The following is a 57671-nucleotide window of genomic DNA, read 5'->3' as shown; positions in this document are numbered from 1 at the left end:
ACCTGCCCGACGAGGTGATCGACTACTACGTCGGCATCCTGTCCGATCCGGACGCGCTGCGCGGCAGCTTCGGCTGGTACCGGGCGCTCGACGCGACCGTCGCGCAGAACCAGCAACGCCGCAACCAGCCGCTGACCATGCCCGTCCTCGCGGTCGGCGGGGAGGCCAGCTACGGCCCGCACGTCGCGGAGGCGATGGAGCCCCTCGCGGACGACGTGCGGGGTGAGGTCATCGCCGGTACCGGCCACTGGCTCGCCGAACAGTCACCGGACCAGCTGCTGGCGGCGCTGACCGCCTTCCTGGCCCCGTACCGCGGCGCCGCTCGCTGACGCCGTCAGCCCGTCCGGTATTTCGGCACGCCATGCCGAAAATCCCGTGAATGGGCCATGCTCACGCCACGGGTCGTGGCCGAGACTGCCGTGCAGACCGCCACGTCACGGCATCAACGCGGATGAGGACGGGTGGTGGTGTCCGGGTTCGAACTCCCATCTGGCGAGGAGGCCGACTTGACCGACATCACCGTTGCCGATGCGCGACAGGAACGCCCCGACTATCCGATCGACCGCACCTGCCCGCACCGGCTGCCCGACGGCTACGCGGCCCTGCGCGCGCAAGGACCGGTCTGCGAGGTGAAGCTCTACGACGGCCGTCCGATGTGGGCGATCGTGGGCCACGCGGCCGCCCGCGCGATCCTGAGCGACCCGCGCACCTCGTCCAGCCGCAGCCACGAAAACCTCATGTTTCCGGTCCCGTTTCCGGCGCTGGGCGCCCTGAACGAGGCGCGCCCGCTGGACACCGCGCTGCTCGCGACGGACCCGCCCCACCACAGCGCGCGGCGGCGCCTGTTCGCGCCGTGGTTCACGGTCCGGCGGATCGCGACGCTGCGCGAGGCCGTACAGACCGTCGTCGACGACCGCCTGGACACGATCCTCGCTCAAGGGCCGCCGGCCGAACTCGTGTCGGACTTCGCGCTGCCGATTCCGTCGATGGTGATCTGCCAACTGCTGGGCGTGCCGTACGAGGACCACGAGTTCTTCGAGGAACAGACCCGGCGCCGGTTGGATCCGGTGAACGGCGACGCGATGCTGCTCCTGAACGGCTACCTGGACCGCCTGGTGGAGACCAAGGCGACCCGGCCCGGCACCACGCCGCGAGGGCTGCTGGACGACCTGCTGGAAACGCACGTCAAGGACGGAAACCTCGATCGCTTCGGGCTCGTGATGTTCGCACAGGAGCTGCTGATCGGCGGCCATGACACGACCGCCAACATGCTCTCGCTGAGCGTGCTGACGTTGCTGCAACACCCGGAGCAGCTGGCCGCGCTGAAGGCGGACGACTCGCTGATGGCCGGCGCCGTCGAGGAGCTGCTGCGGTCGCTGTCGATCGTGGCGTCACTGTCGCGGGTGGCCACCGAGGACATCGAGCTCGCCGGCCGCACGATACGGGCCGGCGACGGGATCCTCATCTCGCCGATGGCCGCCAGCCACGACGAGTCGGTGTTCGAGGACGCGGAAGAGTTCGACATCCACCGCACCAACCTGCACCACGTCGCTTTCGGGTACGGCCGTCACCAATGCATCGGGCAGAACCTCGCGCGGCTGGAAATGGAGGTCGCTCTGCGCTCCCTCTTCGCGCGGATTCCGGCGCTGCGGCTGGCCGTGCCGGCCGAGCAGATCGTGATCCGGCAGGGCATGCTGGCCGGCCTTGTCGCGCTGCCGGTGGAGTGGTGACGCCACGGTCACCCATTGATCAACTTCTTACTGTAACGGATATCGACGAGCCGACGCACATCAATCAACGGGTTCGTCGAGTTCGCACTCCTCGGATTCGCGCCAAGCGGACGGATCGCCAAGGAGTTACCAGTGAGAACGATCTGCCAACGCGTGATCGCGGCGTTATCGGGAGTCGTCGTCGTGGCCGTCGCACCGACCGCCGCATACGCGGCGCCTGCCAACGACGACTTCGCCGCCGCCACCGCCATCGCCACGCTGCCGTACACCACAAGCCAGGACACATCGGACGCTACATCGGACCCAGGTGATCCAACCGGCTGCTCCAGCAACGGATCTGTCTGGTTCAGCTACACGGCGACCTCGGTCGGCCTGATCGAGGCCAACACGTTCGGCAGCGGCTACGACACGGTGCTGTCCGCGTGGACCGGTGCACCGGACTCGCTGAGCATGTGGGCCTGCAACGACGACACCAGCGGGCTGCAGTCGCAGATCAGGCTCTCCCCCACCCCCGGGACGACCTACTACTTCATGGTCGCCGTGTGCTGCGGCAGCGGCGGATCGGGCGGCGGAAGCCTCCAGTTCGCCGTCAGCCAGAGCCAGCCGGCCGGCAACGACTCCTTCGGCAACGCCACGAGCGTCACGGCGCTGCCCTTCACCGACGAGCAGGACCTCACCACCGCCGGCACGGAGCCCGGCGAGCCCACCGGCTGCTTCACCGCCAGCAGCACCGTCTGGTACTCGTACACGCCGGCGACCACCCAGTCGGTGATGGCGTCCACCCAGGAGTACTTCGGTGCGGTCGCCGCCTACACCGGAAGCGACATCTCGGCACTGTCGCAGGTCTCGTGCAGCCGCCAGGCCGACTACCAGCCCGTCGTGTTCACGGCCCAGGCCGGCACGACGTACCACTTCCAGGTCGGCGCGGTCTCAGGCACCGGCATCGTCCACTTCCGCCTGGAGGCCACCCCCGCGCCGTCGGCCTCGTTCGGCTACTACCCGGGCGATCCCAGCGCGTTCGACACCGTCGAGTTCTACGACCGCTCGTGGGACCCCGCACGCGTCGACATCGTCTCGCAGGCGTGGGACTTCGGCGACGGCACGACCGGCACCGGCCCGTACCCGACGCACCGGTACGGCAAGGACGGCGACTACACGGTCACGCTGACGGTGACCACACGGGACGGACGTACCGGCTCGACCTCGATGGTCATTCCGGTGCGTACGCACGACGTGTCGATCGTCCGGCTGACCGCGCCGGGGACGGCACGCGTCGGCCAGACGATCGGGATCAACGTCTACGTCAAGAACACCCGGTACATAGAGGACGTCCAGGTGACGCTCCTTCGGAGCACGTCGACGGGCTTCGCACTGGTGGGCTCGTCCACCCAGCAGGTCGTCGCGACGACGACGGGGCAGACCACCCGCTTCTCCTTCAACTACACCGTCACCGGCGACGACCTGGCCGCCGGCAAGGTCACGTTCAAGGCCACGGCGACGTTGCTCGGCCACCGGGACGCGCTTCCGGCGGACAACGAGCTGATCTCGACGCCCGTCAGGGTCGGGTGACGGGCGCACCCGCGCCCGACCGGGGTCCCCCGCGCCCGCGCGCGGGGGACCCCACGCTCAGTGCTTCGTGGCCTCCCACATCGTCAGTACGCTGAAGACCGCCTCCACGAAGTCGGTGGGCGGCAGCGGTACCGGCGCGCCGAACAGCATCTTGAACAGCATCTCCTTGCCGAGCTCGGAGAGAATCTCCTCGGCCAGCTCCACAAGCTGCGCGATGAGCGGGTGCCGCTCCTGCCAGCCCGGCACCTCGGAGTCGTCGGGCGCCGCCCGCCACTCGCGCAGCGCTTCCTCGAACTGCTGGCGCTGGTGGTCGGCCGTGATCACGCGGGCGACGACGGTCGCGATGTCCGCACGAATCTGGGGGGCGGCCCTCGCCTTCGCGTCGTCGCCCAAGCGGTCGAAGGCTTCGAGCTTGGCGTTGAGCGCCTCCCCCGCCGCGGTGCCCCGGACGAAGCTCCGCGCGGCGTCGAGCAGCGGCCAGGAGTCGGGCGGGAGATCATCCGCGTCGGGCTCGGAGCAGTCGTCCGCGGTCACCGCGTCGTGGTTACTGAACGCCTCGTAGTCGGGCTCGGCCGGATCGTCGCAGTCGTAGGCCTCATGCGCCTCGTCGTCACGGTCCAAACTCATGGCGCCGTCTCCGTTCGCCAGGTGCCGCTCGACGTTATCGCAACTACGAGGCCTGGCGGCTGATCAGGTCCTGCATGCTGCGGCGGGCGATCTCCATGCGGGCGCGGCGGTCGCTTCGCGGGTCGGTCGCGGTGGGTGCGATGGGCTCGCCGAGCACGACCACCATCGTGGGTTTGCGGCGAAACAGCCGGCCCACTCCGGTGGGCGGTGTGAAGCGGATGGACAGCGGCAGGACCGGGACCCGGGCCTGGGCGGCGAGGTGGAACGCGCCGCGTTTGAAGTCGCGCAGGCTCGTGTCGTAAGGCTTCAGGTCTCCCTCGGGGAAGAAGTGCACGATCCTGCCCTTGGCGAGAAACAGCTCCAGTTCGGAGAAGAAGAGCGGCAGCCCTGATGGCGTGGACGGCACCGCGACACCGCCGAGCAGCCGCACCAGGCCGCCGTACCACCGGTTCTGGAGGTTAATCGGCGCCGAGGTGAAGACCACCCGGCGCGGAAAGACGGCGAGCGCCACGAGTGCGCTGTCGAGAAAGTGCACGTGGTTGCAGACCGTGAGCGCGCCGCCGGCGCGCGGCAGCCGGTTTCGGCCTTCGGTGCGCACCCCGAGGATCAGCCGTGTCCAGAGAAACAGGGCCGGCACCGCGATGCCGTAGTAGAAGGCGGTCGAGAACACGCGGTACGGCCAGCCGGCGTATCCGGCCGGTGCCTCCGGGGTGCGGTCGGCCCGCGCGTAGACCCGCTCGATCGCCTTGATGCTGCGGTCGATCGCGTAAAGCCGGCCGTAGCGCGCGTAGGTCTCCGACAGCGTTTCACGCTCCGCCGGATGCTCGATCCAGCGGTCGATCCGTTCGGCCAGCGACGACGGGTCACCGGAGCGGAACAGGTTTGCCGGCTCGAGCGCGAACTGGCCGGTCGCGCTTCGGCGGCTGTCGGAGATGACCGGTACGAGCCCGCAGGAGAACGCCTCCATGCAGGAGAGCCCTTCGATCTCCACATCGGAGGCGTGCACGTAGAGATCGCAGGAGTGGATGAGGTCGATGAGCTCTTCCTGCGAGTAGTAGCCGAAGCGCGGCGGGTTCACCAGCGTGGCGCCCATGCGGCGCAGGCGCTTGTCCCACGGGCCGTGCCCGGCGAAGTGCAGCTCGATGCGCGCGGCGTGGCGTGATCGCGCGACGGCGCGGATCAGCACGTCCTGCCGTTTCTCCGGGGACAAGCGGCCCACCATGAGGATGCGGAACGGCTCGCCGGCTCTCCTCGCCCGCGCCGGCCCTGGCCGGAAGGTGCTGTCCACCCCGTTGGAGATCACGTGGAGCCGTGCCCGGTACCCGTGGCGGCGCAGCTGTGCCGCGATGAAGGTGGATGGGCAGTGGATGTCGGCGAAGCGCCCGTAGAAGGCCAGGCGCAGCAGGATGTACAGCAGATGCGCGGCGGGCCGAAACCAGCCCAGGCCGATGTTGTACGTGATGTTTTCGGGCTGGATGTGAAACGCGGCGATGGCGGGTACGCCGAGCCGGCGGGCGGTTCGCTCGGCGGCGCGGCCGAGCGGCCACGGCTGGTAGATGTGTACGACGTCGGCACCCTCGATCGCGGCGGTCAGCACCTCCTGGACGGGCTTGGCGAACAGGGTGTTCTGGCGATGGGCGAGCCGGCTCGCGATCGGCACCACCAGCTCCGGAACATGGAACACCTCGGGCCCATCGGTCCCCTCGCCCGCGGGGTCGCCGCACGCGACCACGCGCACCGTGTGCCCGCGCTGCATGAGGGCGGTGGCGAACCGCGTCGCCGACATTGTCGTTCCGTTGTTGTTGACGTTGAAGGTGTCGGTGACCAGCGTGATGATCATTGCGCGAGCCCCACGGTTCCGCGGATCGGTCGTGCCGCTCGACCGGACGAGCCCGCCGTGGCGGGCGCCCGGTGCTCAGCAGCTTCCTGCGTGACGAACATACGGACATCCCTGGTCAAAACCGATGATCAAAACGCTATCCCAGGCGTGCCGACGGGGCAATCCCGCGGCCGTCCCCTCGGTCTATAGTGGACGCGTGCTGGGGGTCATCGCGTCCGCGCTCGGCGGGCCTGAAGTGCTGCAAGTGACGGAGCTGCCCGATCCTGTGGCGCAGCCGGGGCAGGTGGTCGTCCGGGTCCGCGCGGTGTGCGTGCACCCGGCGGACGTGGCCGCCACCACCGGACAGATCCCGCGAGGGCCGGTGCAGCCACCGTTCCTGCCCGGCTGGGACATCGCCGGCGAGGTGGCCTCGGTCGGCGCCGACACGACCGACTTCCAGGTCGGTGACCGGGTCGTCGGGATGATCCCGTGGTACCTGACCCGCGGCGCACCCGGGGGCTACGCCGAGCTCGTGGCCGCCGACGCCGACTGGCTGGTGCCGCTGCCGGACGAGCTCGACTTCGCACACGCCGCCACGGTGCCGCTCAACGCGCAGACCGCCCACCAGGGCCTGGGCCTGCTGGCGTCGAGCATGCTGTCCGCCGGCAGCCGCATCCTGGTCACCGGTGCCAGCGGCGGGGTCGGCGGTTTCGCCGCACAGCTCGCCACTCAGGGCGGTTACCGGGTGTTGGCGCAGGCCAGCGACGGCGACGAGGAGTGGGTGCGCGACCTCGGCGTCCACGAGGTCGTTCCGCGCTCGGCCGACCTGGCCAACGTGGGGCCGGTGCCCGCGGTGTTCGACGCCGTCCCGCTCGGCGAGGCGGTGGCCGCCGCTGTGGAAAACCGGGGCGTCGTGGTCTGCACCCGGCCCACGCCCCCCATCGACCCGGCCCGCGGCGTGCGCCAGGACCTGCAGCTCATCCGCCTGGAGCGGACGCTGCTGGCCGAGCTTGTCGCGCAGGTGGCGGCTGGCAAGCTGCGCACCCGCGTGGCGGCCACGCTGCCGCTGGCCGAAGCCGCCGACGCCCACCGCCGGGTGCTGGCCGGCGGGCTCCGCGGAAAGATCGTGCTGACGCCCGGCTGAGGACTACCTGACGCCGCGAGGGGCGGTCTGGAGACCGGATCTCCGCGGCCTTCGGTAAATCCAACCCAAACGAGACGCGAGCTACCGCGACGCCCGCGGTGGTCCGGACCGTCGCGCGGGGCCCCCGGGGAAACGTGGAGCGCAGCGGAGCGTTTTCTTGGGGTGCTTTCCCGCGGCCTCACCCTCCGCGGTCGCCCAGCTAACCCCGCTCCCGCAGATCCTGGAGACTAGCGTCGCTCGACTTCGAGGTCTCTTCCCAACTCTCGGCGTCCAGCCGCTTCTGCTGATCTTTCGAGGCGGGAGTGCACGAGTCCGCCCGCAGTTTGGGTCGGTGTGAGCTTCGAAATCTTGGTGAGTTGGCGCGTTATTTCGACGGTAACTTGCCAAGATCTGCTGGAGCCGGCTCCTGGGTTGAGCTGGCGACCGCAGGGATAGACAGCAGATCGTGGTCGTCTGCTGCCGTTGTAGGGGCAGCAAACGACCACGATCTGACGGCACCCGGGGTTGGGGTGAGCTCGCCCCACCGCGGGGGGTGAGGCCGCGGGAGCAACGGTCCGGACCACGACGGACGCCGCGGTGGCTCGGATCAGGTTCGAATTGGATCCTCTGAAACGGCTACCACGACCGCACCCCACCCTGACGGCGAAAGGTCTCTAGGCGGCTAATACCAGTATCGGCGGCCGAAGACCGGCCGGTTGACGGAGCCGAGCAGCATCAGCACGGCGCCGACCACGAGCAGGATGATGCCGATCGTCGTCAGGATGCCGATCCCCGTCAGCCATCCGATCAACGTGAGCACAAGACCCAAAATCAACACTTCGACTCCCGGGGGATGAGGTTGAGTAGTACGCCGCCTCAGTACCCAAATGGTCAGTCGGGGAAAACCCCTGGTCGGGTCAGGTATCGCGGAACCGGAGCAGGAACGTGCCGGCCAGGAGTGCCCCCACGGACCAGGCGGCTGCCACACCGAGCCCGGCCCACGGGCCGATGGGTAGGTGGCGCAGGTCGCCCGTGGCCTGGATGGCCAGCCCCGCGCTCATCGGCGCCGCCCGCTCCAGCAGCCGCCGCAACTGCGGGTCGGCCACCGTCTGGGTGAGGATCGGCGGCAGGTAGAGCAGCCCGAGCACGGTCCCGATCGAGGCTGCCGAGTCCCGCACGACGGCGGCGACGCCGAGGCCGAGCAGGGCGATCAGGACAAGGTAGGCGACCGAGCCGGCGCCGGCCCGCAGGATCGGCCCCTCCAGCGGCAGGCGGTCGGGCAGGACGATCCGGGCGATCAGCAGGCAGGCGAACAGCGCCGAAGCGGCGACGGCGGCCACCGGGACGACGAGTACCAGCGCCTTGGCGGCCAGCACGACCGGGCGGTTGGGGATGGCGGTCAGCGTGGTGCCGATGAGCCTGGTGCTGTACTCGCCGCTGACGGCCAGGACGGCCAGCACCGCGATCGGGACCTGTCCCAGGTAGACGCCGCTGAGCGCGAGCCGGCCGGCGTCGAGGTCGCAGCCGGCGCGCGGGCAGGTGGCCAGCGCGCAGACCGCGGCGCCCAGTCCCACGGTGACGGCAGCGGTGATCAGCAGCAGCCATGCCGGGCCGGGCGTGGTGCGCAGCTTCGTCCACTCCGCGCGAATCGCTGCGAGCACGGTGCTCACGCGTCCCTGCGGTGGAGCACGGCGGCCGCCACCGCCAGGGCGACCAGCGCGTACCCGCACAGCACGGCCATGCCGGCCCAGGGTGGCAGGGGGTAGTAGCCGTACGCCGGGGTGTAGACGCTGTCTACCTGCGGGTGGCGGACGAGCGTCTGTTGAACGGCGAGGGCGGCGGCGGGCGTGACCCGGGTCAGCCACTGCGCCATCGGCGGGGCAGGAACGGGACCAGCGCCAGCAGGTAGGGCACGACGACGGCGACGATGACGATCGTGACCGCGGGGGCGCTGCGCCGCAGGATGGTGCCGACGCCCAGGGCGAAGACGGCGGCGAGGGCGAGCAGCGCGGCGGTGCCGACCTCGGCGCGGAGCAGCGCACCCGACGTGGCCGGAAACAGGTAGACGCCGAGGCCGCGGACCAGCCACGACCACAGCCGCACTGCGAGCACAGTGGTGACCAGGCTCGTGGTGAACGTGACGCCACCCAGCACGACCGCCTTGGCCAGCAGCACCCGACCCCGGCGGTTGCCGGCGCTCAGCGTGCTGTGGATCAGCCCGTACCGGTACTCCGTGGTGATCGTCAGGGTGGCCACCACGACGATGACGACCAGCGCCGGAAACGTCCCGAAGAGCAGGTCGTTGACCGCGGCGGCCGGGACGACGTCCACGCGTGCGGCCGGGGCGAGGTCGCCCGCTCCGGTCACCGTGAACCCGCCTCCGGACTGGGTGAACCCGCCGGAGCTGCCGGGCGGGTAGCCGGCGAAGGTGGCGGTGTCGGCTCCCATCTGGTCACCGCTCCAGCCGCCCGCGGGCCAGGCGCCTGATACCCGCGGCTCGCCGAACTCGGCCGTGGCGACATCGCTGGCCGTGCCGACTCCCCGCACATCCTGCGGGCAGGCGACGAACAGTCCAGCGTGGACGGTGTTGGCCAGCCCGGGCAGCCGGACCGTGCCGACCCGGCTCCACCGCGTACCGTCCGGCGACGCCTCGCCGGTGACCGTGTCGCCGGAGCGGGTCAGCCGCAGCCAGCGCATCGCTTCTCCGGGTGGCCCAGCCTTGTCGTGGATGTAGTCGTGCTGCATCCGTACCCCGTGGGCGCCGGTGACCATGACCGCCGCGTACCGTGCGCCGGGCGCGGAGCCGGCGGTGATGATCAGGCCGGCCTTCGCCCATGCCGCGGTCGCGCCGCCGTCCCTGGCGCTCAGCGAGGTCAGCGAGGTGACCGCGACGGTGATGTGGCCGTCGCCGGACAGCGGGCGGTGCACGAAGTAGAAGGCGGTGCTGACCGGTGCGCCGTCCGGCCCGATCGGGATCGGCCGCGCCCGCTCGGGCGCCCCACCGCCCAGCCCGGTGAGCGGAAACAGCACGATCAGCAGGGCCGCGACCGCGCTGCCGGCCACCCAGCCGGGTACCGACCGGAACTTGGTCCATTCCGCGCGCAGCAGGCGCGGCATCAGGGCGCGGCTCGTGGCTTCACTCATGGCTCGCTTTTGTACGCCGGCACCGGTCACGGCCCGGTACGTTGCGCTGTCACCGGGCTGTCACCGGCGAGCTGGCATCGTGTACCCCCATGGCGGCGGCATGAGGGTGCTGGTGGTGGAAGATCACCGCATGTTGAGCGGTCTGATCACGGCCGGGCTGCGCCGCGAGGCGATGGCGGTGGACGTCGCGCTCGACGGCCACGCGGCGCTGGCGCAGGTGGCCGTGACCCGCTACGACGTGGTGGTGCTGGACCGCGACCTGCCCGGCGTACACGGCGACGAGGTGTGCCGCCGCATCGTCGCCTCCGGATCGGGCACCCGGATGCTGATGCTGACCGCGGCGGGCACCGTCCGCGACCGGGTCGAGGGCCTCGACCTGGGCGCCGACGACTACCTGCCAAAACCCTTCGACTTCGCCGAGCTTGTCGCCCGGGTCCGCGCGCTCGGCCGCCGCTGCACGCCAGCACTGCCGCCGGTACTGGACAACGGCGACCTTTCGCTGGACCCCAACCGCCGGGTCGCCACACGCGGCGGGCGGCGGCTGGACCTCAGCCCGAAGGAGTTCGCGGTCCTCGCGCACCTGCTCGCCGCCGGCGGCCGCGTCGTCTCCGCCGAGGAGCTGCTCGAACGCGTCTGGGACGAGGCAACCGACCCGTTCACCACCACGGTGAAGACCACGATCGGACGACTGCGCGCCAAACTCGGCCAGCCACCGGCTATCCACACCGTCCGCGAGGGCGGGTACCGGACCGGTGAACCGTGACCGAGCCGGCGGCCCGCCCCCGGCTGCGGACCCGGCTGGCGCTCCTGCACGCCGGGCTGGCCTTCGCCTGCGGCGTGCTGCTGCTGGCCTTCGTCGACCTGCCGCTGCTGACCGCCGGCAACACCGCCCCCGGGCCGGCCGCCGGGCAGCCCGCCAACGCACAGGCCAGCAGCAACCTTCCCGAGGTGCTGCGGTACTCGGCGCTCGCGCTCATCGTCATCGCCGCGGTGTCGATCGCCGTGGGCTGGCTGATCGCCGGCCGCGCGCTGCGCCCCCTACGCGTGATCACCACCTCCGCCCGCACCATGTCGGCCGACGACCTGACCGGCCGCCTGCGGGTTCCGGCCGCCTACCGCGAGTTCACCGAGCTGGCCGACACCCTTGACGGCCTGCGGCAGCGGCTGCACGAGTCGTTCAGCGCGCAGCGGCAGTTCATCGCCAACGCCTCGCACGAGCTGCGCACACCACTGACCGTGCAACGGACCCTGCTCCAGCTCACCCTCGCCGACCCCGACGCCACCGCCGACACGTTGCGATCCGCCTGCACCGAGATGCTCGCCCTCGGCCAGCAGCAGGAACACCTCATCGAGGCGCTGCTCACCCTGGCCAGCGGCTATCAACCGATCGAACGCCGGGAACGCTTCGACCTGGCCGACCTGACCCGCAAGGTCGTGCTCGACCACCGCGCCCAGGCCCTCGGCCTGCGCGTGGACACCGCGCTCAACCCAACCGAGGTGACCGGCGACCCACGGCTTGTCGCAAGCCTCGTCACCAACCTTGTCGACAACGCGCTACGGCACAACAACCTGGGCGGAACCGTGGAGATCGCCACCGCGCCCCCGGCCGCCTGACGGTCAGCAACACGGGCGCGGCGATCACGCACGAGGACATCGACCGCATGTTCCAACCGTTTCAGCGCCTCGGCACCGACCGCACCGACCAGACCAGCGGGCACGGTCTCGGCCTGGCGATCGTCGCCGCCATCGCCCACGCACACCGCGCCCCGCTCGCCGCCCACCCCCGCCCGGGCGGCGGTCTGCACGTCACCGTCGACCTGCCGCCCGCGCCGATGTGAGCGGGTGTCCGGCTCCTGGCCTCCTTCTGGGCGTTTCTAAGCTGGGTCGGCGCCTGCCCTGAGCACCCGGTCGAGCGCCTGTTCGCCTCCGTCAAGAAGCTCCGGTGCGCCATTCTTGACGGCCTGCAGAATGCGTTCGAGGCGGCGTTGCAGGACGCCGCGGGTGGCGTTGCGCGGCAGGCGCAGAGTGCCCCGGGTCTCGGGAGGAGGCGTTCGATGGGCGGGTGCCCGGCGCCGACCACCGTCACTCGTCGACGACGGACGTCCGCTTCACCTGGCGGTGGTTCGTCGGTACCGGATCGCGGCCGCGGGCACGGTGACGGTGAGCATGCCCACGATCCAGGCGGTGGCGTGCCACAGGTGGGTGGCGGTGGGGCCGCCCAGGCACAGCGCGCGGAGGGCGTCGACGGTGGCGGTGATCGGGTTGAGGTTGGCGAAGGCTTGCAGCCAGCCGGGAAGGTCGCGACCGGGACGAAGGTGGAGCTGGTGAAGATCAGCGGGATGACGGCCAGCAGCCCGCCGGTGCCGGCCGCTTCCGGGTCGCGGACCAGCAGGCCGAGCAGGGCGAAGACCCACGAGAACGCGATCCCGACGCACAGCGCGAGACCGATGGCGGCGGCCGCGGCGGCGGGGCCGGCGTGGAAGCGGAACCCGATGGCGTACCCGACGCCGGTCATCAACGCCAGGACGAACAGGTTCCGGACGGTGTCGGCGGCGACCCGGCCGGCCAGCACGGCGGATCGGGCCACGGGCAGCGCCCGAAACCGGTCGATCATGCCGGTGGCCAGGTCGTCGGCGACGGCGACGGCGGTCTGTGAGGCGCCGAACGCGATAGCCAGCACCCACACGCCGGGCAGCAGGTAGTCGATGTACCGCTCGACGCCCGGCGGATGGACTGCGCCACCCCAGGCATAGGTGAACAGCAGCACGAACAGCACCGGCTGGGCGGTGGCGAAAGCGATCAGGGTAGGTACCCGGGTCAGCCGGCGCAGGTTCCGTCCGGCGATCGTGGCCACGTTCGCGGCCAGCCGCACCGGCCCTGCCATCGGTGTGGTGCGACCAGGCGCGGCGACGGTCATCGCATCCTCCCGTCGCCGTGCGCGTGGGTGGCCGCCGCGGTTGGTTGGCCGGTGAGGGTGAGGAAGACGTCGTCCAGGGTGCGACGGCGCAGCGTGAGGTCGGATATCCGCAGCCCGGTCGCGGCGAGGCGGGCGGCGAGCTCGGGTAGGACGGCCGGTCCGTCGGCGACCGGCAGCACGACCCGACCTGCCGCACTGTCCACAGTGGGTGACACGTCGGCGAGGCCGTGCAGGGCATCGGCGATGGTGCGCGGGTCGGTGCCGGGCGGTGCGCCCAGCTCGATGCGGTCGCCGCCGACGCGGGCCTTCAACTCATCGGGCGTGCCGGCCGCGATCACCGTGCCGTGGTCGAGCACCGCGATTTGGTCGGCGAGCCGGTCGGCCTCCTCCAGATACTGGGTGGTCAACACGACACTCGTTCCCCGAACCGCGAGCTCCTCGAGCAGCCGCCAGAGTTCGAGGCGGCCGCGCGGGTCCAACCCGGTGGTGGGCTCGTCCAGGAACAGCACGGCCGGCGCGGCGACCAGGCTCGCGGCGAGGTCGAGCCGGCGGCGCATCCCGCCCGAGTAGGTGCGGGCGGTCCGGTCCCCGGCGCTGTCCAGGCCGAGCGCGTCCAAGAGCTCGTCAGCGCGGTGGCGGGCCGCGGCGCGGCGCAGTCCTGCGAGCCGGCCGATCATTCGCAGGTTTTCTCGGCCGGTCAGGTAGCCGTCGACGGCGGCGACCTGGCCGGACAGTCCGATCGCCCCTCGCACCGCCCCCGCCTGACGCACGACATCGAGGCCGAGCACCCGCGCCTGCCCGCTGTCGGGGCGCAGCAGGGTTGTCAGGATCCGTACGACGGTGGTCTTGCCGGCGCCGTTCGGTCCGAGCAGCCCCAGGATGGCCCCGGTGGGCAGCCGCAGGTCGACACCGGACAGCGCGGTCACCACACCGAACCGCTTGACCAGCCCGCGCACCTCGACGGCCAGTTGTGGCGCCACGCAGACCACCACCCATAGCTAGGTTAACTACCTATAGGCGGGACAGTAGCATACCTACCTATCCGAGGGTTAGGCTCGCAGACGTGAAGGCCGACGCGCAGGCGCTCAAAGGGCATCTGGACGTGCTGCTGCTGGCCGCGCTGCAGGACGGTCCCCGGCACGGCTACGCGGTCAAAGAGGCCCTCAAAGCCGGTAGCGACGGCCGATTCGACCTACCCACCGGCACCATCTACCCCGCGTTGCATCGGCTCGAAGCCGCCGGCCTGATCGCCGGTTCCTGGTCGCAGGTCGACGGGCGTCGCCGCCGCACCTACCAGCTGACCGCCGCCGGACAACGGCGGCTGCGCACCGACCGCGACGGCTGGCGCGAGTTCGCTACCGCCGTCACCGCGCTGCTGGAGCGCAAGCCATGGCCGGCCACCAGCTGATCGACGCGCACCTGGCCGCCCTGGCCCGCCGGCTCCCCGCCGACGCGGTCGACGAGCTTGCCGACGGTCTGAACGAGACCTGGCAGCACCACCTGAGCGTCGGGCTGCCGCCCGCCGCCGCGGCCCGCGCCGCGATCGCCGAATTCGGCACGGTGCCTCAGATCGTCGCCGCGTTCGTGGCCCAGTCCCCCGGCCGCCGCACCGCCCGCCTGCTGCTGGCCACCGGGCCGCTGGTCGGCGGAAGCTGGGGCGCCAGCCTGCTCGTCGGCCAGGTCTGGGCGTGGCCCGTGCCCCCATTCGCGGCGGTCGCGTACGGCCTCCTACTGATCGTCGTTGTCGCCACCCTCCTCGCTGCGGCAACCAGCCGGCACGGCTACCGCCGGGCCCGCCTCGGCTGCATCGCCGGCGCGGCGCTCGCCGGCCTGGACCTGACGATGCTGGCCGCCGTCGCCCTGCTCGCTCCGGCCGTGGTGGCGCCTATGCTCCTGGCCGTTCCTGCCAGCCTCACCCGGATCGGCATCACCCTGCTGCGGCTTCCGAGAACCAACGCGACCTGACAGCGGTCCGTCGTGAACCTGCTCAGGGCCGGGTATGCCGGCAGCGTGGGTCCACCAATCATCCGATCGTCTCCAGCCTCACACTTGCCCGTCCTCCGCGCCGGCCTGCCGAGCAGACGACTGACAGGCTCGTCAACGCCCCGTCTTCGGCCGGCCGCCTGGGCTGGCCACCGACCGCGGGTGGGCCGATCGTTGGGACAGCCGCGTTGCAGGAGAAGGCGGCCTCGCCGGCGGGCGCCTGGCAAGCGGTACGAGGACTGGGTGCTGGACGACCCGGCCGGCCTGCCCGTGGAGCAGGTCCGCCCGGTCCGCGATGAGATCGAACGCCGCGTCCGTCAACTGCTGGACGAGTTCGGCGTCCCCTCCACCGTCTGACCGCCAATCCTGCCGGTGGATCGCTCGCCTGCGCCGACACCATCACGCAGCGGCGGCCCATCCAGCGTCGGCGGTGGTGACCAGGCGCGGGCCAGCATTCCGGCCGCGGCGAGAAGACAGACGGCTCCTACCACGACGAAGGTGGCCGGATAGCCGGCGACGGCCAGTAGCCCTGCCGCGCCCAGGGGCGCGGTGGCCTTGGCGACGGTGATCGGGGTGGCCAGGATGCCGCCGATGGTGCCGTAGGCGATGGTGCCGTACCGGTCGGCCAGTAGCGGCGGCTTGACCAAACTGACTACCCCGAACCCGAGTCCGAAGGCGACCACCGCCACCGCAGCGCCCACCGGGCTGCCGGCCACGATCGGCAAGGCGATCGCCGCGCCGGCCTGAATCACGAACACCACCGCGACCACCACGGGCAGCCGCAAACGCTGTTGCAACGCGGTCAGCAGCAGCCGCCCGGTCACTGAGAGCACCCCAAGCAGCCCGGCCACCGTCGCCGCGAACGTGATCGGATGTCCCTTGTGGACCAGCAGCCCCACCAGATGCAGCGTCATGGTGGCCATCGCCGCGCCGTGCGCGACGAACGCGACCGCCAACCACCAGAAGCGGCGATCCCCGAGGGCCGCGCGGACCACGGCCGCCCGCTGCTGCTTCGACGGCCGCCGCTGTGCCGCGAGCCGCGGCGGGGTACGGACGGTCAGCGCGTGCAGCGGAACGGTCACGGCACCGTGCAGGAGGGCGAGGATGAGCAGGGCGCTACGCCAGCCGTAGTTGTCCAGCAGCAGGCCGGTCAACGGCATGAAGATGGTGCTGGCGAACCCGGCCACGACGACGATCGCGAGCACCGCTTTGGCGCGCCGCTGTGGCGGGAACCAGGACACCACGACGGTGAGGGCTGGCTCGTACAGAACCATCGCGGTCGTGACCCCGATGCCGATGAGGACCGCGTAGAGCTGCGTCAGTGTGCGTACCTGCGACCAGGCCGCCACCAGGGCAGTGGCGGCGATCGAGCCGAGGGTCATCAGGGCGCGGCCGCCGTGCCGGTCCAGCCAACGGCCGACCGGGACGGCCATCGCCGCGCCGGCCAGCACCGAGGCTGTCATCGCCACGGTCACCGCCGCCGGCGAAGCGTCGAGCGCTTGGGCCATCGGTTGTAGCAGGACGGCGAAGGCGTAGTAGAGCACGCCGTACCCGACGGTCTGGGTGACCGCGAGCGCGGCGACCATCCGCCACGGTGAGCCCGGCGGCCGGCCACCTCGCGTTGGGCGGGTGGCCGGCGTGGCGTGGAGGCTCACGTCAGCAGGCGCACCCGCCGCCATGCTGCCCGTCCACACTGTCCTGCCCGAGGACGGGCAGCAGCGTCAGCGGCGCGGTGAGCAGACCGCCGCTGATCCCGGTCGCCAGACCGCGCCCGGACGGCGCCGCGGCGAGGGTGCCGCAGCAGCCGCCGGCGTCGGCGTCGATGCGGTCGCTGTCGGCGGTCGGGTTGCTGTTGCACACTCCGGTCTCGGGCAGGTCCAGCCGCACGTCGCGGGCCGCGTCCCAGTCGCCGGCCAGAGCAGCGACGACCGAGCGGGCCTGCTCGTAGCCGGTGGCCATCAGGAACGTCGGGGCGCGGCCGTAGCTCTTGACCCCGATCGCGTAGAAGCCGGGCTCGGGGTGGGCCAGTTCGTCGACGCCGTGCGGCGGAACGGTGCCGCAGGAGTGCAGGTTCGGGTCGATCAGCGGCGCGAGCGCGCGGGTGGAGCCGAGGATCGGGTCCAGGTCCAGGCGCAGCTCGCTGGTGAGGCCGTGATCGGGACGGAAGCCGGTCGCGGCGACGATCCGGTCCACTGTGTAGGTCCGGGTGCCGTCGGACACGGCCACGCGGTCACCGTCGGGGGCCAGGGAGTGGATGGCGAACCCGGTCACGAGTTCGACCGCGCCGGACTCGACGTGCGCGCGTAGCCGGCTGCCCAGTGCGCCGCGGGCTGGTAGGGCGTCGGCGGTCTCGCCGCCGTAGGTGCGGGCCGGGCTGGCCGAGCGGATCGCCCAGAGCACGGAGGTGCCGGGCTCCTGGACGGCGAGGTCGGCCAATGCGAGCAGGGTGTTGGCGGCGGAGTGGCCGGCGCCGGCGACCAGAGTGCGGCGGCCGGCGAACCGGTCCCGTTCGGTGCCGAGCACGTCCGGTAGGGCCTGCTCGATGTACGGGGCGGCGTTCGTTTCCCCGTGGGCGGGGATGCCGGAGGCGCCGAGGACGTTCGGGGTGGTCCAGGTGCCGGAGGCGTCGATTACGGCTCGGGCTAGCAGCTCCTGCCCGTCGGTGAGGCGAATCAGGAACGGCGCTGTCTCGCGGCCGGCGGTGCGGACGCGGTCCATGCCCTGGCGGGTGACGGCGACGACCTGGGCGCCGTAGCGCACGTGTGGCTTGAGGGCGGGCAGGTCGGCCAGGGGCTGCAGGTAGTCGGCGGCCAGGTGGGCGCCGGTCGGCAGCACGTCCGGGTCGGGCTCGACCCACTCTTGCTCAGTCAGCAGGCGGCGGGCCGCGGTGTCGATGTTGTACCGCCAGGGCGAGAACAGCCGCACGTGCCCCCACTGCCTGACCGACGCGGCCGGCCCGTCTCCCGCTTCCAGGACGGTGAAGGGCAGGCCGCGCTCGTGCAGGTGGGCGGCGGCGGCCAACCCGACCGGGCCGGCGCCGATGACCACGACCGGCAGATTGGTGTCCACAGTGGTGCTCCTATCTCGGTGATGCCCTGGATGAGTCTTGTTTAGGTGATGTGTGGGCTGCGGCGTTCGATGAGCACGACATCGCGCCACCAGCCGCCGTGCATGGCGTGCTGGCCGATCCGCTCCCGGACGCCGACCACGCGGAAGCCGGCCCGCCGGTGCAAGGCCAGGCTCGCGGTGTTCTCCGGAAACACGCCGGACTGGATGGTCCAGATCCCCGCCGCCTCGGTCGACGCGATCAGGGCTTCCAGCAGCACGCGGCCGACGCCGCAGCGCTGCGCGGCCGGGTCGACGTAAACGGAGTGTTCGACCACGCCCGCGTACACGCGACGGCTGGACACGGCCGAGACGGTGACCCAGCCGAGCACGGTGTCGTGGTCGTCGACCGCGACATACCGGTGCTCGGGCAGCTTGCTCGCGTCGAACGCCGACCAGGACGGCGCCACCGACTCGAAGCTGGCATGGCCGTAGTCCATGCCAGCCTGGTAGATGCGCAGAACGGCGGCGGCGTCCGCCTCGCCCATGGGTCGGATCTTCATCCGCACGCCTCCGCCGGAGGGGCGGGCGCCGGGTTGCCCATCACGACGTCGGCGGCGGACGGGAAGCACTGGATGCAGTTGCCGTTGATCCGGTAGTGCCGGGCGTTGCCGACCGGCTCGACCAGCACGAACCGCACCTCGGCCAGGATCTTCAGGTGCTGCGACACGGTCGACTGCGCCAGACCGACCGCGGCGACGATCTCGCCGACCGGCATCGGCCGGTCCTGCCGGGCCAGGTACTCCACGATCTGCACCCGGCTCGGGTCCGCCAAGGCCCGGAACCAGGACGCATACCGCTCCGCCACCTCGCGGTCCAACAGCTCGGCTGTCTGCGCTGTACTCATCTACCCGAAACCTCATCGTCTATCGCCGATCAACGATAAGAGTGTAGCGTTCGAGGTGGCGACGAACCAGACCGTGGCCACAACCAGGCCGGCGACCGGCAGGCTCCAGCCCTGGACCGCAGCTTGACCGCGCTCGTACCAGCGCTGCGCCGTTGTCGTCACCTCGGCGCAGCGATCACAGAACCGCACCCCTTCACCGCCCCGACGACGAGCCGTCCTTCGCCAACCAGCGGCTCCACCCGAGTGAGAGCCGCGACTTCTACTTCAAGTTCCTCGTCGGCATCGAGGAAGCCGGCTACAACCTGCTGCTGTTCACGGGGACACGGGACAGCCCGGGCCGTCGCAGCGCGTTCGCCAGCGGGTACAACATGCTGCCACTCGCCGATGGATCGATCATGGTCGGCGGTCAGGTGAAGAGTTACGGCCTGGTCGGCTGTGGGCCGGCTTCTGCAACGACACCGAAACTATCGGTCACGGGCTGAAACTATCGCTTGATATTCCCGCAAGTTTTTGAAACCCTGGAGACATCGATGAATGTGAGCGTTAACACGATCTCGGCTCATCGCTGACCCCACAGGCCGCCTCAAGCCCCATCGTTAGCGCCGCCTCGACTCACGCCGACGGTCGTGGGTCGAGACGGCCATGCCCGCCGATCAACCCCATCGCTCGGAGGTGTGCCTCGACCGACCGAAAAGCCCAGCGCTCTTAGCCGCAACCCGCGGGCTGTGGCAACTGGATCACTCACCGGTAGCTCGGTTTGCCCGACTTGTAGAAGAAAGCCTGCTTATCGCAATCGTTGGAGGATCCGTATGGTCTCCCGAACCCATCCCGCCGGGCGTCGGCTTCGAACGCCGTCAGTTTTCGGGGTCGCCGCGGTCGTTGTGGCTCTCGCCGTGTCCCTGCTTCCCAATCTCGCGCATGCCGCCGAGTCCACTCTGGGCGCGGCTGCGGCCCAGTCGAGCCGGTACTTCGGCGCCGCCGTCGCGGGTGGAAAGCTCGGCGACAGCGCGTACACCACGATCCTGAACCGCGAGTTCAACAGTGTCACCGCTGAGAACGAGATGAAGATCGATGCGACCGAGCCGCAGCAGAACAACTTTACGTTCGGCAACGCGGACCGGATCGTCAACCATGCGATCAGCCGGGGCTGGAAAGTACGCGGGCACACTCTGGCCTGGCACTCGCAGCAGCCGGGCTGGATGCAGAACATGTCCGGCACCACGCTGCGCAACGCGATGCTCAACCACGTCACCCGGGTGGCCACCTACTACCGCGGCAAGATCGACTCCTGGGATGTAGTGAACGAGGCGTTCGCCGACGGTAACAGCGGTGCGCGGCGTGACTCGAACCTGCAGCGCACCGGCAACGACTGGATCGAGGCCGCGTTCCGGGCCGCCGACGCGGCGGACCCGAGCGCGAAGCTCTGCTACAACGACTACAACACCGACAACTGGACCTGGGCCAAGACCCAGGCGGTCTACAACATGGTGCGCGACTTCAAGCAGCGTGGCGTGCCGATCGACTGCGTCGGGTTCCAGTCGCACTTCAACGCCAACTCACCGTATGACAGCAACTACCGCACCACGTTGTCCAGTTTCGCGGCGCTCGGCGTCGACGTGCAGGTCACCGAGTTGGACATCGAGGGTTCCGGCACGACGCAGGCCAATACGTACCGCACCGTGGTCAACGACTGCCTGGCGGTGGCCCGCTGCAACGGCGTGACCGTGTGGGGCGTGCGGGACTGCGACTCGTGGCGATCCAGCGGCACCCCGCTGCTGTTCGATTGCAACGGCAACAAGAAGGCCGCGTACAACTCCACGCTGGACGCGCTGAACAGCGCAACCCCCAACCCGACCACGCCGGGGCCCAACCCCACCACGCCGGGACCCACCGCTCCGCCCAGTTCCGCGAGCGAGATCGTTGGTGTCCAGTCGGGTCGGTGTATCGACGTACCCAACGCCTCACAGAGCAACGGCACCCGGGTGCAGCTCTACGACTGCAACAGGCAAGCCAACCAATCCTGGACATACACCTCGGGCAAGCAACTCCAGGTGTACGGCAACATGTGCCTGGACGCGGCCGGTTCCGGCAACGGTGCGGCGGTCCAGATCTACAGCTGCCACAGCCAAACCAACCAGCAGTGGAACGTCAACTCCAACGGCACCATCAGCGGCGTGCAGTCCGGACGATGCCTGGACGTCTGGAGCACGGCCAACGGCGCACAGATCCAGCTGTACGACTGCCACGGGCAAACCAACCAGCAGTTCACGCTCAGGTCCCTCGGCGGTTCCACCCAACCGCCGCCCACGACGGCCCCGCCGACGGCCACTGCCACGCCGAGCCCGACGCCGACAGGCGGGACGTGCAATTTGCCGTCGTCGTACCGCTGGAGCTCGACGGGTGCGTTGGCGCAGCCGCGGTCGGGGTGGGTGTCGCTGAAGGACTTCACCTACGCCCCCTACAACGGCCAGCATCTGGTCTACGGCACCACGCACGACACCGGAACGACGTGGGGGTCGATGAACTTCGGCCTCTTCTCGGACTGGAACCAGATGGGCTCGGCCAGCCAGAACGCCATGTCCTCCGCCACCGTGGCGCCGTCGCTGTTCTACTTCGCGCCGCGCAACATCTGGGTGCTTGCCTACCAGTGGGGTGGGACCGCCTTCTCCTACCGCACGTCGAGCAACCCCACGAACGCGAACGGATGGTCGGCCCAACAGACGCTGTCCACCGCGAGTATCTCCGACTCCGGCACCGGACCCATCGACCAGGCACTCATCGGCGATGACCAGAACATGTACCTCTTCTTCGCCGGGACAACGGCCGGATCTACCGGTCCAGCATGCCGATCGGGAACTTCCCCGGCAGCTTCGGCTCCAACTACACGACGATCATGACCGACACGACCAACAACCTGTTCGAAGGCGTGCAGGTCTACAAGCTCCAGGGCCAGAACCGGTATCTGATGATCGTCGAGGCGATCGGCTCCCAGGGCCGCTACTTCCGTTCGTTCACGGCCACCAGCCTGGGTGGCTCGTGGACCGCGCAGGCCACGTCCGAAAGCAACCCGTTCGCGGGCAAGGCCAACAGCGGCGCGACCTGGACCAACGACATCAGCCACGGCGAGCTGATCCGCAGCAACGCCGACCAGACCATGACCGTTGACCCCTGCAACCTGCAACTGCTCTACCAGGGACGGTCCCCCAACTCCGGCGGGGACTACGGCTTGCTGCCCTACCGGCCCGGCCTGCTCACTCTGCAGCGCTGACGATCGGACAACCCGGCGGGCTCGGCACAACCCGAGCCCGCCCGCTCCTCACTCACCCGCGGCACCGGAGGTACCGACAAATGCGAGGCCACACATACCACCCCCGCCCCCCGGGATACCCACACTGACCGAATGTTCCTCGGCCTCCGAGGACGGCTGCTCAAGCTCGCCGTGGCCGGGGTCGCGGTCACCCTCGGCCTGTTCACCATGGCGGTGACGACCGGGTCGGCGTCGGCCGCCGACAACCCGTACCAGCGGGGTCCGGACCCCACCCGGACCAGTGTCGCGGCCGTGAACGGGCCTTTCGCCAACACGTCGGTGAGCGTCCCGACCGGGTACGGCTTCAACGGCGGCAGGATCTACTACCCGACCGACACCAGCCAGGGCACCTTCGGAGCCATCGCGATCTCGCCGGGCTACACCGCGTTGTTCTCCGCCGAACTGGCCTGGATGGGGCCGTGGCTGGCCTCGCACGGCTTCGTCGTGATCGGCATCGAGACCAACAGCCGTAACGACTTCGATACGGCCCGAGGCACCCAGCTGCTCGCGGCGCTGGACTACCTGACGCAGCAGAGCCCGGTACGCGACCGGGTCGACCCCAACCGACTCGCCGTCTCTGGCCACTCCATGGGCGGCGGTGGGGCGCTGAGCGCAGCCATCCGGCGCTCGTCGTTGAAGGCAGTGGTCGGCATCGCGCCGTACTCGCCATCGTCGAACCTGGCCAACGACCGAGTACCCACGATGGTCTTCTCCGGGCAGGCGGACACGGTAGTCACCCCGTCCTACGCTACCGGCCTGTACAACAGCCTCCCGGCCACGACGGAAAGCGTCTACCTGGAGGTCGCCGGCGCGGATCACGGGTTCATGGTCGGACGGTCAAACCCGGTAATGATCCGCACCATGCTGCCGTTCGTCAAAATGTTCATCGACAACGACACCCGGTACAGCCAGTTCCTCTGCCCGCTGCTGGACTCCAGCGGCGTGGTCACCTACCGCAGCACCTGCCCGCTGCTGCCACCGGCGCCGACCCCCTCCAACACCGGGACGACCCCGCCGACCACGCCTCCGGTCACCCCCACCACTCCGCCCAGTTCCGCGAGCGAGATCGTCGGTGTCCAGTCGGGCCGGTGTATCGACGTGCCAAACGCCTCTCGTAACAACGGCACCCGGGTACAGCTCTACGACTGCAACAGGCAAGCCAACCAATCCTGGACATACACCTCGGGCAAGCAACTCCAGGTGTACGGCAACATGTGCCTAGACGCGGCCGGTTCCGGCAACGGTGCGGCGGTCCAGATCTACAGCTGCCACAGCCAAACCAACCAGCAGTGGAACGTCAACTCCAACGGCACCATCAGCGGCGTGCAGTCCGGACGATGCCTGGACGTCTGGAGCACGGCCAACGGCGCACAAATCCAGCTGTACGACTGCCACGGAGGAGCCAACCAGCGATTCAACCTCGTGCCCCGCACATAATGATCATGACTGATCCGGCGAACAACCTGTTCGAGGGTGTGCAGGACTACAAGCCGCGGGGCGAGGTCCAACGCACCTGAAACGGGCCGGACTGAAACGGGCGGGCCCGGCGTAGGGCCGGGCCCGCCCGGATCCAATGCCACGTGACCGGACGACCAACTCGTGGCCGGGCGGTTTCAGGGCGAGGTCACGCCCCGCATCCCCCGTCCCTCACCTGCGCCAGCCCGTGACCCGACCGGCGCCGTCAGCTGATCCATCCCGGCCCGGCTCGGTAGGTCCGAGCCGGGCCGGTTCGTCGCGCGGATCCGCATCTTCTGGGCGAGAACGTTGGGCATCTGATTGACGATCGTCAGCAGAGTGCCTAGTGTTGCATCAACGTCTATCTATGGAGGTGTCATGAAACAAACCAGGGCGGCGCTGGCTGGATTGGCCGGCTTCCTGCTCCTCGCCGTAGGTACTGTCGCCCTGTCCTCGCCCGCGTCCGCCGCGTCCCTGGTCGAGGTGACCAACTTCGGCAACAATCCCGGCGGCATGCGCATGCACATCTACGTGCCGGACAACCGTCCCGCTAACCCGGCGATCGTGGTCGCCATGCACGGCTGCGGCGGCTCGGGCCCCGGCTTCTACTCCGGCAGCGAGTTCGGCTCGCTGTCGAACCAGTACGGCTTCATCGTCATCTACCCGTCCGCCATGCAGGAAGCCGGCTTCGGCAAGTGCTTCGACACCTGGTCGGCCGCGTCCAAGCGGCGCGGCGGCGGCAGCGACCCCGTCTCCATCGAGTCGATGGTCAACTACGCCCGCACCCAGTACGGCGGGGACATCAACCGGGTCTACGCCACCGGCAGCTCGTCCGGCGGCATGATGACCCAGCACATGCTGGCCGTCTACCCCGACCTGTTCAAAGCCGGCGCGTCGTTCATGGGCGTCCCATTCGGCTGCTTCGACAACGCCGCCGCCTACCCGCCCGGCGGCCCGTGCACCAACGGCAGCATGAATAAAACCCCGCAGCAGTGGGGTGACCTGGTCCGCGGCGCCTACCCCGGCTACACCGGCGCTCGTCCGCCGATCCAGCTGTGGCACGGCACCAACGACACCCTCGTGCCGTACTCCCTGCTCCAAGAGTCAATAGAGCAGTGGACCAACGTGCACGGACTCAGCCAAACCCCCACCTCCACCGACACCCCGCAGGCCAACTGGAACCGCCGCCGCTTCGGCACCCAGGTCGAGGCCTACGCCATCCAAGGCGCCGGCCACAGCCTGCCATCGAGCGGCATGGCCCGCGTCGCCATCCAATTCTTCGGCCTCGACCGCGCCGCACCCACCACCCCACCGCCGACCGGCACGCCGACGCCGACCCCTCCAACACCGGGACGACCCCGCCGACCACGCCTCCGGTCACCCCCACCACTCCGCCCAGTTCCGCGAGCGAGATCGTCGGTGTCCAGTCGGGCCGGTGTATCGACGTGCCAAACGCCTCTCGTAACAACGGCACCCGGGTACAGCTCTACGACTGCAACAGGCAAGCCAACCAATCCTGGACATACACCTCGGGCAAGCAACTCCAGGTGTACGGCAACATGTGCCTAGACGCGGCCGGTTCCGGCAACGGTGCGGCGGTCCAGATCTACAGCTGCCACAGCCAAACCAACCAGCAGTGGAACGTCAACTCCAACGGCACCATCAGCGGCGTGCAGTCCGGACGATGCCTGGACGTCTGGAGCACGGCCAACGGCGCACAAATCCAGCTGTACGACTGCCACGGAGGAGCCAACCAGCGATTCAACCTCGTGCCGAGATAGTGCTGCTCTGCGGTCGGGTCGGGTCTGATCGCTGATCAAGACACCACCCGACCCGAGACCCCGTGACTCCCGTCCATCACCGTCGCTCGAGTTTGCGGGTGCCGAAACACCGTCCGTGCCAGGGCTGTCAAGTTGACGGCTCTGGCACGGAGACGGTTTGCGCCGTGAGGCGCTGTGGTTCGAGCGGAGGTGAGAGGCCGCCGCCTTTGGCCTGTTCCAGCAGGTTGGCCTTCGATGAGCACCGCCAGGCCGAAGTCAGCCACTGCCGTTGGCCAAATTCGGTGACCAGAAGGTTCGAGGGGCGCACGTCTCGGTCCAGTACTCCAGCCGTGTGCGCGGTCGCAAGTGCGTCTGCGATCTCGAATCCAACATCGCATGCTTCGCATCCGGTCCGCATATGAACCGGTGGAGTGGCGCCGCAGCTACAGGCGCCGTACTCCGTGGGATCCAAATCGAACGAGATCGCCGCAGCGGACGCATCGCGCGAAAAGATCGGCTCGCATGGTCCAACCGGGACCACCTGCGGTCGCGACGGGACCGTTGCCGAGATAGTCGTAGCCGCCGCCCAGGTCCTCGCCGCGCATCGATCACCTCACATCCGCCGCGGACCGCGCGTCGGCCGCGGATGCCAGCATGTCCTCACATTCGTCGCAACGCAGCCAACGGGCGAGTTCGCGCCAAGGAGGCTGTCCAGGCACAAGGACCAGACACTCCCATGGAAAGCCGCACAGTGCGTTGACATCGTCACGAGGCTGGAGATGGCAGGTGGCCGTCGGACTGTCCGGTTCGATGTCGTAGCGCAGCCGGCTCTGCGTCTCTCCGAAAACCGCCGTGAGGGCATGCCACCACCGATCTCGGGGCCATCCTAGGCGCTCGGTAGCAACGAGATGCTGCATGCCTGCATTATCGCAGGGCCGTCCAGTGTCTTACGCACAGGCCGCGATCTGCACGGTGCGGCCGCGTTGCGATGTCGATGTCGGCAGGAGTGGACGCGGTAATGCGGGGCCTGCCGCCGCGCGAATGACAAATGTCATCGCCATCAATGCAAACCTCACAGTTCTCTGGTGACCGGCACGATCTTGTTTGGTTGCTTGGCTGGCCTGACCATTTGTGCAGCGACGCCGTCGGCGTCCAGCGGCCGGGTCCTGGGTGGACAATGCGTCATTAGGGGAAGGCATAGCAAATGTTCAGATGGTCGTTATCCACACGTGCGGTGTCCATCGCGGTGATGGGCCTCGTCATGCTCGCTGCGGCTCCTGCGCATGCCGTGTCCGGCACCGTGGTGTCCGTGGTCTCCGCGGCCAACCCGGCGGTGGGCGCCCAGCTCAGCCCCGTCTCCGATCTGCTTGAACCGGTCTCCGCGATCAGCCAGCCGCTGCCCGGCGCGCCGACCCAGGCGCTGATCCAGGCCACCGGGCAGCTCTCCGCGGCGTTGGGTCTCCCTCAGGATCCGACCGTGGCGATCCAGCAGGCCGGGTTGCCACCGCAGATCGCCGGCCGGGTGGCCAACCTGCTACAGGATCTACTGGCCTGTCAGACGATCACCGCAGCGCACTTCGCTGGAGTGCCGGCCGAAGGCTTGGCGGCGCTGGTCGGCAACGGCACCGGCGTGAACCCGGCGGTACAGCCCTTGTTGCGCTCCTGCGCCGAAGACGTCTGGGCCAGCACCGGCGAGTTGGAGCTCACCATGGCAGCAGCGGCCACATGTAGCCCGCTCGGTACCCCCAGTCTGGACATTTGGCCGGTGCTGCGGCTGGAGAGCGGCTGTGATGACAACATCTACCCCAACGACTATCTGCTGCTGATCGACAATGGTGGCGCGGACACGTACCGCAACAACGTGGGCAGCAACATGGTCGACCTGAACTTCTCGCCCGCCGGCTCGGCAGTGACTGGGCTGCGCGGCACCGGCCCGGCCCGCGGCTGCCAGCGGGCGATCCCCGGCCTGACCGCCACCGACTGCGTGCCCACCGCCGCGGTCCTGCTCGACCTGCAGGGCAACGACACGTACGGGGTAAAGGAGACGCCCGATCACGACACCGGCTGCACCACCGACCTCCTGGTGCGGCGCATGATGACCGGCGGCGCCGGCTTCCTGGGCGTCGGCGTGCTGCGCGACGCGGGTGCCAGCACCGACACCTACACCGGCAAGACCGGTGCGCTCGGTGCCGGGCACGTCTTCGGCGTGGGCATCCTCTCCGACGACGGCGGCGACGACAACTACACCGCCGTCCGCAACAGCCAGGGCTTCGCCCTCGTCGGCGGCCTCGGGCTGCTGCGCGACGAGGCGGGCAACGACGACTACGGCTTCTACATGCCAGCGCCGATCAACCCGGCGGCGCCCAACCAGACCGAGGGCGCAGGCGGGGTACGCGACGACGAGGGTGAGGGCCTGTGCGACCGGATCCCCGGTTCACCCAGGGGACCGCGAATGTACTGCCCGGCACCATCGGAGTGTTCGTCGACGACGCCGGTGACGACAGCTACCACGGCGCGTTCGCCGGTCAGTTCTCCGGTCCGTTCCAGAACCCCAGCACCCGGGCTGGCAGCCTCGGCTTCGGCAACAACCAGGGCCTGGGTGTGTTCCTCGACGGCGCCGGAACCGACAGTTACCAGGTGGACGGCGAGCCGGTGGTGCCCGGTGTCCCGCACCGGGGCAACGCCACCACGGTCAATCCGGGCAACGACTCCACCGGCGCCGGTGTCGGCGCTGGCATCTTCATCGACCAGTAGTCCTTCCTGTGGCGGTGGCTTGGCGGGCTCACCCGCCGAGCCTCCGCCGCATACAGGCGGTGGCGCGGTGTGGGCTGCAGCATCCGTGCGGGCCGGGGGTCAGACGGCGCTGGTGTGCACGGCCGCCGGGCCGCGGGCGGGGTCGCGGGTCTTGCTGCCGTTCACTTTTCGTGGCCGCCGACAGATCGGCGGTGCTCGACGATCCGGTCACCCTCGGCAACCATTACGTGGCGGTCTCGCAAGCGCCGCCGTTCGACGGGCTGGTCACGATCGACGACCCGGAGGCCATAAATCACCGTTTCCTGAGCCGCCACACCCGGTCGGGCCTCACGATGCGACGAGGTCGAGGGCGGCGCTGGCCCGCACGGCCTCGCCGAGCTCGGTGCCGGACTGGTCGGCGTCGTGCATCGCCTTGGGGAAGCGCAGCGTGCCCAGCTTCGCCTCGAGCTCGCGGATGGCGATCATGTGTTGCCGCCAGGGCGCGTCGACCGCGAACTCCAAAGGTACGTCCGCGAGGTCCTGCTCGAGGACGAAAGCGAAGGCTTGCAGCCGGTCGCCGTCCGCGGCGAGGACCACCTTCCAGTACTCGGAGGGGATCTGGACCTGGACGTCGCCGGTGTCGTCGACGCCGGTGAAGACGCGGTCGCCAGCGGCCAGGACCGGACCGGCCATGATGGAGAGTCGATCCTTGCCGGCCTGGCGTTGGACGACATCTTCCAGTGCTCCCCAGTTGACGGCGCCGTCGGAACGGTTGAACCCGGCGACCTGCGGCGAGCAGTTCGTCGTGTGGAAGCTGTCGCCGTTGGCGGTGCGGACCTGATCGTAGGTGGTCCCCCAGGCGACGTCCTCCCGGCGGACCAGGTGGCCGCGGTCGAACGCGCCCTGGTCGCGGGCGAAGAACCGGTCGGGCAGCTGGTGGATCTGCGGGATGCGGGGGTCGGTAAACCAGCGTTCGGTGTCGTTTCCGCCGAGCCCGCCCAGGCCCTTGCGGGTGTAGTCTCGGCCGGGCTCGGGCCGCTTGCGCTGCGGGCTGGCGTCGAGGTTGCACGCGGTGAAGATGGCCAGCCGCCGGCTCTTGTGCATCGCCAGCGAGAAGTGGTGGTACGCGATAACGTGGTCGCCGTCGTCCAGCCGGGCGAGAGTCTTGGGCTTGGTCGGCTTGGGCAGCGGCACCGCGACGCCGAGGAAGTCGGGGTCGTAGCCGCGCCGGCTGGAGTAGTCGAGGTCGTGCGTGGGCTCGACCGCCCGTTCCAGGGCCCCGTCCACCACGGCTCCGGCCGCCACGGCGCCAGGCGGCGGCGCCACAGGCGCGGCCGTGCCGATCCGCACGCTGATCTCCAGCGGAACGGTGATGACGGTCGTGCTGGCGGCACCGTCTGGCTGGAGGGTGACGCGGTCTCGCGACGGCGCCGCCGTCGTGGTCGTGGTCGCCACCTCGCGCGGGTCGGCGATGTCCCACCAGTCGGCCCAGACCTCCGGCTCGGGCCGCGGGACAGCGGCGAAGACGACGCCGGCGTCAACGACCCGGGCGTCACGGCTCAGCTCGCGGGCCGGCACGGCGTAGTTGGTGACGAGGTAGTGCCCGGCGAAGTGGACCGCCGCCACGTGCCCGGTGGCCACGTCGATCACCGCGGAGCCGGAGTTGCCGCCCAGCGTGGAGCTGTCGTGCAGTGCGGCTGTGACGCTCTTGCCGAAGCTGGCGATCAGGCCGGACCCGGTGAGCTTGCCCGGCTGGAGCCGTTTGACATTGTACACGCCGCCGAAGACGGTGTGCTGCACCTCCGCGTCGTTTCGCGGGTCGAAGGCCGGGTAGCCGATGACAGCGACGTCGCGACCGGCCAGCTCCTCGGGGCTGCGCAGCGAGAGCGGGATCGGCGCCTGCATCGCGGTGAGGCCGTCGACGCGCAGCAGCGCCATGTCCCAGTAGGGATGGATCATCACGACCTGGCGCACGGCGAGGAACAGCGAGCCGTCGCGCCCCCGCTCGCGCCGGAAGTCGACGCCGGCCGAGAGGCCCGGCCGGAACGACAGCCCGGCGGCGCCCAGGCCGGCCGCGAAGATCTCCGCGACGTGGCGGTTGGTCATGAGCAGGCCGGGACCGACGACGAAGCCGGTGCCGCCGTACGGCAGCGTTGGGTGCCCGGGCAGCTCGATCCGGCCGATCGACGTGATCACTCGGCGCAGCACCGCGCGGATGGCCTGGCCGGCGAAATGGCTCCACAGTGGATGGTCGACGGCGAAGTCGCCGTCGACGATGTCGATGGCCGGGCGCTGGTCCGGGAGGACGATGGCCTCGAGCGTGAACCGCTCGGCCGGGGTCAGCTCGCGGCCGACGGCGAGTTTTTCCACGGCGGTGCGGGCCTGTCGCACCTGTGCCCTGGGTGCCGTCGGCACGGCCGGCACAGACTCGTGGTCGGGCTGCTCCTCCAGCATCTGCCCCAAAGTCGGCTGCGGGACGATCTGCTCCAGATAGCGTCTCAGTCTCTCGTCCGGTGTGGTTGGCATCGTGCACCCACCTCCTCACCCGGGTCCTGTCGCGCCTGCCCTCAGGCCGGACGCGGCAGCGACCGCTAACCGTAGTGTCGCCCATTCGCCCCGCTAATCGCGGAGATTTCCGGCCGGCTCACGCGGACGATCGACGGCGTCGCCGGACGGTCGAAATGCGATGTATTCGTGCGCGGCGGCTTCCTAACGTGCTCTGATTCACGAAGGCCGGTAAGCAGGAGGACACCATGGCCAAATTCGAGATCTATCAGGCGCGCGCGGACGAGATTCGCGCCAAATCACTCGCCGAGACCGACTCCCCTTTCACCATCGAAGTCCGATTTCTCGGCGGGCTCAACGAGCGGGAGCGCCAGGCGTTCGCCGCAGCCGCTGACCGGTGGACACAGGTGATCGTCGGTGACCTGCCACCCGTGTCGTTCGCTGGAGAGATCATCGACGACGTCGTCATCCTGGCACAGGGCGCCGATATCGACGGCCCGGGAAAGGTCCTCGGCCAGGCCGGGCCCACCCACCTGCGGCCGGCCGGCGCGGGCGCCGCCGCATTCCTGCCGGCGCGGGGGATCATGTCCTTTGATACCGCCGACCTGGCGAAGATGGCCGCCGAAGATACGCTCAACGACGTGATCACCCACGAAATGGGACACGTACTGGGTATCGGGACGCTATGGGGACACAAGCGCCTTATCAAGGGTGCCGGCACCGATAACCCGAGATTCGCCGGAAAGGCCGCGATCAAGGAGTATCTCGCGCTCACCGGAAGCGGGAAACGATCGCAGGTGCCGGTGGAGAATACCGGTGGCCCGGGCACTCGGGAAGGCCATTGGCGAGAAAGCGTGTTCCACAACGAGCTGATGTCCGGGTTCATCGCCGAAAAGGGCAACCCCTTGAGCCGGCTCAGCGTGGCAAGCCTTGCCGACCTCGGCTACACCGTCGACCTGGAAGCCGCCGAGGAGTACCAGCTGCCCAACCTGTTCGCGCTCGCCGAGGCGGGTTCGCTCGTCGCGCACACCGCACCCACCGACACCGGCGTGGTGCTGCCGGTCATCCCGTTCACGTTGCCGTCGGACAGCCTCCGAAACTCCTAGGCTGCGTGCGTGGGCGACGATACGGAAGCTGACGAGCCGGGCCGGGTGCTGCGGCCGGAGGCGATGGTCCTGCCCGACGAGGCGCTGATCCCGCCGACGCGCGTCATCCAGCCACCGCCCAACCGCTTCACCCACCGCCTTGCCGTCGACGAGATGTACCGCTTCGCCGGGTCGTCGCCGGGCGACGACCCGGACGGCGTGCTCGCCGCGGGCACGCCCGTCGTACTGCTCGTCGACGGCAAGGAGTTGTGCCGGGTCGTCGACCCGCAGGGCCGCTACGTCGAGGTGCGCGCCGCCAGCCTGCGACCGCTGGATCGGTGACGTCTCAGGTCGTCCGGCGGACGGCGTGCTCGACATCGATGGTTCGAGCGTTCGCGCGCCGCGCGATGAAACGCTGCTGTGGCGGCGGGATGATCCGGTCAGCGGCCGCTGGCCGGCGTACAACAGCTCCGCATCGGCCCTCGGCACGCCGTCGGCGAACGAGGTGAGAAAGACGCTCCGCCTCAGGTAGAGGCCGACGTCGCCGGGCGGCCCGCCCGGGTAGGGCACGAAGTCGAACACTGTCGACGGGTCGACCGCGGGCGCCGAGTCGGGTCCGGCCAGCGTGAACGCCGTCACGTTGGGGTTGCCGGTGGCGGCGTTGGTGATGACCGCACCGCTGTAGGAATGTCCAACCAGGACGATCGGGCCGGTGAGGGTGGCCAGGAAGCTGGCGACCGTGGCGCAGTCCGTGGACAGGGCGCGCAGCGGGTTGGGGCGGCAACCGCACGGGGTAGCCGTCGCGTACCAGCCGCTCGGTGACCGCGTTCCACGACGAGCCGTCGGCCCACGCGCCGTGCACGAGCACGATGGTGGGCTTTGGCTTGCCGCCGTGGCCGCCGCCGACGGCAGCACCGATACGCGATCCTGGCGGTACGGCAGGCCACCCCCGCGGAGGTCAAGCAATGGATGGAGGGAACGCGATGACGGTGCACCGGCATCCGACGGAGATGAGCCGTGAGGAACTGCTGGCGTACTTCGATGGTGGTGGAGACATTTCGGAGCTGCTGCGCGATGCGGCTGTCGGTCCGGACCTCGGGCCAGCGCCGAGCCCGGAGAGCGTGCCGATGATCGTGACTGGTGTACGACTGTCCGCGGCCGCTGTACGGCGGTTGGGACGAACTCGCGGGGAACGACAAGTCGGGACGCTCCGGGTTGATCCGTCAGGCGATCGACGAGTTCCTGGCAAGGCCTACACCTGAGGCTGCCTGAACCGTGCTCCGCGACTTCCTTCCAGGAGACGCATGCTGCTTCGACGGCAGGTATCCCACCGCGGCCGTCGGCCGCCATGATTCGGTGATCTTGGCGACCGGATTTGCCGCTGAGAAGGGCTTCGTGAGTGGCCGACCGTAGTGGGAGCGTGTCGCGGAAATGTCATGCTTTGTGGTCCGGATGGCGGTCAAGGTCAGTGTCTGCGGTCAGGGAACGGACCGTCGCCAAGTAGGCCAGAGAGGTCCGGCAGCCCGACTGCGACCCGGAACCGGGCGAACTCGACCGCGAGCGCCGCTGGCGGGAAGTGCGCGTTGAGCCCACTCGGATTGGGCAAGGCCCACACACGGGCACCACCAACCGTTCCCGATTGCGGGCCGACCTGCGCCTGCCCAGCCCCGAACGCGAGTCGGTATCCGGTCACTCCCAGCATCGCGAGCCAGCCCGGCCGCAGAGCCCGTACCCTCTCGCTCAAATCCCGACCGCCCTCCACCAACTCCTGCCGCGTCAGCTGCGCGGCACGGGCGGTGGGCCTGCGCACAATGCTCGTGATCCCAAGCCCTAACGGCAGCAGCTCCCGCTCCTGCTCCGCGCGCAACAACCGCGGGGTGAACCCGGAGCGATACAACGCCGGCCACAACCGGTTGCCCGGGGTCGCGAAACTGTGCCCCAACGCCACTGACGCAAGCCCGGGGTTGATCCCGACGAACACCACCGCCAGCCCATCGGCGACGACATCGTTAAGTCCCTCGCCACTCAGGCCCACGCCGCCGACCTTATCCACACCGGTGCGCCACGAGCCAAACCCAGCCACCGGCGAGGACGCCTCCCGAACCGGAGCGTCCCAGCGCCCTTCTCCCACGGCCCAATCTGCGACCCAAACGACCAGGCATTTCAACGCGGCGAAAACTGGACAAACCTGTTCCCACGACGGATGTAACTCACCGTGGAACGGCATGGCCAGGCGCCTGAACGGTACCTGCGCTGCCCGACTTACCAAGCTGCGCTGCTGCCCACGCCGCACCACCGCCATCATCGCCGCGATCCTGATGCTCCAGCAGGCCGAAGACGATCGCCACCCACGATGATCGTGTTGTCCTGGTGGCTGAGGATGAGGCGCGGCTGACCGCGTGGATGTAGGCGCACCTGTGCTTGACCTGGGCGCAAGGTACGGAGCCGGCAGCCATCGAGGCCGAACTTGTCCGGCGTGTGCACCCGCCGCTCAACGTTCACGGCGTCGGCCCCGCGCACATCCAGCTGGCCGTGGTCACTGTCAAGAACTTGTACAACACCAGCAGCCGCGCAGCCGAGCCTCTACGAGCGCCGTACCGTTTGCCCGGTACGCGCACGGGCACTGATGCGCGCGTACGCCGCCGATGGTGCGCGGTCTGTTTGATCGGTTGTCTGGATCGGTGGCTGCTGATGGCGGCGTTGCCGGATCTTTCGCGGAGTATTCGGTGTGGGGTTAGTTGATGATGAACTGGGTCTGTGCGGCCGGCGAGAACAGATCGACCGCGTTGAAGGCGCGGACCGACAGCGTGTGGAAGCCCATCCCGGTCGGGGTGCGCAGCCGCGCGCTGGTGCCGCCGACCCGGGCGACGACCGAACCGTCCATGGACACCTCGTAGCCGGCGACCGGCGCCTCGGAGTAGGGAATCCGGGTCGAGGCCTGCCAGCTGAGCGTCAGTGCTTCCGCGGTGAGGCCGCTGACCTGCAGGCTGGACGGTGCCGAGGGTGCCGCGGTGGCGCTCCAGGAGGTGCCGAGGCCCACGAAGTCGAACGGCGAGACGTTGCCGGCCGCGTCGATCGCCCGGATGCCGAACTCGTACAGCTTCGGCGGGAGGGCGTTGGTGGTCGAGTAGACGTACGAGGTCTCGGCGACGGTCCGCAGCGTCGTGCCGCTCTCGAAGAGTTCGTAGCCGACCATCCCGCGGTCGTCGGTGGACGCGTCCCAGACGAGGGTCACGCCGGGGTTCCAGACGATGTGCATGTTGTCCGGCGCGGTGGGTGGTTGGAGGTCCGACCCGGCCGGCAGCCCGTCGCAGCGCTCGCCGTTGACCGTGCAGTCGATCGGATCGCCGGTCCCGGAGGCGACGAATCCGAATGAGACCGCGCCGCCCGCAGGCAGGGTGCTGTTCCAGGGGTAGTTGCGGAAGGTGTAGCAGTCGCCGATCTGGGTGAGCTGGATGTTCCACCCGTTGAGGATGCGGGTCCCGGACGGCAGGCAGAACCGCACCACCCAACCGTTCATCGGGCTATCGGTGTGGTTGTGGACGGTGAACTCCCCGACGTATCCGCCGGACCACTGCGAGGACTTGGTGAAGTGGCCCGCGGACGCCTGGGCGGGAGCAGCGATGATGAGGATGGTTGCGGCGCCGAGGATGCCGGCCACCGCGGTACGGAGCAGGAATCGCATATAGATGACTTTATATTGTTCGATCAGTGTGCGGTTAGCCGCGCAGTCGACGCTGTTTATTTACCCACAGTTGTGGTTGGTCGTCCTGGGGTGCGAACGTGATCAAGGCGACGCGATCAGGCGAGGCGACGGCTGAGGCCACGATCCTTCACGCTGCGGTCCATGGTTGGTACAAGGCCATATCCAGGGCGAGGGCGCTTGCCCTGGGTGTGATTTCATGGGCCCCCTGCCGAACGGTGCCGGGTCGACGTCCGCTTGATGAAGGATCTTCCAAACGGTGCGGGCCGCGACCTGGTAGCCCAGAGCCGCGAGTTCGCCGTCACTGGGCGGTGCCCCGAGGTTGGGTTCTCGGTTGCCAGAGGCTGCACCAGGTCCCGGATTTCCTTGTCCACGGGTGGCCGGCCGGCTCGGGGCGTGCGGGAACGTCCAATGCGGGCGATGAGCTGCCGATGCCAGCGCAGCAACGTGGCCGGGGTGACGAAGAACGCCGGCCAGCGTGTGCGAGGCAGCAGCCGTGACACCGCCGCCAACACCACCGGATCTTCGGGCCGCAGATCCGGACGGGTCACCTGCCGGGGGCGCAGATGTCGAGGCGGAGTACTTCGGTGGGATCGGCTCGCAGTTCGCGGCGGTATGGCGAGGCGGCACTGTGGTTCTGGATCCACTAGTACTGAGCGAGGACGAAGCACGGCAGAGAAGGTGTCATTGAGTCCAAAGTCCTGGCCGGCTCCGGGCTCGTCACCAATCTCGCAGGCGCTTCGCCTTTTGGGCGCGTCCGCCGACGGACACTACGACGAGTTCGACGCGATCAGCCTCGGCCGGCACCGCCATGTTGAGGACTGGCTCCCGGCTCACTCGTCGTCAGAGGTGTACGCGGAGCACGCTGACAGCAGTGTTGCCGTTACCGCACCCCAATACGGATCAAGGCTCCGGATGTCTGCCGCCGATCGGTCGTCGCTGCTTGGTTGCAGCCGCCGCACTACGGCTGTAGATCAACCTGAACAGTTCGTGACCGCCCTCTCATGCTGACCAAGGACGAAACCCGGGACGCGGCCTTCCCCGGACAAGTCGCTGCGCCGGTGTCGCCAAGGCCAGCATAGGGACGGCGATCGTCGCGCCGACGGCGTTATCAGTACGCATCGACGGCTTTCATGCTCAGACCTGCCAGACGGTGCAGGGCTCCCCACCGATCGCGAAGTCGCCGGGTAGCGTGGGGTCGCCGTTCTGGCTGACGAAGGACCAGAACATCGCCTCGGTACCGGACTGGAGGCTGCTGCCGGGTTCCGAGGACAGGACGGCGTCGGCGTCGTCGCGCGCCAGCCGGGGCGAGGTGAGCGTGTGCGCGACAGGCATCCGGAAGGTGACCGCCCACCGGTCCAGCGCCGCCGCCGTGGTGTTGTACACCTGAACGGTCAGCTTGTAATGGTTGCCGTCCGGTTCCAGGGTGATCGAGCATTGGGGCAAGTGGGTGTACGGCGCGGTGGTGAACAACAGCGGCTCCGACCGCGGGGATCGGTTGCCGCTCGAGTCGATGGCGCTCACCGCCACGGTGTACGACGTCGCCGCGGTGAGTCCGCTGAGGTGCATGAGCGTGCCGGGTGAGGTGGCGACCCGCGTCCAGACCCCGTCTCGGAGTACTTCGCCGACGTAGGACGCGACCCGCGCGTTGTCCGTCGCCGGAAGGAAGGTCACGGACACGCCGAATATGCCCAACCGTTGCATCGTCGGGGATCCCGGCGCGGTCGGTGGCTCGAATTCCGGCGTGGGTGGGGTGACCACATGAGTGTAGGCGGATGGCACGCTGTCGGCGCGGCCCGAATCCGGTATGGCGTGTGCGATCAGCCGGAAATTGTGCGCGCTGTCCGGCGCGAGACCTGTCACCGTCGCTGACAGCGCCGTCGTGGTCAGGATCGGCACGAAGACGGAGGGGCTCGCCCGTTCCACCGTGTACGCGGCCACCGGGCCCGCGACGGCGGTCCAGGTGAGCGCGACGCTGGTCGGGCTCTGCACGACGGCGCTGGGGGTCTTGGGCGTGGGCAGCCGGTCGGTCATCGCGGCCCAGGCAGCGTCCGGCGTCGCGGCCACCATCGACAGTCCGATCAGGACGATGATGGCGGCCGCCCTGGTACGACGCGTCGCGCGGGCATACATCTCCGAGGCGCCGAAGCGGGTCATGTGCGGATCGTACCGATCGGCGGGAGGGCTTGAATATAGGCGTTCTTCTATCTGGAACGGATCCACGTCTTCACGGGTGCCACCCGGGAAGCAGTGACCTGTGGCAACGTCGCATCGCCTCCGCGGCAGGCGTTGCTCAAAACCCGGGAGGCCACCGGCGGCGAGAGCTGCGTGCAGTTCGCCGGCAACCCGGACGCGGACAGCGAGGATGTACCTCACCGTGATGCTCAGCGCGGACCGGTTGACGTCACCCGATCCACGACTCGATCTGATCGTTGACTTCGTCGGCAACGCCGTACACGACGTACAGCGACTCATAAACCGACATCCGGCGGATACGAAAATTCGATGCACGGTAGGCGGTCCGTCGCTCATTCGGTGCAACCAGTTGAGCGATGCCCGGCCGAAGGCGGGCGCGTACGGCTGCAGCAGGTCGTGCAGGCCGCCGGCATGCTCATCCGCCGACAGGGCGCGCCACGGACCATGTCGTCAGGGGTCAGTGGCCGCTCAGGGACAAGGTCTTCGGCGGCGGCAATCGCGGTGAGCTGCACCGGCGGCAGCCATGGCGGCCGCGCGCAGCCCACTTGCTGACCGGGCCGCCGCTGCTCGACGACGCCTTCACCGAGACGCGCGCGACTTAGGTCTCCACCGCGCGCCCGTCATCGCCGCGAACTCGATCTCCGGACCAGCGGCACCCGCGGTGTGAGCACACCGAGGCGAAGCGCCTGATCTCCCACGCGATCAAGCCTAGCCGGACGCTGGCGTCTTTGGTCCGGCAGATTCTTGGCGTTGTGTCGAGTTCGTCGGTGGTCGTTCGTTTGGGAAGTGACGGGCTCGCGATCGGAGCGGGCTGCGCAGACCGAGGAGCATTCCATGCGTTCGATCACGGTGACGATGAGTGTCACGCTCGACGGTGTCGTGCAGAGCCCGGGCCGGGCTGACGAGGACACTCGCGGGGGATTCATCCACGGCGGCTGGGGCCAGGGGTACTGGGACGATGTGATGGCCCGGGAGATGGCCATGGGTATGAGCGCGCCGGGTGACATGCTGCTGGGCCGCCGCACCTGGCAGGACTTCGTCACGGCTTGGGGACGCGCGAGTGATGGCAACCCGTTCAGCACGCACATGAACGCGGCGACCAAGTATGTCGTCTCCAGGAGTCTGGTGAACGTCGATGCGTGGCAGAACTCGGTGCTGTTGCGTGGCGACGCGGTCGAGACGGTGACCGAGCTCAAGGTCGAGTCGGACAGGGATCTGTCGATCATCGGGAGTGCATCGCTGGTGCGCACCTTGCACGCCGCCGGGCTGGTCGACCAGTACACGCTGGTGATCCACCCGATGACCTTGGGCATCGGCAACCGGCTGTTCGAAGGCCCGGCGCCGCGGACCGAGTTTGAGCTCACCCGTAGCGTTACGACCACCACCGGCGTGATCATCGCCCGCTACGCCCGCAAGTGAGGGCGCCGTACCTGCTTCTGCGGTCGCCCACCGACGTCCGCAAGATAAGTAGCCGGGATCCGGAAAAGGCGAAGGCCTAGTCAACAAGCGCGGTCTTCCCGCTTGATCGGTACGTACCATACTTCGTTGTCTGCCCAGAGAGGCGTCTCATGCAGCGAGCTCTTGCGCTTCCACCGCTCGACAGTAGTCGAGTTGTTGTTGTGCCAGGTCTCGAACTCGCTTCAGTGATGCGATCCGCTCGTCGATGAGGTCGATCTTGGCTTGCAGGCTCTCTTGTGCTCGCGCGTGATCAAGCACGCCGGCGGTCATCTCCTGGGAGAAGGCGAGGATGTCGCGCAGGGAGAAGCCTATCGATTTCCCGGACGCGATGAGGTCGGCTGTCTCGATGTCCTTCTCGGTGTAGTACCGGTAGCCGTTGTCGGTACGGCTCCCCGAGTAGAAGCCGACCTTCTCGTAGAAGCGGATCGTGTCGGTGCTGACGCCGACGCGTCGGGCGAATTCGCCGATCAACATGCCGCTGTGCCTTCGTGTCGATGCGAGCCGGGATGGTGTGAGGCGTGGATCACCCTGGACCTTGGAGCGTACTCCAAGGTTTACGTTCGAGCCGACCGACAATCAAGGAGGCTTCGATGGCTGTGACTCATCCTGAAGCGGGAACTGCGGTAGAGGGCCTGGACAGCTTCCACCACCGCTACGCCGAGGTGAACGGCACCCGCATCCACTACGTGATCGGTGGCGCCGGACCGGCGGTCGTGCTGGTGCACGGTTTCCCGTTCACGTGGGCGGTGTGGCGGGAGGTCATGCCGCTTCTGGCGGCGCAGGGTTACACCGTGCTGGCGCCTGACCTGCGCGGCATGGGCGACTCGGACCCGGCCGAGAGCGACACGTTCGCCAAGACCAACGTCGCCGAGGACATCCGTCAGATCGTGTTCGGCTTGGGGTTGGGCCCGATCAACCTCGTCGGCATGGACGTGGGAGGCATGGTCGTCTATGCGTACGCGTCACGGCATCCCGGGGAGGTTCGTCGGCTGGTGCTGTCCGAGACCCTGATCCCCGGCTTCGGCCTCGACGAGATGATGAACCCGTCGGTTGAGGGCGGTACCTACACGTTCGGGTTCAGTGGCCAGGTCGACCTCGCTACCTTCCTCACCCAGGGCAAGGAGACCGAATATCTCACGCCGTTCTACCGACTGACCTCGGTCCGGCTCGACGCCGAGCAGGTCGGGGCGAGCCGCTACCTGCCACACTTCACCGGCCCGAACGGTATCCGGGGCGGCTTCCAGCACTACGGCGCCATGATTGAGGACGGCAAGGCCAACCGGGCCGAGTTCACGACCCGGCTACCGATGCCGGTGCTGGTGCTCAACGGCGATCACGGCTACTACCGCAGCCAGCTGCTGGCCGGCGCCCGGCAGGTCGCCGAGCATATCGAGACTGACATCATCGCGCAGGCTTCCCATGCGTACGCGTTCGACAACCCGCAGGCCACCGCCGAGCGGTTCGGGCGGTTCTTCGCGGTGTCCGACACCGAGCGGCTGGTCATTGTCGACGAGATCCGGCAGTTCATGGCCGGCTACGCCTACTTCGCCGACCACAAGCAGTTCGACAAGCTCGCGCAGTTGTTCGCGCCGGAGGCGATCTTCACGATCTACGACCCGCAGGGGGCGCAGGTCCTGCAGATGACCGGGCCGAAGGAGATCGAGGACGTCATCACCACCAGTGTCGGCGACGCTACCGCGATCCACCACCTGTTCTCCTTCACCACCGAGGTCCACTCGCCGGTGTCGGCGTCCTCGATCATCAACATGGAGGACTGGATCGACGGCAGCAGCTTGAAAGTCCGCGGCTACGGCCACTATCACGGCGAGTTCGCCAAGGTCGACGGCGCCTGGCGGATCGAGAAGTTCGTCCAGACCCGGCTGCGCACGGAGATGCTCCAGTGACCGCGCTGGCACGTGCGGCATCGAGGTGTTCCCGCTCAACCTCGGCGGCATCACCTTTGGCTGGACCAGCGACGAGGACACCTCCCACGATGTGCTTGACGTCTACACCGAGGCCGGCGGGAACGTCGTGGACACCGCCGAAGCGTACTCGTTCTGGGTACTCGGCAACTCCGGCGGCGAGCCCGAGACCATCATCGGAAGCGGGCTGGCCGCCCGCCGTAATCGCGACCGTGCCGTGATCGCCACCAAGGGCGGCGGCCGGTGGCCGGCTTTACGGCCCCGACGGCTTCGGCGAGTTCCGCCGCAGTCCGACCGTATTGCGGCTCTACCGCTCCGTCCAGCGCCCCGGCGACGCCCAACGCCTCTGGGACGTCATGCACACACTGATCCGCCGGCCGCAATGAGCGAAGGCACGCTGGCATCGTGGATCGGGAACGTCTCGCGGCCTTCCTGCTCAGCCGACGCGCGGCCCTGCAACCGCCTGACGTCGGACTGCGCGCGGGCTGCGCCGCCGCACGGCTGGCCTGCGGCGTGAGGAGGTCGCCATGCTCAGCGACCTGTCGGTGGACTACTACACCCGCCTCGAACAGCCCCGCGGACCGTACCCGTCCGGGCAGGCGCTGACCGCGGTCGCCCGCGGCCTGCGGCTGACCCTCGACGAGCGCGACCACCTGTTCCGGCTCGGCGGCTGCGTGCCGCCCCGGCGCGGGCTGCTCAGCGACAATCACGTCAACCCCGGCATGATGCGCATTTTCGACGGCCTGAGCGACGCGGGCCGTGCCGGTGGCCAATGGCGTCGGGTCGGTGAAACCCTGCGACAGACCGGCCTGGCCCGCGCCCTGCTCGGCGACGACGGTACCCGTCACGGACTCGACCGCAGCCTGCACTACCGATGGTTCACCGATCCCGCCGAACAGGCTCTCTGCCCGCCCGAAGACCGGGACACTCAGAGCCGCATGATGGTGGCGCGCCTGGTGGCCGGCTACGCCAGAGACGGCGCCACTCCAGAGCCGGCGAGATCGTGACGGCGCTGCGGCAGCGCAGCGAAATCTTCCACAATCCTTGGCAGCAGCAGCCGGTCGCCCGTTCCTATTGCGTACCCCGGCGGTTGCTGCATTCGCAGATCGGTCTCCTGGATCTGCATTGCCAAGATCTCACGGATCCCGGACCGGGCCCATTCCTTAATCGTCTATACCGCCACTCCGGGCAGCGAGACCCACCATAACTCGAGCTGCTCGCGGTGATCCCGGCTCGCACCGCATGATGGCAACGCGAGATCGGCCGCCCATGCCGCCGGCCCCGATGGCGCGACTCGGGTCACGTCGCACGCCGATCAGCAGCCGGCGAGGACCGCCAGCGGATCACTGTGCAGGGGTTTCCAGCCGAGGTCGTTGTGCGCGCGGGCGGAGCTGAACCGCTGGTCGAGCGCGAACGCGTCGGCGATCGGGCCCATTTGCTCGCCGGCCTGTTCCAGGGTGATCGAGGTCGTGGATCCGGCGCCGAGCACTTCGGCGACCTCGCGCGCGGTCGGCCCGACGCCACCCACACCGAGGTAGACGGTGCCGGCTCGAGCGTCCAACGCAGCCGCGTACAGGGTGGCGATGTCATCCACGTGGACCAGCGCCCAGTTGTTGGTTCCGTCGCCGATGTACGGCACGGCGCCCGTCTCGCGTCCGGGCTGGGTGAAGAAGTAGTCGATGAGGCGGTTCTCGCCCCCGTAGACCAGGCCGGGCTGGACGATCACCGCGTGCTGTCCGCGTTCGAGGACCGCGTCCTCGACCTGCTTGCGCCAGGCGACGATCGGCGGCGGGTTCCACGGCGCGGTCTCGTCGACGATCCCGTTGGTGTCGCCGTAGACCCAGGTGCCGCCGGTGTGCACATACACGCCCGAGCCGACCCCGTCCATCATCGCCAGGGCGGCAGCGAGGTCTTCCTGAGCGGTGGATGCCTGGGCGAGGTGGATGACCGCGTCCGCCGCGGCTGCGGCGTGGCGTAGCACGCCAGGGTCGGTCAGCGCGCCGCTGACCGGTTCGGCGCCGTGCCGGCGGACAGCCTCGGCGGCGCTGCCGGTGCGGGCCAGCGCGTCAACCTGGTGTCCGCGAGCGATCAGCGCATCGATGGTGGCCCGGCCGATGTACCCGGATCCGCCGGTGAGAAAGACCTTCACGTGGTGCTCCTTCATTCGGATTCGCACCACCAGCGTGACGGCGAGGCCGGGCGAGCGTCCAAGACCTGTTCCGGCATCTGTGATACCCCTGGGGCATCAGCGAAGTGAAGGCGGCTCAGCCCGATCGGGTAGGCGCAGGGCGTTTTGCCCGCGCCCCGACCAGGTCATACCCTGAGCTGTATCGACGTTGACCTGCGCAAGCTGCGCTACTTCGAGGCGGTCGCTCGGCACCTGCATTTCGGGCGTGCCGCCGCCGAGCTGCACATCGCCCAGCCGGTGCTGTCCCGGCAGATCCGGGCGTTGGAGAGCGAGCTGCACGTCCAGCTGTTCCGCCGCGACCGCCGCGCCACCGAGCTGACCGATGCCGGCCGTCAGCTGCTTACCGACGCCGTTCCCCTGCTCGCCTCGGCCACCGCATTGCAGCGCCGGGTCGCGCAGGCGGCGCGCGGCGAGGCCCGGCTGGTGGTGGCGTTCATGCCGGGCCTGATCGTCACCGACGCGATCCGGCGGCTGCGCCGCAACCATCCCCACCTCACCGTCGAGGTGTTGCGCACCACCTGGGACGATCAGGTTGCGGTGTTGCACGACGGCCGCGCCGACATCAGCTACCTGCGGCTGCCCGCGCCGACCAAGGGGCTGGCAGTGCGGCATCTGTTCACTGAGCCCCGCGTGGTGGTCCTGTCGGTCGACCATCCACTGGCCGGCAAGGAACGGGTGTCGGTCCGGGATCTGGCCGGGGAAACGTTGCTGCAGCACCCGGACGCGGTCCCGGAGTGGCGGGATGTCGCCACCGTTGCGGCGGTGGCCACGCCGACCTCGGTGGTCGAGGAGAAGCTGGAGAACGTCGCCTCCGGCCTTGGCATCGCCGTGCTGCCGCTGTCGACGGCCCGGTTCTACATCCGCCCCGACGTGGTCCACGTGCCGGTGACCGACATCTCGCAGAGCCGGGTGGTGGTGGCGTGGCTGCGCGAGCGCCGTGAACCGTTGCTGGCGGAGTTCGCCGCTCTCGCCTGACCCGCGTCAGCGGACGGGGATCACTGCTGGAGCTTGTCGGCGAAGTCGTTGGTGCTCATGTCCACCAGGACACCGACGCCGTCGGCGGGATGCTCGTGCACCAGGGCAGGAACCTCCCGGGCGAGTTCCTGCGGCGTCCATCCTCCCAGCCGGCGCAGGATGTGGTTCTCGAACGGGTCGCTCCAACCGGCGATCCGGTCGCCGGCGCTGGAGAAGATCTGCCCGGTCACCTCCGTCGACAGATCGGACAGCAGGTAGAGCACCAGCGGCGCGATGTCGTCCGCGTCGCCTCGGATGCGGATGCCGTGGGTCTCGGTCATCCGGGTGTTCGCCGCCGGGGAGACGCAGTTGGCCCGGATGCCCGTGTCGGCCAGGTCCAGCGCGGCGGTCTTCGTGAGCGCGAGAACCCCCGCCTTGGCGGCACGGTAGTTGGCGAGGCGCGGGGTCGGCGACAGGTAGCCGGAGCCCATGGCGACCAGCGAACCGCCCGTGCCGTGCTTCGCCATCGCCCGGGCCGCCGTCTGCATCATCGCGAAGTGGCCCTTGAGGTGGGTGGCGACGACCTCGTCCCAATCCGGTTCCGACATGTCCAGGAAGCTGCTCGGCCGCAGGATCCCGGCGGAGCAGACCAGCCCGTCGACGCGTCCCCACCGCGAGACCGCGGCGTCGATGATGCGGTGCGCGCCCGCCATCGACGCCACGGATTCGCCGATGGCGATCGCCTCACCGCCCTGCGCCCGGATGGTCTCGGCGACCTGCTCGGCGACCGCGGACGACGGCGCGCCGCCGTTGACCGCCACCCCGTGGTCGGCGACCACGACGTTCGCGCCCTCGGCCGCGGCGGCGACGGCCACCGCCCGGCCGATGCCGCGCCCCGCGCCGGTGACCACCACGGTTTTGCCGTTCAACAATCCCATTTCTGTTCCTTTCGAGCAGACTCACCTGATCATGTGCCGAGGTGCTGCCTCGGCGATGTTTCGACGGTCGGGCGCGATCGGGCGTCTCGGATCACGACGGCCGGGCGGGCCTGTGGTGCAGGATCTCGAGGACCCGTGGAATGACCTCACGGCCGAACAGTTCGATGGTGCGCATGCGGAGACGGTGCGGCACTCGGCCGGGTGCGTAGGCGAGATCGAAGCGCTGGACGCCGAGCAGGTCGATGGTGTGGGCGATGCGCACGGCCGCCGTCTCGGGTGATCCGACGTACATCGAGCCCGTCGCGATCTCGGCGGCGTACTGCTCGCGGGTGGGCACCCGCCACCCGCGCACCTGGTGCTCGCCGGCGATCGCCTCCCGCCAGTACGGCCACTGCACATCGGCCGCTTCCTGATCGGTGGAGGCGATCAGCCCGGCAGAGTGGATACCGACGGGCAGAACCGGGGTACCCGCCTGCTGCAGTGCGCGGTGATACAGATCGACCATCGGAGCGAACCGTTGCGGTGGCCCGCCGATCGCGGCGAGCATCAGCGGCAGTGCGTGGCGCGCCGCCCGGACCACCGAGGAGGGGCTTCCGCCGACCGCCACCCACGTCGGGAGGTGACCGGGCGGAAGCGGTGGGTTGAGGATTTGTTGCTGTAACGGCGGCCGGACCGTGCCCGACCAGGTCACTGGGCGTTGCCGCAGCAGCCGGGTGAACAGTTCCAGCTTCTGGTCGAACAGCGACTCGTAGTCGGCCAGGTCGTAGCCGAACAGCGGGAACGATTCGGTCGCCGACCCGCGGCCGACGATGAGGTGGGCGCGGCCGTTCGATACGGCGTCCAGGGTCGAGTACTCGTGGAACACCCGCACCGGGTCGCGGGTGCTCAAGACCGTAACCGCGGTGCCCAGGCGGATGCGGCTGGTCCGGCCGGCGATCGCCGCGAGGATGACCGAGGCGGCGGTATCCATCAGGTCGGGCCGGTAATGCTCGGCGATGTTGAACGAGTCGAAGCCCACCTGTTCGGCGAGCACCGCCTCGTCGATCACGTCGCGGATGACCTGGTCACCGGCGACCAGACCGCCGTGCTCGTCGTCGGTGAGATACGCCGGCGTGTCCAGCCCGAACTCGATGACGGCCGCCGTCCCAGTCATCGGATCACCGGCTCAGCAGGCGCAGCACGAGAACGACGACCGCGACAGCGAACATCAGCAGGGCCGGATTGAAGAAAGGATCACGCACCCGCAGATGCGACCCCACGGCGCCGAGGAAGTACAGCACCACTCCGATCCCGGCAGCCACGCCAAGCGGCCACCAGAACAGCCCGACGATCAAACCGGCTGCGCCCGCGATCTCGGCCAGGGCCAGCAACCACATCCTGCCCACCGGGAACCCGACATGCTTCATGATCTCCACCTGCCGTTGCTGGCGGGCCAGCTTGCCGGCCCCGGAGGCCAGCAGCATCGCGGCGAACAGCGCCGACACCACGGCGGCGGTGACGAACATCAGTGCACCTGTCCGGGTGTCGCGGTGGTGCGTGACCATGGCCAAAATATTTTGTAGTCCATAGATAGATTGTGTATCACAAACTATCCATGCACCGGCAACATTCATGAGGAAGAGCACAGGCCTTCGAGGCGGCGAGGATCAAGCCGTACGAAGACGAGCCGATCACCGCGGGGTGATCGGCTCGTGAAGGGGGCGGTCTTGGCCGACGGGTTCGGCGCGGCCGGCATCTTGGCGGGCCGCGCTGCCGGTCAGTCCTCCGGGGGAACTCGCAGGCGGGCGACGTGGTGCCGACGGCGCGCCGCAGCAGGTCGAACAGCGTGGCCCGCTCCTCGGCGGTCAGGGCCACGAGCAGCCGGTCCTCGACGTCGACCGCCCGTTCGTCGGCCAAAGCGACCTCCTGCGCCCCGGCCGGTGACAGCTCGACGATGTGCCGGCGCCGGTCCGCGGGATCGCGCCGGCGGACCACCAGATCGCGTTCCTCAAGCTCGTTGAGCAGCCCGACCACGTTGCTGGGATCGAGGCTCAGCGCCTCGGCAAGACCCTGTTGACCCTGCGGTCCACGCTCGGCGAGCAACCGCAACGCGATCAGGTGCCGAGGACGCAGACCGCCAGGGTCCATGTCGTTGAGGTAGGCCCGCTTACCGACCCGGGTGAGATGCTCCAGCAGCGGCAGGACACCCTGACGCACGGAGATCACACCTTCAGGCGTTCGGTCGGCCATCCGCCAAGCGTAGCGGGACCACCCCAGGCGGACTCGGCCGCGATCGTCACCGCGACGGTGCGATCCGGGTCTCCGCCCGGCGCTTGAGCGCGTCGTTGACAGCCTCGAAGCCCGAGCGGCTCTTGACGACCAGGTGAAAGACGGTTGGAGTGAGCAAGCCGGAGACCCGCTCGCCTTGGACGAGCCAGCTGCGCTGCAGTCTGAATGGCTTTGGCAGCGGCTGTAGGTGGACTCCTCTCATGCCGCATAGCGTGCGTTGCCGGCGTCAGCATGCAGCGCCTGCGGTGGCGTCCTCGCCGCCTGGTCGAGATCGTCTCCCATCGGTTCGGCCAAAGGTCACCGTGTCGCCTGAGCACAGTGGGCCAGCGGCCCGCGATCGGTGCGTGATTGGTCGGCGCTACGTCGTGTCATGTGGGCGCGGTGCCGGCCTGGGTGGCCTCGCGGTAGGCGCTGGTGAGCACGTGCAGGAGGTCGTTGGTCACGTGTCGGATTTTCGCGCCGTTTCTGACCGGTTCACCGAGCGCTGCTTCCACGGCTGCCAGGCTTTTGGGCGCGCGGCGCGCGAAGACGCTCGGCCACAGTTGAAGGTAGGCGGCCTTGGGCTCCTGGTAGATAGTGGCCAGCCCGGCGTCCTCGGTGGGCAACCGGGGCAGGAGCGTGGTGATCGCGTTCTTGCCGCGATAGGTCTTCAGTACGACCATCCCCGCGGCGTCGAGTTGCTCCGCCCAGTCTGTCAGTCGTCGCAGGAGCGGCTGCTGGTCAGCGGGCGCCTGATCCATCGCCGCCCGGAACTTCCCGGAGCCGGGATACAACGCGTTGGCCTGCCGCGCGATCGCTTCAGCTTCGGACAGTTGTAGCAGCCGCCACCACGAACACCGCCGCGTTCCAGTGCGTCGGCAGGTAGCTTCCGGTCGGATTCAACTCGGGGCCGGACTGCTGGCCGACCCGGGCCAGTTCCGGCTGCACTCCGCGACGCACCGGCACGTCACCGTGAGGCGTCGAACGGCTGGAACCGGACGGCGTCACGAGGCGCCCGGAGGGGACGGCGGCGACCGCAGGTAGCGCCGCTCGCGGATTCTCTTCGCCCGCTTGGCCGGAGACCGCATGGCTGGGATCACCCCCTCCGGTCGTGCCCGTCCGTGCGACGATCGCGCTAACCGCCCATATATGCCTATCAATGGCTGGGATGTCGCTTGTGGACCCTGGTGCGCCACCGAGCACGGCCTCAAGCGCCGTCGTTATATTGGTAGGCATCGAATTGAGGGATGGCGCATGACCGTCAGGATCCTGGCCCGCAGGCCGCTCGCCGCTGTTGTCACCGCTCTGCTGACCGTGCTCGTGATGCTGCCCCTGTCCGGCCGACCGGCCCGCGCGGACACTCCACTGTCGACCCCGGGCATCCCCGTCGCCAGCACCGTCACGACGACCAGCGCCGCCCTGTCCTGGACGCCGTCGTCCGGCCCGGTCGCCACCTACACGCTCGAGGTAACCCCGATCTTCGCCTCCATCGCGGAGCGGCTCATCACCACGACGACGCCCTACCACACCCACACAGGGCTCAACCCGGACACGGCCTACCAGTACCGGGTGTGGGCCAACCCCGTGCCCGGCTCCGGCTACTCCATGAGCAGTCCATCCGGGTACCTGACCATCCGGACCCAGCCGCTACCCGACAGCGAGCCACCGACCGCACCCGGCGGCGTCTACGTGAACAGCGTCGGGACGATCTCCGCCACCGTCGTGGTGCTCAACGGGTCGACGGACAACCGTCGCGTGGCGGGATACGTGGTCCAGCGCCAGGTCGACGGCGAGTGGATCGACGCCGCCACGAACGGCATCAACACGGTCTACATGCGCGACCTGACCCCGGACACCAGCTACACGATCGCGGTGATCGCCTTCGACGCGAACGGCAACCGGTCGCCGCGATCGGCACCGCTGACATTCGCCACCGCCAAGACCGAGCCGTACCCCACGTGCAAGGTCCAGATCAGCTCCTGGGGTCAGTACGTCAACGTCTCCGTGACCATCCGGAACTTCACCCTCGACACCGTGCTGAACGACTGGCGGCTCACCTTCACCCTGGCGACCGACTACACCGTGGACACGGCGTTCAGCATGACCGTCAACCGCAGCGGAGACCAGGCGACCGGTAGCCCGGTCTCATGGAACACCCGAGTCCTCCCTGGCTCGGGCACGACTGTCGGCTTCAACGCCTTCCGCCCGAGCGACCTCCCGCTACCGAGCGGATTCGCCGTCAGCGGCCCCAGCCTGAGCCCCGTCCCCTGCACGAGCTGACCCCGTTCCCTGGTCCGCGCGTGGGACCCGGTCAAGGCGAGCGGACGCCGGCGATACAGGTCGGGCCGGTCACTGCGGATGGACGGGTGTGGTGTACGGCAGGTTGGCCGCCAAGACATTGAAGTGGCGTTGACCTGCCCACGCCCGCCTGTCACCGATGACGTACAGGCGACGTTTGGCGCGGCTGACGGCGACGTTGAGGAGGTTGGGCTTGCTCGCCGCCCACTCGCGGCCGCGCGGACGCTGGGGATCGCCTCCCAGGACGAGGATGACGACGTCGGCCTGTTTGCCCTGTACGGTGTGGACGGTGCCGGCGACCAGCCCCGGATACCTCTCTGACCTGCCCCAGACCTCCCGGACGATCTCCCGGAACGGCGCGATCACCATCACCTTGGACATGTCGAACCGGAGGTCGGCGAGTGTGCCGAGGATGCGGTCGAGATGGCGGCCCTCGTCGGGGATCCAGTGGCCCTGGGCCACACCGCCGCTCACGTCGATCCATTTGGACGGCGGGAGGGTCGGGTAGGCCGCGTCGAACCGTTCGGCAGCGGCCCGGCCGGTACCGTCGATCATGAGGCCGTCGTAGGCGATGGCGTTGACGATGTCAAACATCGGCTGGTCACACCGGCGGTGGACGGTCAGCGGCACGCCCACCCAGGTGCTGCCGTCCTCATCGGACAACCAGGTACCGAGCGGCGTCTGGCGGTCGGCGAGGCGCTGGACCGATGTGCCGCTGGCCGACCATTGCTCGTCGACGCCGAAGTCGTTGCGGATCACCTGTTCGGCGGGGAACGGCAGGGTGGTGATCGGCTCGAGCTGCAACGGGTCACCCACGACGACGGCGCGCTTGGTCCGCCACAACGCGCCGACCGCGTTCTGCGGTGTCGCCTGCCCGGCTTCGTCGACGAGGAGCCAGCCGAGCGATTCCTTGCCGAGGTGGCCGAAGAGCCGGGCGTACGACGCGAACGTCGTCGAGACCACCGGTACCACGAAGAACAAGCTCCGCCACGCGGCGAGTGCGGCCTCTTCGGAAACATTCTCCGGCATCTCGCCGCTCACGAGGTCCATGGCCGCCTGGAGATTGCGGCGCATCTCCGTGGGCGTGTGCCGCAGGAACTCCTTGTGCAGCTTCAAAGCGGCGAGAAACAGCTCACTGCGGGCGAGGTTCCACTCCTCGTCGGTCCAGAGCGCGGCCGGTTCGCGGCGCTCGCGCTCCTTCCACCAGGTGGCGTCGGGATAGTGCGGGCCAAGGGCGGTCGCCGCGCGGTCGAGCCGGCCGTCGGTAGCGGCGATCTCCGCCTCGAGGTCGCGCAGCTCCTGCGCGGCGTCGGCCTGGGCGTGCTTGGCGGCGGTGGCCGCGCGCTCCGCCTGTGCCACCTCCCGCCGCGCCGCCAGCAAGGGCTCGTAGGGCGGCTGCGACACCGGCGCCGTCCGAGCGTGCGCGGCGGCGGCAACCTCATGCTGAGCGGCGCGCATCTCGTGCTGAGCGGCGCCCACCTGATTGGCCAGCCAGCTGTCCTGCCGCGCCCACCGGCTGGTCGCCGCACCGAGGGTTTTCAGTCGCTCCCACAGTCCTGGCCGGGACTGCTGGTGCTGGGCATGGGCCTGCCAGCGCCGGCTCACCTCGGCCTCCCACGACTGGACCATCCGCTCGGCGCTGGCCATCCGCTGCTCGGCGATCCGCTGGGCCTCAGCCTGACGCGCGTTCGCGACCTCGGCCGCCTCGGCCTGTCGCTCGCGCTCGACCCGAACGGCGGCCTGATGCCGCTCGTGTGTCCGATCGACCCGCTCACCGGCCGTGACCACGGCGCGCCGGAGGCCGGCGAGCTCGCCGTCCATCCGGGCCCGCCGCTCCACGGCCCGGTAAACCTCGGCCTTTGCGGCGCGCAGCCTCTCCACCCGCGCTTCGACCGCCCGAAACTCCGCGACCGCGGCCGACCACCGCCGTTCCGGGGCGCTCTGCTCGTACTCCCTGAGTACGGCGAGCAGCCCCCGCCACGTCCTCTGAACCTCCGGCGGATCGTCATGGCCCTCGTACCAGAACGCGTGCACGAACCGGCTGCGATTGGCCTTGTGGCCCAGCCGCGCCGCGACGAGTGCCCACGCCTGGACGCCCGTCGCCTGCCCGGCGGCCTGGGCGGACTCCCCCGCGGCCTGGGCTTCGGGCGCCGAGTCGGGCGGGTCCGGTGCCAGCAGCGCGGTGGCGATCTCGGGGAAGTAGTCGACCGCGGCGGCGCGCTCGCGCCACGAGTCGTCGATCGCGTCCGCGGCCGGGATCTCGTCGGTGACGTTCCGCACCGCGCCGTTGTTCGTCGACGCGACCACCATCTCAAACCCGGTGAGCTCGGGCTTCCACTCGGACACCTGCCGGGTGCGTTGCCCGACCGTCCAGTGCAGCACCTCGCGGGTGAACGCCTTCCTCGGATCCGACAGCGCCGCGAGGCGCTTGGCTCGCTCCACCACCAGCGCCGCGATGAGATCGCGCAGCATCGTGGTCTTTCCGGTGCCCGGCGGGCCGTTGACCGCCATGAGGCCGGCGCCGGTCATCGCCATCGCGGTACTCACGGCGACCTGCTGGTTCAGGGCGAGCGCGTGCGCGGGGTGGCTCAGCCAGCGGCCCGCCGGCACCCGGTCCGGGGCGGTGGCCGGCAGCACCGTGCCCGGCTGGGCGCGGACGTCGACCCGCGCGGCGGTGCGGATCTCGGCCTCCGGACGCAGATAGTCGCGCAGGGCGGCGCCGATGTCCCCCTTGGCCACCCGGCCGGCGACCCGGGCCAGGTCTCCCGTGATGAGGCTGTTGAGGAACTCGTGGCCGCCCCCGTCCTCCGCGGTACGCCGGGCGATGATCTGGCTCTTGATCCGGATCTCCGTGCAGGAGAGCGCCTCACTGACGCCCGCGGGGGCCGTGGCGGCGTCCAGGCACGCACGCAGGCGAGCATGATCCAGGACCCGCCGGTACACGGTCGGCGGCGATTTTTCGTCCACGGGCGGGACGATCTCCTCGATGACTTCGTCGGCCCACGCCTTGCTGAACCGCTCCTTGGCGTCCTCGAACCCGCGAAGCCAGTCTTGCGATCGCCGCCCCTGGCTCAACACCTGACCGGTGGCCCAGGCACAACTGGAGAGCACCTCCGAGTCCAGGAACGCTTTTCCATTTTCGTCGACCAGGAACATCGCCGCGGCGCTTTCTCCACGCGGCCTCTCGTCGAAGCTCTCCCCATCCGCCTCCAGGAAACGCGAAATGGTCTCGACAATCGCGTCGAGTCGGTAGATCCCGAGGTACACGACGTGCCGCCAGGTCAGGTTGGGCTTCAATCGCCGGCGGCGGAGCTCGTGGCCGGACTCCCAGGGCAGTGGCCTGCCGGGCTTGACCGGGACGACCAGCCGATCCGGGCTCGCTTTGTCGACGCCCGGTGGACTGAACATCTCCACCGTCCGCCAGAACTCGATGATCTCCGCCCGCTTCGCGTCCGCTTTCCGCGCCAACCCCGACTCCGATCGACAGACACCTTCGAACCCAATCACGGAAGACCCTAAAGCCTTTCGCATGATCATGAGAGTGGGAAATTGATGAGATGACACTGGTTCGTGAGCGCGTTTGCGGGATGTTCGCCCCCCGTCGCGTTCGACGGTCACCCGTTGTCCGTCCGGGGCGACTCCTCTGTAGACAGCCACACGCCCCGGGGGGTGCCCCTATGGGCTTCGTCAAGCGTCGGAACTAGCGTCTTGTTCGAACTCGGTCTTGCGGCGAGCCAGGTAGGTAGGCCGGTTGGCGCGTGCGGCTATGACATCGTCGATAGACAGCTTGATCACCGCGCAGTAGCCGATGGAGCAGGCGCGGGGCATGGTGGCGTCGATCAGTGAGATGCCTTGGATCTGGTCGCCGTCATTGGACCGGTCAAGACCCGGCCGGGGAGCGCACCGTCGCCCTCGACACCGCCACGATCGCCGTGCTGCGGGAGCACCAGCGCCGCCAGTACGCGCTCGTCAAGGCTGCGGGGCGGAGCTGGCATTCGGACGATTACGTGTTCACCCTGGCCGACGGGCGGCCGGTACGTCCGGACTGGCTCACCCACCGCTTGCACCACCTCGTCGCCACATTCGGGCTGCCGCCAATCCGGTTCCACGATTTACGTCAGGGCGCGGCCATCCTTGCGCTTGCCGCGCACGTCGACATGAAGATCGTGCAGCACATGCTCGGCCACGCCAACTTCGCCTTCACCGCCAACACCTACACCACCGTCCTAACCGAAGTCGCCCACACCGCCGCCGAAGCCACCGCTCACCTCGTCCTCGAAGCCTTACGGCCGCGACCGGATCGGCCAGCCGTGGAAGGCGCGGCCTAGCAACGCACCGCCTGCCGCCACTGGCGCATCGCCGCTGACCGCGTGAGCTTCCCAGGCGAGGTACTCACCGCCGAAGAGGCCTCTTTGTGAAGCTCGACTGACGGGCTGCCGGCTAGGCGATTCCATAAACGAGTTCGGTATCCTGATCTGCCGCAGACAACGCGCGTCGAGCTTTTGCGCCTCGTTACCATGCGTGATCGGAGGGCCACCTCGGCATCAGGCGGAGCGGTCGGAGCAGTCGGTGGCGCTCTCCACTGGCGCCCATATCGATGCGTTTGGTGTCGCCGCCTCGCACGCTCCTGGCACCGTCTGGAACTATGCCGGTCCGCGGCGACTCCCTGCGGCGCCTGCGAGTACGGCGCCGATCCCGCGGCCGCGCCTCCGTCGCCGACGACCTGCCATCTCAAGGCGCACGAGTTCGTCGACGCCATCCGCCCGCTGAGGACGAAGCCACCATGAGAGGCCGGCGCCGCGCTACGAAACATCCTTGGGGCGATTGTGGGTCGGCTCGATGGGTCCGACGTTCACGAGCAGGACGGCGACGTCGTTCTCGGGTGCGGTCGCCCGGAGTGCCATGAGCGGCCTCGATCGCCTGGCAGCGCCGTGGGGACGGATGCCCACCACGGTGGTTCGGTAACGGGCGGGTTATGCTGCGGGCGGCGTCTTCCGCGCCGGTACTGGTCGATTCGGGGGGCCTTCGATGCCTGACACACCCACGCCGCCGAGTGGCGAGCCGGACGAGGCTTCGGACGAGCGGTCCGCGCAGGCTGAGGATGGCGCGCCGGACGTTCCTGTCTTTGCCAACCGCGCGGAGCGGCGGGCCAAGGGTAAGGGCAAGCAGTCGGCGCAGTCGCAGCCGCACGGCAAGGGGCAGTCTTCGGGCGGTCGTGGCCCGGTCCAGGGCCAGCGTCAGTGGAGCAACCGCCGCAGCGGCTGAGGCCACGGGTGGCGCCGGGTTGGCGCACCAGGTCAGGGCGGGCGTTATGCGTCGCTGGATGCCCAGCGGGAGTTGAACTCCTGGGCGCCCTCCACTGCGGACCGGCCCATCGGGACGGCGAACAGCAGCCATGCCAGCGCGAGCCCGCCCAGCCAGTGCAGCTCGGAGTCGACGAAGAGCCCCGCGACGCATCCGAGTGTGAGGGCGACCAGCCAGAAGCCGAACATGCCGATCAGTCCGCGCTCGGTGCGTTCGACCCAGATGTTTCCGACGCCGTAGACACCGCCGAGGCCGCAGGCGAGTTCGAGGATCAGGGCCTTTCGCGGCGATTTCGGTGGCAGCGGCGGGGCGGTCACGTCGGGGAAGGTACCCGTCCCGGGCGCTCAGCGGGTGCCGGCGGCCAGAAACATCGGGATGGCTACCAGCAGCCGTCCGTCGCGGGCGCGGCGGGCCTGTTCGTCGAGCCAGCTCCCGGCCTCGTCGTCGCTGATCGCTCCGGTCTCGCGCGCGGCGGTGGCGTGCCCGGTGAGGATCGGCAGCATGGTGGCGTCGGTGAAGACCGCGGTGTGTACCTCGATCTCGACCTCGCCGAAGCCCGCGTCGAGGAGCAGTGCGCGGTAGGCGCGTGCGATGCGGGGGTGCGGCAGGGTGTCGGCGCGGGCGTGGACGATGCGGCGGGTGGTCTCGGGCTGGTCGGAGTCGATCACGATCGTGTCCCAGTCCTGACCGAGCAGCACGATCCGCCCTTCGGGGGCGAGGACTCGGCGGGCTTCGGCCAACGCGGCGGGCGGGTCGGGCAGGACGTGGTAGACCTTGTCCGCCCGGTACCCGTGTGCCTGCCCGTCCGCGATCGGCAGGTCGGCGGCGTCCGCGGCGCGTACCTCGATGTCGGGAAACCGGGCGTGCGCGGCGGCCAGCATCGCCGGATCCAGGTCGACCCCGATGGCGCTCGCGCCCCGTTCGGTCAGCTCGGCGACCGCGCGCCCGGTGCCGCAGCCGACGTCGACCACGGTCTGGCCCGGCGCCAGCCGCAGCAGCTCGTAGGTGCGGGCGCGGAGCTGGGCGGCGCCGGGCAGTGCGTCGGCGGCGTCGAGGACGCGGATCAGGGTCTCGGTGTCGGTGTACGCGGTGTGCGTCTCTGCCATGGCCCGAGTCTGCGACTTAAGGTTGACCTGAAGTCAACTGGGGTGATGGCGATGGAGTACACGATCGGGGAGCTGGCGGCCCGGTTCGGGCTGGCCACGCACGTGCTGCGGCACTGGGAGGACGTGGGCCTGCTGTCGCCCGCGCGGCGGGTGGCGCGCCGCCGGGTGTACGGGCCGGCGCACGTGACCCGGGTGGCGGAGATCCTGCTGGGCAAGGAGGCCGGGTTCAACCTGGAGCAGTTGCGGGAGCTGTTCAGCGCACCGGACCTCGACCGGCGGCGGGAGGTGCTGCGCGACCAGCTGGCTCAGGTGCGGGCGCGGATCGCCCGGCTGGCGCTGGCCGAGACGCTGCTGGAGCACGGGCTGCGCTGCCGGCACCAGGACTACCAGTCGTGCCCGCGCTTCCAGTCGATGGTGCTGGCCCGGCTGGACGGCGTGGAGCTGGCCGAGGCCCTGGACCACCCGTAAGCGGTCACCTGCTTGACTGGCGGCGTGGAGCTGTACATCGACGCGGGTGATGTTGAGCTGCCCGCCACCCTCGACGCGCCGGACGGGCCGGTGCGTGCCGGGTTGGTGGTCCTGCACGGCTCGGCCGTGCCGCAGCGCTCGTACCCGCTGTACGAGCACCTGGCCCAGCTGCTTCCCCGGATGGTGTGGCGGTGCTGCGCTTCGACCGGCGCCCGCGCGAGCGTGGCGATGTGCCGTTCGCCGTGCAGGCGGATGACGCCGCGGCGGCGGTGGCCGCGTTGCGTGGCCGGGTCGGTGACGTACCGGTGGGGCTGTGGGGTTGGAGCCAGGGCACCTGGCCGGCGTCGATGGTCGCGGCCCGCCGCCCCGACCTGGTCGCCTTCCTGGTCCTCGTCGCCACCAGCGGGGTGAGCCCGGCGGTCCAGATGCGGTACGGCACGGCGCAGCAGCTGCTCCTGCACGGTTACGGCGATGCGGACCTCGCGGAGCTGGCCGACCTGCGCCAGGCGCTGGAGAGTGCGGTCCGCGGGCGCATCGACCGTGACACCGCCCAGGCGGTGGTGGACCGCTACGCCGGCCGGCCGTGGTTCGCGCTGGCCCACGTCCCGGGTGACCTGCACAGTTACCCCGGCACGTGGGACGACATGGACTATGACCCGGAGCCGGTCATCGCCCGGGTCCGGTGCCCGACGCTGCTGTTCTACGGCGAGACGGACGAGTGGACCCCGGCCGAGGAGAGCATCGGCGTGTGGCGGCGCGCCGCCGGCACCCGCGATCTGACGGTCCGCCGGCTCGCGGGCTGCACCCATGAGCCGACGTTGGCCGGCGCCGATCCGCCGCATTCCATCAGTCCCGAGTACACGAGTGCACTGCTGTCCTGGTTGGAGGAGCGGATCGGGCGCCGGCCGGTGTAGTCGCCGCCGATGGGTCAGGCCGGAAGCGCCAGCTCCGCGGGTGAGAGCCGTCCGGTGGTGGTGCCGTCGCCCAGCTGTCCCGAGGCGTTGTGGCCCCAGCACCACAGGGCGCTGTCGGTACGGACCGCGCAGCTGTGATAGCTGACGACGAAGTTGTCGGTCCAGGTCGTGGCGGTGCCCACCCGGGTCGGGGTGTTCCTGTGGGTGGTGGTGCCGTCGCCGAGCTGTCCGGCGATGTTGTTGCCCCAGCACCACAGGCTGCCGTC

General features: G+C 69.3%; 51 protein-coding genes and 4 pseudogenes (2 of these 55 running past the window's edge). 27 read left to right on the top strand and 28 right to left on the bottom strand.

The features are described 5' to 3' along the window. The 3 genes from Phou_RS29400 to Phou_RS54600 all read left to right on the top strand — a co-directional run. On the top strand, positions 1–329 hold the 3' end of the coding sequence (locus Phou_RS29400; RefSeq protein WP_173061689.1) for an alpha/beta fold hydrolase. It extends 616 nt beyond the left edge of the window; only the last 329 of its 945 coding nucleotides appear in the window; its start codon lies beyond the left edge, outside the window; it ends in the stop codon at positions 327–329. Positions 330–506: 177 nt separating this feature from the next. Beyond that, positions 507–1730, top strand: coding sequence for a cytochrome P450 (locus Phou_RS29395; protein ID WP_218579254.1), 1224 nt, complete (start codon positions 507–509; stop codon positions 1728–1730). A gap of 132 nt (positions 1731–1862) precedes the next feature. Beyond that, entirely contained in the window at positions 1863–3299 is a 1437-nt protein-coding gene (locus tag Phou_RS54600) for a PKD domain-containing protein (protein WP_281365096.1), read from the top strand. Positions 3300–3356: 57 nt separating this feature from the next. Here the strand turns inward: Phou_RS54600 and Phou_RS29385 are convergent, their stop codons facing one another. Further along, positions 3357–3926: a sigma-70 family RNA polymerase sigma factor gene (locus tag Phou_RS29385; protein ID WP_173061686.1), complete on the bottom strand. Its 570-nt coding sequence runs from the start codon at positions 3924–3926 to the stop codon at positions 3357–3359. Positions 3927–3969: 43 nt separating this feature from the next. Beyond that, on the bottom strand, positions 3970–5766 hold the full coding sequence (locus Phou_RS29380; RefSeq protein ID WP_173061683.1) for a glycosyltransferase: 1797 nt from the start codon (positions 5764–5766) through the stop codon (positions 3970–3972). Positions 5767–5962: 196 nt separating this feature from the next. Between Phou_RS29380 and Phou_RS29375 the strand changes: the two genes are divergently transcribed. Next, positions 5963–6889: an NADP-dependent oxidoreductase gene (locus Phou_RS29375; RefSeq protein WP_173061680.1), complete on the top strand. Its 927-nt coding sequence runs from the start codon at positions 5963–5965 to the stop codon at positions 6887–6889. Between the two features lie 661 nt (positions 6890–7550). On the opposite strand, the gene Phou_RS56205 is transcribed toward Phou_RS29375, so the two are convergent. Genes Phou_RS56205 through Phou_RS29360 form a run of 4 tightly spaced genes read right to left on the bottom strand, consistent with a single transcriptional unit; the run spans position 7551 to position 10012 of the window. Further along, a complete protein-coding gene (locus Phou_RS56205; RefSeq protein WP_503827010.1) occupies positions 7551–7856 on the bottom strand; it encodes an archaeosortase/exosortase family protein in 306 nt (101 codons plus the stop codon). Beyond that, positions 7786–8538 carry an ABC transporter permease gene (locus tag Phou_RS29365; protein ID WP_246273944.1) on the bottom strand — a complete coding sequence of 251 codons (753 nt, stop codon included), beginning with the start codon at positions 8536–8538 and terminating at the stop codon, positions 7786–7788. Before Phou_RS29365 ends, Phou_RS56205 begins: the two co-directional genes overlap by 71 nt. Then, positions 8535–8741, bottom strand: coding sequence for a hypothetical protein (locus Phou_RS53170; RefSeq protein ID WP_246273943.1), 207 nt, complete (start codon positions 8739–8741; stop codon positions 8535–8537). Before Phou_RS53170 ends, Phou_RS29365 begins: the two co-directional genes overlap by 4 nt. Continuing rightward, on the bottom strand, positions 8726–10012 hold the full coding sequence (locus Phou_RS29360) for a DUF1349 domain-containing protein (protein ID WP_246273942.1): 1287 nt from the start codon (positions 10010–10012) through the stop codon (positions 8726–8728). The genes Phou_RS53170 and Phou_RS29360 overlap by 16 nt, the downstream gene beginning before the upstream one ends. Before the next feature lie 100 nt (positions 10013–10112). On the opposite strand from Phou_RS29360, the gene Phou_RS29355 reads away from it, so the two are divergent. Genes Phou_RS29355 through Phou_RS55730 form a run of 3 tightly spaced genes read left to right on the top strand, consistent with a single transcriptional unit; the run spans position 10113 to position 11850 of the window. Then, the gene (locus Phou_RS29355; RefSeq protein WP_173061673.1) at positions 10113–10775 is read left to right on the top strand and encodes a response regulator transcription factor; all 663 of its coding nucleotides are present in this window, start codon (positions 10113–10115) and stop codon (positions 10773–10775) included. Further along, entirely contained in the window at positions 10772–11626 is an 855-nt protein-coding gene (locus tag Phou_RS29350; protein WP_218579253.1) for a sensor histidine kinase, read from the top strand. The genes Phou_RS29355 and Phou_RS29350 overlap by 4 nt, the downstream gene beginning before the upstream one ends. A 47-nt stretch (positions 11627–11673) precedes the next feature. After that, the gene (locus Phou_RS55730; protein ID WP_371872208.1) at positions 11674–11850 is read left to right on the top strand and encodes an ATP-binding protein; all 177 of its coding nucleotides are present in this window, start codon (positions 11674–11676) and stop codon (positions 11848–11850) included. Positions 11851–12362: 512 nt separating this feature from the next. Here the strand turns inward: Phou_RS55730 and Phou_RS55725 are convergent. Together Phou_RS55725 and Phou_RS29340 are read right to left on the bottom strand one after the other, a co-directional pair. Continuing rightward, positions 12363–12896, bottom strand: a pseudogene (locus tag Phou_RS55725) (ABC transporter permease); the annotation flags it as partial. A 29-nt stretch (positions 12897–12925) separates the two neighbouring features. Then, complete coding sequence (locus Phou_RS29340; RefSeq protein WP_425571221.1) at positions 12926–13909, bottom strand: ATP-binding cassette domain-containing protein; 984 nt, start codon at positions 13907–13909, stop codon at positions 12926–12928. Positions 13910–13992: 83 nt separating this feature from the next. Here Phou_RS29340 and Phou_RS29335 point away from each other — a divergent pair, with 83 nt between their 5' ends. Further along, on the top strand, positions 13993–14337 hold the full coding sequence (locus Phou_RS29335) for a PadR family transcriptional regulator (protein ID WP_173061669.1): 345 nt from the start codon (positions 13993–13995) through the stop codon (positions 14335–14337). Next, on the top strand, positions 14319–14894 hold the full coding sequence (locus tag Phou_RS29330; RefSeq protein ID WP_173061666.1) for a hypothetical protein: 576 nt from the start codon (positions 14319–14321) through the stop codon (positions 14892–14894). The genes Phou_RS29335 and Phou_RS29330 overlap by 19 nt, the downstream gene beginning before the upstream one ends. Before the next feature lie 335 nt (positions 14895–15229). Here the strand turns inward: Phou_RS29330 and Phou_RS29320 are convergent, their stop codons facing one another. From Phou_RS29320 to Phou_RS29305, 4 genes are read right to left on the bottom strand one after another with little or no spacing between them, the layout of a single operon-like run. Further along, entirely contained in the window at positions 15230–16567 is a 1338-nt protein-coding gene (locus Phou_RS29320) for an MFS transporter (protein WP_246273941.1), read from the bottom strand. Position 16568: 1 nt separating this feature from the next. After that, on the bottom strand, positions 16569–17981 hold the full coding sequence (locus tag Phou_RS29315; RefSeq protein WP_173061660.1) for an FAD-dependent oxidoreductase: 1413 nt from the start codon (positions 17979–17981) through the stop codon (positions 16569–16571). 41 nt (positions 17982–18022) lie between these two features. Next, entirely contained in the window at positions 18023–18520 is a 498-nt protein-coding gene (locus tag Phou_RS29310; protein WP_173061658.1) for a GNAT family N-acetyltransferase, read from the bottom strand. Beyond that, positions 18517–18864 carry an ArsR/SmtB family transcription factor gene (locus tag Phou_RS29305; protein WP_173061655.1) on the bottom strand — a complete coding sequence of 116 codons (348 nt, stop codon included), beginning with the start codon at positions 18862–18864 and terminating at the stop codon, positions 18517–18519. The genes Phou_RS29310 and Phou_RS29305 overlap by 4 nt, the downstream gene beginning before the upstream one ends. Before the next feature lie 152 nt (positions 18865–19016). On the opposite strand from Phou_RS29305, the gene Phou_RS29300 reads away from it, so the two are divergent. The 4 genes and pseudogenes from Phou_RS29300 to Phou_RS29285 all read left to right on the top strand — a co-directional run bounded on the left by Phou_RS29300 (position 19017) and on the right by Phou_RS29285 (position 25407). Further along, positions 19017–19346, top strand: coding sequence for a hypothetical protein (locus Phou_RS29300; protein ID WP_173061652.1), 330 nt, complete (start codon positions 19017–19019; stop codon positions 19344–19346). Between the two features lie 327 nt (positions 19347–19673). Continuing rightward, a pseudogene (locus tag Phou_RS29295) lies at positions 19674–22132 on the top strand (non-reducing end alpha-L-arabinofuranosidase family hydrolase). 132 nt (positions 22133–22264) lie between these two features. Further along, a complete protein-coding gene (locus Phou_RS29290; protein WP_173061649.1) occupies positions 22265–23608 on the top strand; it encodes a poly(ethylene terephthalate) hydrolase family protein in 1344 nt (447 codons plus the stop codon). Between the two features lie 396 nt (positions 23609–24004). Next, positions 24005–25407 (top strand): annotated as a pseudogene (locus tag Phou_RS29285) (extracellular catalytic domain type 1 short-chain-length polyhydroxyalkanoate depolymerase). Between the two features lie 1533 nt (positions 25408–26940). On the opposite strand, the gene Phou_RS29280 reads toward Phou_RS29285, so the two are convergent. Continuing rightward, positions 26941–27144: a hypothetical protein gene (locus tag Phou_RS29280; RefSeq protein WP_173061646.1), complete on the bottom strand. Its 204-nt coding sequence runs from the start codon at positions 27142–27144 to the stop codon at positions 26941–26943. 657 nt (positions 27145–27801) lie between these two features. Between Phou_RS29280 and Phou_RS29275 the strand changes: the two genes are divergently transcribed. Further along, positions 27802–28140 carry a hypothetical protein gene (locus tag Phou_RS29275; RefSeq protein ID WP_173061643.1) on the top strand — a complete coding sequence of 113 codons (339 nt, stop codon included), beginning with the start codon at positions 27802–27804 and terminating at the stop codon, positions 28138–28140. Between the two features lie 327 nt (positions 28141–28467). On the opposite strand, the gene Phou_RS29270 is transcribed toward Phou_RS29275, so the two are convergent. Beyond that, positions 28468–30645 carry a DNA/RNA non-specific endonuclease gene (locus tag Phou_RS29270; protein WP_173061640.1) on the bottom strand — a complete coding sequence of 726 codons (2178 nt, stop codon included), beginning with the start codon at positions 30643–30645 and terminating at the stop codon, positions 28468–28470. 227 nt (positions 30646–30872) lie between these two features. Here Phou_RS29270 and Phou_RS29265 point away from each other — a divergent pair, with 227 nt between their 5' ends. Genes Phou_RS29265 through Phou_RS29255 form a run of 3 tightly spaced genes read left to right on the top strand, consistent with a single transcriptional unit; the run spans position 30873 to position 32241 of the window. Next, positions 30873–31730, top strand: coding sequence for a leishmanolysin-related zinc metalloendopeptidase (locus tag Phou_RS29265; RefSeq protein WP_173061637.1), 858 nt, complete (start codon positions 30873–30875; stop codon positions 31728–31730). 9 nt (positions 31731–31739) lie between these two features. Beyond that, positions 31740–32051 carry a hypothetical protein gene (locus Phou_RS29260; protein WP_218579250.1) on the top strand — a complete coding sequence of 104 codons (312 nt, stop codon included), beginning with the start codon at positions 31740–31742 and terminating at the stop codon, positions 32049–32051. Between the two features lie 25 nt (positions 32052–32076). After that, positions 32077–32241, top strand: a complete 165-nt coding sequence (locus Phou_RS29255; RefSeq protein ID WP_173061634.1) for a hypothetical protein — start codon at positions 32077–32079, stop codon at positions 32239–32241. Positions 32242–33174: 933 nt separating this feature from the next. On the opposite strand, the gene mug is transcribed toward Phou_RS29255, so the two are convergent. The 3 genes from mug to Phou_RS29240 form a co-directional block, all read right to left on the bottom strand. Further along, the gene (gene mug, locus Phou_RS29250) at positions 33175–34014 is read right to left on the bottom strand and encodes a G/U mismatch-specific DNA glycosylase (protein WP_246273940.1); all 840 of its coding nucleotides are present in this window, start codon (positions 34012–34014) and stop codon (positions 33175–33177) included. Between the two features lie 429 nt (positions 34015–34443). After that, on the bottom strand, positions 34444–35394 hold the full coding sequence (locus Phou_RS29245; protein WP_173061631.1) for a cellulose binding domain-containing protein: 951 nt from the start codon (positions 35392–35394) through the stop codon (positions 34444–34446). A gap of 1155 nt (positions 35395–36549) precedes the next feature. Further along, positions 36550–37569, bottom strand: a complete 1020-nt coding sequence (locus Phou_RS29240) for a fibronectin type III domain-containing protein (RefSeq protein WP_173061628.1) — start codon at positions 37567–37569, stop codon at positions 36550–36552. Positions 37570–38442: 873 nt separating this feature from the next. On the opposite strand from Phou_RS29240, the gene Phou_RS29235 reads away from it, so the two are divergent. Continuing rightward, positions 38443–39027 carry a dihydrofolate reductase family protein gene (locus Phou_RS29235; RefSeq protein WP_173061625.1) on the top strand — a complete coding sequence of 195 codons (585 nt, stop codon included), beginning with the start codon at positions 38443–38445 and terminating at the stop codon, positions 39025–39027. A gap of 147 nt (positions 39028–39174) precedes the next feature. Here the strand turns inward: Phou_RS29235 and Phou_RS29230 are convergent, their stop codons facing one another. Then, positions 39175–39540, bottom strand: a complete 366-nt coding sequence (locus Phou_RS29230; RefSeq protein WP_173061622.1) for a MerR family transcriptional regulator — start codon at positions 39538–39540, stop codon at positions 39175–39177. Between the two features lie 116 nt (positions 39541–39656). Between Phou_RS29230 and Phou_RS29225 the strand changes: the two genes are divergently transcribed. From Phou_RS29225 to Phou_RS53165, 3 genes and pseudogenes are all read left to right on the top strand, one after another. Continuing rightward, entirely contained in the window at positions 39657–40970 is a 1314-nt protein-coding gene (locus tag Phou_RS29225; protein WP_173061619.1) for an alpha/beta fold hydrolase, read from the top strand. A gap of 25 nt (positions 40971–40995) precedes the next feature. After that, positions 40996–41505, top strand: a complete 510-nt coding sequence (locus Phou_RS51360; protein ID WP_246273939.1) for an aldo/keto reductase — start codon at positions 40996–40998, stop codon at positions 41503–41505. Positions 41506–41515: 10 nt separating this feature from the next. After that, positions 41516–42195, top strand: a pseudogene (locus Phou_RS53165) (helix-turn-helix transcriptional regulator). A 108-nt stretch (positions 42196–42303) separates the two neighbouring features. On the opposite strand, the gene Phou_RS29210 reads toward Phou_RS53165, so the two are convergent. Then, positions 42304–43137, bottom strand: a complete 834-nt coding sequence (locus Phou_RS29210; protein WP_173061616.1) for an NAD-dependent epimerase/dehydratase family protein — start codon at positions 43135–43137, stop codon at positions 42304–42306. 144 nt (positions 43138–43281) lie between these two features. On the opposite strand from Phou_RS29210, the gene Phou_RS29205 reads away from it, so the two are divergent. Then, positions 43282–44151 carry a LysR family transcriptional regulator gene (locus Phou_RS29205; protein WP_218579248.1) on the top strand — a complete coding sequence of 290 codons (870 nt, stop codon included), beginning with the start codon at positions 43282–43284 and terminating at the stop codon, positions 44149–44151. 20 nt (positions 44152–44171) lie between these two features. Here the strand turns inward: Phou_RS29205 and Phou_RS29200 are convergent, their stop codons facing one another. The 5 genes from Phou_RS29200 to Phou_RS29180 all read right to left on the bottom strand — a co-directional run bounded on the left by Phou_RS29200 (position 44172) and on the right by Phou_RS29180 (position 48076). Next, positions 44172–45068, bottom strand: coding sequence for an SDR family oxidoreductase (locus Phou_RS29200; protein WP_173061613.1), 897 nt, complete (start codon positions 45066–45068; stop codon positions 44172–44174). A gap of 91 nt (positions 45069–45159) precedes the next feature. After that, positions 45160–46221, bottom strand: coding sequence for an LLM class flavin-dependent oxidoreductase (locus tag Phou_RS29195; protein ID WP_173061610.1), 1062 nt, complete (start codon positions 46219–46221; stop codon positions 45160–45162). A gap of 4 nt (positions 46222–46225) precedes the next feature. After that, positions 46226–46573: a DoxX family protein gene (locus Phou_RS29190; RefSeq protein WP_173061607.1), complete on the bottom strand. Its 348-nt coding sequence runs from the start codon at positions 46571–46573 to the stop codon at positions 46226–46228. 76 nt (positions 46574–46649) lie between these two features. After that, positions 46650–47297, bottom strand: a complete 648-nt coding sequence (locus Phou_RS29185) for a MarR family winged helix-turn-helix transcriptional regulator (protein ID WP_173061604.1) — start codon at positions 47295–47297, stop codon at positions 46650–46652. Between the two features lie 407 nt (positions 47298–47704). Then, positions 47705–48076, bottom strand: a complete 372-nt coding sequence (locus Phou_RS29180; RefSeq protein ID WP_173061601.1) for a hypothetical protein — start codon at positions 48074–48076, stop codon at positions 47705–47707. A gap of 493 nt (positions 48077–48569) precedes the next feature. On the opposite strand from Phou_RS29180, the gene Phou_RS29175 reads away from it, so the two are divergent. Next, entirely contained in the window at positions 48570–49595 is a 1026-nt protein-coding gene (locus Phou_RS29175) for a fibronectin type III domain-containing protein (RefSeq protein WP_173061598.1), read from the top strand. Between the two features lie 69 nt (positions 49596–49664). Here the strand turns inward: Phou_RS29175 and Phou_RS29170 are convergent, their stop codons facing one another. Next, positions 49665–53081, bottom strand: coding sequence for a DEAD/DEAH box helicase (locus tag Phou_RS29170; protein WP_218579247.1), 3417 nt, complete (start codon positions 53079–53081; stop codon positions 49665–49667). A 374-nt stretch (positions 53082–53455) separates the two neighbouring features. On the opposite strand from Phou_RS29170, the gene Phou_RS29165 reads away from it, so the two are divergent. Both Phou_RS29165 and Phou_RS29160 read left to right on the top strand, forming a co-directional pair. Then, the gene (locus tag Phou_RS29165; protein WP_281365093.1) at positions 53456–53941 is read left to right on the top strand and encodes a tyrosine-type recombinase/integrase; all 486 of its coding nucleotides are present in this window, start codon (positions 53456–53458) and stop codon (positions 53939–53941) included. A 700-nt stretch (positions 53942–54641) separates the two neighbouring features. Beyond that, positions 54642–54878: a hypothetical protein gene (locus tag Phou_RS29160; RefSeq protein WP_173061592.1), complete on the top strand. Its 237-nt coding sequence runs from the start codon at positions 54642–54644 to the stop codon at positions 54876–54878. Between the two features lie 44 nt (positions 54879–54922). Here Phou_RS29160 and Phou_RS29155 read toward each other — a convergent pair whose 3' ends face one another. Both Phou_RS29155 and Phou_RS29150 read right to left on the bottom strand, forming a co-directional pair. Continuing rightward, on the bottom strand, positions 54923–55234 hold the full coding sequence (locus Phou_RS29155; protein WP_173061589.1) for a hypothetical protein: 312 nt from the start codon (positions 55232–55234) through the stop codon (positions 54923–54925). A gap of 27 nt (positions 55235–55261) precedes the next feature. Continuing rightward, positions 55262–56023 carry a methyltransferase domain-containing protein gene (locus Phou_RS29150; protein WP_173061586.1) on the bottom strand — a complete coding sequence of 254 codons (762 nt, stop codon included), beginning with the start codon at positions 56021–56023 and terminating at the stop codon, positions 55262–55264. Positions 56024–56074: 51 nt separating this feature from the next. Between Phou_RS29150 and Phou_RS29145 the strand changes: the two genes are divergently transcribed. Both Phou_RS29145 and Phou_RS29140 read left to right on the top strand, forming a co-directional pair. Beyond that, positions 56075–56491, top strand: a complete 417-nt coding sequence (locus Phou_RS29145) for a MerR family transcriptional regulator (protein WP_173061583.1) — start codon at positions 56075–56077, stop codon at positions 56489–56491. Positions 56492–56682: 191 nt separating this feature from the next. Beyond that, positions 56683–57405, top strand: coding sequence for an alpha/beta hydrolase family protein (locus tag Phou_RS29140; protein WP_246273935.1), 723 nt, complete (start codon positions 56683–56685; stop codon positions 57403–57405). Positions 57406–57419: 14 nt separating this feature from the next. Here the strand turns inward: Phou_RS29140 and Phou_RS29135 are convergent, their stop codons facing one another. Next, on the bottom strand, positions 57420–57671 hold the 3' end of the coding sequence (locus Phou_RS29135; RefSeq protein WP_173061580.1) for an RCC1 domain-containing protein. Its footprint extends 939 nt past the window's final position; 252 of the gene's 1191 nt are visible here — the last part of the coding sequence; its start codon lies off the right edge, out of view; the stop codon is at positions 57420–57422.

Source organism: Phytohabitans houttuyneae (genome assembly GCF_011764425.1).
GTDB lineage: Bacteria > Actinomycetota > Actinomycetes > Mycobacteriales > Micromonosporaceae > Phytohabitans > Phytohabitans houttuyneae.
Note: the sequence above shows the minus strand (reverse complement) of the source record. Positions and strands in the feature narration are given on the sequence as shown.

What these genes read in the sequence shown, in the direction of transcription:
- Phou_RS29185 (WP_173061604.1), bottom strand. Translation starts at nt 47,297, where the DNA reads ATGGCCGACCGAACGCCTGAAGGTGTGATCTCCGTGCGTCAGGGTGTC.
- Phou_RS29150 (WP_173061586.1), bottom strand. Translation starts at nt 56,023, where the DNA reads ATGGCAGAGACGCACACCGCGTACACCGACACCGAGACCCTGATCCGC.
- Phou_RS29190 (WP_173061607.1), bottom strand. Translation starts at nt 46,573, where the DNA reads ATGTTCGTCACCGCCGCCGTGGTGTCGGCGCTGTTCGCCGCGATGCTG.
- Phou_RS55730 (WP_371872208.1), top strand. Translation starts at nt 11,674, where the DNA reads ATGTTCCAACCGTTTCAGCGCCTCGGCACCGACCGCACCGACCAGACC.
- Phou_RS29310 (WP_173061658.1), bottom strand. Translation starts at nt 18,520, where the DNA reads ATGAAGATCCGACCCATGGGCGAGGCGGACGCCGCCGCCGTTCTGCGC.
- Phou_RS29360 (WP_246273942.1), bottom strand. Translation starts at nt 10,012, where the DNA reads ATGAGTGAAGCCACGAGCCGCGCCCTGATGCCGCGCCTGCTGCGCGCG.
- Phou_RS29270 (WP_173061640.1), bottom strand. Translation starts at nt 30,645, where the DNA reads ATGCCAACCACACCGGACGAGAGACTGAGACGCTATCTGGAGCAGATC.
- Phou_RS29330 (WP_173061666.1), top strand. Translation starts at nt 14,319, where the DNA reads ATGGCCGGCCACCAGCTGATCGACGCGCACCTGGCCGCCCTGGCCCGC.
- Phou_RS29290 (WP_173061649.1), top strand. Translation starts at nt 22,265, where the DNA reads ATGTTCCTCGGCCTCCGAGGACGGCTGCTCAAGCTCGCCGTGGCCGGG.
- Phou_RS29240 (WP_173061628.1), bottom strand. Translation starts at nt 37,569, where the DNA reads ATGACCCGCTTCGGCGCCTCGGAGATGTATGCCCGCGCGACGCGTCGT.
- Phou_RS29195 (WP_173061610.1), bottom strand. Translation starts at nt 46,221, where the DNA reads ATGACTGGGACGGCGGCCGTCATCGAGTTCGGGCTGGACACGCCGGCG.
- Phou_RS29305 (WP_173061655.1), bottom strand. Translation starts at nt 18,864, where the DNA reads ATGAGTACAGCGCAGACAGCCGAGCTGTTGGACCGCGAGGTGGCGGAG.
- Phou_RS29280 (WP_173061646.1), bottom strand. Translation starts at nt 27,144, where the DNA reads ATGTCCAGACTGGGGGTACCGAGCGGGCTACATGTGGCCGCTGCTGCC.
- Phou_RS29180 (WP_173061601.1), bottom strand. Translation starts at nt 48,076, where the DNA reads ATGGATCAGGCGCCCGCTGACCAGCAGCCGCTCCTGCGACGACTGACA.
- Phou_RS29160 (WP_173061592.1), top strand. Translation starts at nt 54,642, where the DNA reads ATGCCTGACACACCCACGCCGCCGAGTGGCGAGCCGGACGAGGCTTCG.
- Phou_RS53170 (WP_246273943.1), bottom strand. Translation starts at nt 8,741, where the DNA reads ATGGCGCAGTGGCTGACCCGGGTCACGCCCGCCGCCGCCCTCGCCGTT.
- Phou_RS29385 (WP_173061686.1), bottom strand. Translation starts at nt 3,926, where the DNA reads ATGAGTTTGGACCGTGACGACGAGGCGCATGAGGCCTACGACTGCGAC.
- Phou_RS29145 (WP_173061583.1), top strand. Translation starts at nt 56,075, where the DNA reads ATGGAGTACACGATCGGGGAGCTGGCGGCCCGGTTCGGGCTGGCCACG.
- Phou_RS29230 (WP_173061622.1), bottom strand. Translation starts at nt 39,540, where the DNA reads ATGTTGATCGGCGAATTCGCCCGACGCGTCGGCGTCAGCACCGACACG.
- Phou_RS29245 (WP_173061631.1), bottom strand. Translation starts at nt 35,394, where the DNA reads ATGCGATTCCTGCTCCGTACCGCGGTGGCCGGCATCCTCGGCGCCGCA.
- Phou_RS29380 (WP_173061683.1), bottom strand. Translation starts at nt 5,766, where the DNA reads ATGATCATCACGCTGGTCACCGACACCTTCAACGTCAACAACAACGGA.
- Phou_RS29265 (WP_173061637.1), top strand. Translation starts at nt 30,873, where the DNA reads ATGGCCAAATTCGAGATCTATCAGGCGCGCGCGGACGAGATTCGCGCC.
- Phou_RS29175 (WP_173061598.1), top strand. Translation starts at nt 48,570, where the DNA reads ATGACCGTCAGGATCCTGGCCCGCAGGCCGCTCGCCGCTGTTGTCACC.
- Phou_RS29200 (WP_173061613.1), bottom strand. Translation starts at nt 45,068, where the DNA reads ATGGGATTGTTGAACGGCAAAACCGTGGTGGTCACCGGCGCGGGGCGC.
- Phou_RS29355 (WP_173061673.1), top strand. Translation starts at nt 10,113, where the DNA reads ATGAGGGTGCTGGTGGTGGAAGATCACCGCATGTTGAGCGGTCTGATC.
- mug (WP_246273940.1), bottom strand. Translation starts at nt 34,014, where the DNA reads ATGATGGCGGTGGTGCGGCGTGGGCAGCAGCGCAGCTTGGTAAGTCGG.
- Phou_RS29235 (WP_173061625.1), top strand. Translation starts at nt 38,443, where the DNA reads ATGCGTTCGATCACGGTGACGATGAGTGTCACGCTCGACGGTGTCGTG.
- Phou_RS29225 (WP_173061619.1), top strand. Translation starts at nt 39,657, where the DNA reads ATGGCTGTGACTCATCCTGAAGCGGGAACTGCGGTAGAGGGCCTGGAC.